The 56620-nt window shown below is 64.6% G+C and carries 51 protein-coding genes and 1 pseudogene (1 of these 52 cut by a window edge); 37 read left to right on the top strand and 15 right to left on the bottom strand.

What is annotated here, in order from left to right; genetic code table 11:
- Window positions 1-163, bottom strand: partial view of a rhodanese-related sulfurtransferase gene (locus K359_RS53550; protein WP_035977490.1) — the 5' end (the start) only. It extends 590 nt beyond the left edge of the window; only the first 163 of its 753 coding nucleotides appear in the window; its start codon is at window positions 161-163; its stop codon lies off the left edge, out of view.
- 172 nt (window positions 164-335) lie between these two features.
- Here K359_RS53550 and ggt point away from each other — a divergent pair, with 172 nt between their 5' ends.
- The 6 genes from ggt (at window position 336) to K359_RS0132260 (ending at window position 6235) form a co-directional block, all read left to right on the top strand.
- A complete protein-coding gene (gene ggt, locus K359_RS0132285) occupies window positions 336-1922 on the top strand; it encodes a gamma-glutamyltransferase (RefSeq protein WP_029083027.1) in 1587 nt (528 codons plus the stop codon).
- A 124-nt stretch (window positions 1923-2046) separates the two neighbouring features.
- Window positions 2047-3255, top strand: a complete 1209-nt coding sequence (locus K359_RS0132280; RefSeq protein WP_245284784.1) for an FAD-binding oxidoreductase — start codon at window positions 2047-2049, stop codon at window positions 3253-3255.
- Between the two features lie 63 nt (window positions 3256-3318).
- The gene (locus K359_RS53545) at window positions 3319-3777 is read left to right on the top strand and encodes an FKBP-type peptidyl-prolyl cis-trans isomerase (RefSeq protein ID WP_029083025.1); all 459 of its coding nucleotides are present in this window, start codon (window positions 3319-3321) and stop codon (window positions 3775-3777) included.
- 43 nt (window positions 3778-3820) lie between these two features.
- Window positions 3821-4810 carry a D-2-hydroxyacid dehydrogenase family protein gene (locus K359_RS0132270; RefSeq protein ID WP_029083024.1) on the top strand — a complete coding sequence of 330 codons (990 nt, stop codon included), beginning with the start codon at window positions 3821-3823 and terminating at the stop codon, window positions 4808-4810.
- A 114-nt stretch (window positions 4811-4924) separates the two neighbouring features.
- The gene (locus K359_RS0132265) at window positions 4925-5443 is read left to right on the top strand and encodes a cupin domain-containing protein (protein WP_029083023.1); all 519 of its coding nucleotides are present in this window, start codon (window positions 4925-4927) and stop codon (window positions 5441-5443) included.
- Between the two features lie 54 nt (window positions 5444-5497).
- Window positions 5498-6235, top strand: a complete 738-nt coding sequence (locus K359_RS0132260) for an enoyl-CoA hydratase/isomerase family protein (RefSeq protein WP_029083022.1) — start codon at window positions 5498-5500, stop codon at window positions 6233-6235.
- Between the two features lie 116 nt (window positions 6236-6351).
- Here K359_RS0132260 and K359_RS53540 read toward each other — a convergent pair whose 3' ends face one another.
- Window positions 6352-7530, bottom strand: coding sequence for an amidohydrolase family protein (locus K359_RS53540; RefSeq protein ID WP_245284783.1), 1179 nt, complete (start codon window positions 7528-7530; stop codon window positions 6352-6354).
- Window positions 7531-7544: 14 nt separating this feature from the next.
- A complete protein-coding gene (locus tag K359_RS64735) occupies window positions 7545-7868 on the bottom strand; it encodes a hypothetical protein (protein WP_245284782.1) in 324 nt (107 codons plus the stop codon).
- Between the two features lie 312 nt (window positions 7869-8180).
- Here K359_RS64735 and K359_RS0132250 point away from each other — a divergent pair, with 312 nt between their 5' ends.
- The 3 genes from K359_RS0132250 to K359_RS0132240 all read left to right on the top strand — a co-directional run bounded on the left by K359_RS0132250 (window position 8181) and on the right by K359_RS0132240 (window position 10250).
- Window positions 8181-9197: an alpha/beta hydrolase gene (locus tag K359_RS0132250; protein WP_029083021.1), complete on the top strand. Its 1017-nt coding sequence runs from the start codon at window positions 8181-8183 to the stop codon at window positions 9195-9197.
- Between the two features lie 103 nt (window positions 9198-9300).
- On the top strand, window positions 9301-9738 hold the full coding sequence (locus tag K359_RS0132245; protein WP_029083020.1) for a VOC family protein: 438 nt from the start codon (window positions 9301-9303) through the stop codon (window positions 9736-9738).
- Window positions 9739-9761: 23 nt separating this feature from the next.
- Window positions 9762-10250, top strand: coding sequence for a VOC family protein (locus tag K359_RS0132240; RefSeq protein WP_029083019.1), 489 nt, complete (start codon window positions 9762-9764; stop codon window positions 10248-10250).
- Window positions 10251-10497: 247 nt separating this feature from the next.
- Here K359_RS0132240 and K359_RS0132235 read toward each other — a convergent pair whose 3' ends face one another.
- Window positions 10498-11676, bottom strand: coding sequence for a hypothetical protein (locus tag K359_RS0132235; protein WP_371261208.1), 1179 nt, complete (start codon window positions 11674-11676; stop codon window positions 10498-10500).
- A 14-nt stretch (window positions 11677-11690) separates the two neighbouring features.
- A complete protein-coding gene (locus K359_RS0132230) occupies window positions 11691-12401 on the bottom strand; it encodes a FecR domain-containing protein (RefSeq protein ID WP_029083017.1) in 711 nt (236 codons plus the stop codon).
- A gap of 224 nt (window positions 12402-12625) precedes the next feature.
- Here K359_RS0132230 and K359_RS0132225 point away from each other — a divergent pair, with 224 nt between their 5' ends.
- Window positions 12626-13930 carry a phospholipid carrier-dependent glycosyltransferase gene (locus K359_RS0132225; protein ID WP_029083016.1) on the top strand — a complete coding sequence of 435 codons (1305 nt, stop codon included), beginning with the start codon at window positions 12626-12628 and terminating at the stop codon, window positions 13928-13930.
- A 162-nt stretch (window positions 13931-14092) separates the two neighbouring features.
- Here K359_RS0132225 and K359_RS0132220 read toward each other — a convergent pair whose 3' ends face one another.
- On the bottom strand, window positions 14093-14725 hold the full coding sequence (locus K359_RS0132220; protein WP_029083015.1) for an OmpA family protein: 633 nt from the start codon (window positions 14723-14725) through the stop codon (window positions 14093-14095).
- A 159-nt stretch (window positions 14726-14884) separates the two neighbouring features.
- Here K359_RS0132220 and K359_RS0132215 point away from each other — a divergent pair, with 159 nt between their 5' ends.
- From K359_RS0132215 to K359_RS0132110, 22 genes and pseudogenes are all read left to right on the top strand, one after another.
- A complete protein-coding gene (locus tag K359_RS0132215; RefSeq protein WP_029083014.1) occupies window positions 14885-15127 on the top strand; it encodes a hypothetical protein in 243 nt (80 codons plus the stop codon).
- 104 nt (window positions 15128-15231) lie between these two features.
- Window positions 15232-16395: a winged helix-turn-helix domain-containing protein gene (locus tag K359_RS0132210; protein WP_029083013.1), complete on the top strand. Its 1164-nt coding sequence runs from the start codon at window positions 15232-15234 to the stop codon at window positions 16393-16395.
- 257 nt (window positions 16396-16652) lie between these two features.
- The gene (locus K359_RS0132205; RefSeq protein ID WP_029083012.1) at window positions 16653-17978 is read left to right on the top strand and encodes an MFS transporter; all 1326 of its coding nucleotides are present in this window, start codon (window positions 16653-16655) and stop codon (window positions 17976-17978) included.
- 381 nt (window positions 17979-18359) lie between these two features.
- Window positions 18360-19466 (top strand): efflux RND transporter periplasmic adaptor subunit, encoded by a 1107-nt coding sequence (locus K359_RS0132200; protein WP_029083011.1) that lies wholly within the window; start codon window positions 18360-18362, stop codon window positions 19464-19466.
- Window positions 19467-19523: 57 nt separating this feature from the next.
- Complete coding sequence (locus K359_RS0132195) at window positions 19524-22661, top strand: efflux RND transporter permease subunit (protein WP_029083010.1); 3138 nt, start codon at window positions 19524-19526, stop codon at window positions 22659-22661.
- A 21-nt stretch (window positions 22662-22682) separates the two neighbouring features.
- On the top strand, window positions 22683-23291 hold the full coding sequence (locus K359_RS0132190) for a TetR/AcrR family transcriptional regulator (RefSeq protein ID WP_029083009.1): 609 nt from the start codon (window positions 22683-22685) through the stop codon (window positions 23289-23291).
- Window positions 23292-23424: 133 nt separating this feature from the next.
- Window positions 23425-24048 carry a flavin reductase family protein gene (locus K359_RS0132185; RefSeq protein WP_029083008.1) on the top strand — a complete coding sequence of 208 codons (624 nt, stop codon included), beginning with the start codon at window positions 23425-23427 and terminating at the stop codon, window positions 24046-24048.
- A gap of 323 nt (window positions 24049-24371) precedes the next feature.
- Window positions 24372-25595, top strand: a pseudogene (locus tag K359_RS53535) (SMP-30/gluconolactonase/LRE family protein).
- A gap of 276 nt (window positions 25596-25871) precedes the next feature.
- Complete coding sequence (locus tag K359_RS0132175; RefSeq protein ID WP_029083007.1) at window positions 25872-28139, top strand: acyl-CoA dehydrogenase; 2268 nt, start codon at window positions 25872-25874, stop codon at window positions 28137-28139.
- Entirely contained in the window at window positions 28139-29422 is a 1284-nt protein-coding gene (locus tag K359_RS0132170; protein ID WP_029083006.1) for an acetyl-CoA C-acetyltransferase, read from the top strand. Before K359_RS0132175 ends, K359_RS0132170 begins: the two co-directional genes overlap by 1 nt.
- Before the next feature lie 2 nt (window positions 29423-29424).
- A complete protein-coding gene (locus K359_RS0132165; protein ID WP_029083005.1) occupies window positions 29425-31521 on the top strand; it encodes a 3-hydroxyacyl-CoA dehydrogenase NAD-binding domain-containing protein in 2097 nt (698 codons plus the stop codon).
- Window positions 31518-31964, top strand: coding sequence for an acyl-CoA thioesterase (locus K359_RS0132160; RefSeq protein ID WP_371261207.1), 447 nt, complete (start codon window positions 31518-31520; stop codon window positions 31962-31964). Before K359_RS0132165 ends, K359_RS0132160 begins: the two co-directional genes overlap by 4 nt.
- Before the next feature lie 165 nt (window positions 31965-32129).
- The gene (locus K359_RS0132155; RefSeq protein ID WP_029083003.1) at window positions 32130-32324 is read left to right on the top strand and encodes a hypothetical protein; all 195 of its coding nucleotides are present in this window, start codon (window positions 32130-32132) and stop codon (window positions 32322-32324) included.
- A gap of 76 nt (window positions 32325-32400) precedes the next feature.
- On the top strand, window positions 32401-33075 hold the full coding sequence (locus K359_RS0132150; protein WP_029083002.1) for an HAD family phosphatase: 675 nt from the start codon (window positions 32401-32403) through the stop codon (window positions 33073-33075).
- Window positions 33076-33248: 173 nt separating this feature from the next.
- Window positions 33249-34076, top strand: a complete 828-nt coding sequence (locus K359_RS0132145) for a DeoR/GlpR family DNA-binding transcription regulator (RefSeq protein WP_029083001.1) — start codon at window positions 33249-33251, stop codon at window positions 34074-34076.
- Window positions 34077-34402: 326 nt separating this feature from the next.
- On the top strand, window positions 34403-35947 hold the full coding sequence (glpD, locus tag K359_RS0132140) for a glycerol-3-phosphate dehydrogenase (protein ID WP_029083000.1): 1545 nt from the start codon (window positions 34403-34405) through the stop codon (window positions 35945-35947).
- Window positions 35944-37083, top strand: coding sequence for an ABC transporter ATP-binding protein (locus K359_RS0132135; protein WP_029082999.1), 1140 nt, complete (start codon window positions 35944-35946; stop codon window positions 37081-37083). The genes glpD and K359_RS0132135 overlap by 4 nt, the downstream gene beginning before the upstream one ends.
- 12 nt (window positions 37084-37095) lie before the next feature.
- Window positions 37096-38181: an ABC transporter ATP-binding protein gene (locus K359_RS0132130; protein WP_029082998.1), complete on the top strand. Its 1086-nt coding sequence runs from the start codon at window positions 37096-37098 to the stop codon at window positions 38179-38181.
- Window positions 38181-39083, top strand: a complete 903-nt coding sequence (locus tag K359_RS0132125) for a carbohydrate ABC transporter permease (RefSeq protein ID WP_029082997.1) — start codon at window positions 38181-38183, stop codon at window positions 39081-39083. The genes K359_RS0132130 and K359_RS0132125 overlap by 1 nt, the downstream gene beginning before the upstream one ends.
- Complete coding sequence (locus K359_RS0132120) at window positions 39083-39889, top strand: carbohydrate ABC transporter permease (RefSeq protein WP_029082996.1); 807 nt, start codon at window positions 39083-39085, stop codon at window positions 39887-39889. The genes K359_RS0132125 and K359_RS0132120 overlap by 1 nt, the downstream gene beginning before the upstream one ends.
- Before the next feature lie 190 nt (window positions 39890-40079).
- Window positions 40080-40406 (top strand): DUF2160 domain-containing protein, encoded by a 327-nt coding sequence (locus K359_RS0132115; protein WP_029082995.1) that lies wholly within the window; start codon window positions 40080-40082, stop codon window positions 40404-40406.
- 116 nt (window positions 40407-40522) lie between these two features.
- Complete coding sequence (locus K359_RS0132110; protein ID WP_029082994.1) at window positions 40523-42265, top strand: ABC transporter substrate-binding protein; 1743 nt, start codon at window positions 40523-40525, stop codon at window positions 42263-42265.
- A gap of 194 nt (window positions 42266-42459) precedes the next feature.
- Here the strand turns inward: K359_RS0132110 and K359_RS0132105 are convergent, their stop codons facing one another.
- The 5 genes from K359_RS0132105 to K359_RS0132090 form a co-directional block, all read right to left on the bottom strand.
- Window positions 42460-43563, bottom strand: coding sequence for an alkene reductase (locus K359_RS0132105; protein WP_029082993.1), 1104 nt, complete (start codon window positions 43561-43563; stop codon window positions 42460-42462).
- Window positions 43564-43648: 85 nt separating this feature from the next.
- Window positions 43649-44212, bottom strand: a complete 564-nt coding sequence (locus tag K359_RS53530) for an SDR family NAD(P)-dependent oxidoreductase (RefSeq protein ID WP_198031210.1) — start codon at window positions 44210-44212, stop codon at window positions 43649-43651.
- 40 nt (window positions 44213-44252) lie between these two features.
- Window positions 44253-44510 (bottom strand): hypothetical protein, encoded by a 258-nt coding sequence (locus tag K359_RS63510; RefSeq protein WP_198031209.1) that lies wholly within the window; start codon window positions 44508-44510, stop codon window positions 44253-44255.
- Window positions 44511-44731: 221 nt separating this feature from the next.
- Entirely contained in the window at window positions 44732-45235 is a 504-nt protein-coding gene (locus tag K359_RS0132095) for a DUF1993 family protein (RefSeq protein ID WP_029082992.1), read from the bottom strand.
- A gap of 268 nt (window positions 45236-45503) precedes the next feature.
- Window positions 45504-46847, bottom strand: a complete 1344-nt coding sequence (locus K359_RS0132090; RefSeq protein WP_245284781.1) for a lytic murein transglycosylase — start codon at window positions 46845-46847, stop codon at window positions 45504-45506.
- 180 nt (window positions 46848-47027) lie between these two features.
- Between K359_RS0132090 and K359_RS53525 the strand changes: the two genes are divergently transcribed.
- Both K359_RS53525 and htpX read left to right on the top strand, forming a co-directional pair.
- On the top strand, window positions 47028-48683 hold the full coding sequence (locus K359_RS53525; protein WP_051346525.1) for an ATP-binding protein: 1656 nt from the start codon (window positions 47028-47030) through the stop codon (window positions 48681-48683).
- Between the two features lie 267 nt (window positions 48684-48950).
- The gene (gene htpX / locus K359_RS0132080; RefSeq protein ID WP_029082990.1) at window positions 48951-49883 is read left to right on the top strand and encodes a zinc metalloprotease HtpX; all 933 of its coding nucleotides are present in this window, start codon (window positions 48951-48953) and stop codon (window positions 49881-49883) included.
- A 73-nt stretch (window positions 49884-49956) separates the two neighbouring features.
- Here the strand turns inward: htpX and K359_RS0132075 are convergent, their stop codons facing one another.
- Window positions 49957-51633: a carbamoyltransferase C-terminal domain-containing protein gene (locus K359_RS0132075; RefSeq protein WP_029082989.1), complete on the bottom strand. Its 1677-nt coding sequence runs from the start codon at window positions 51631-51633 to the stop codon at window positions 49957-49959.
- 221 nt (window positions 51634-51854) lie between these two features.
- Window positions 51855-52805 carry an aldo/keto reductase gene (locus tag K359_RS0132070; protein ID WP_029082988.1) on the bottom strand — a complete coding sequence of 317 codons (951 nt, stop codon included), beginning with the start codon at window positions 52803-52805 and terminating at the stop codon, window positions 51855-51857.
- 280 nt (window positions 52806-53085) lie between these two features.
- Here K359_RS0132070 and K359_RS0132065 point away from each other — a divergent pair, with 280 nt between their 5' ends.
- Window positions 53086-53529, top strand: coding sequence for a GYD domain-containing protein (locus K359_RS0132065; protein ID WP_245284780.1), 444 nt, complete (start codon window positions 53086-53088; stop codon window positions 53527-53529).
- 256 nt (window positions 53530-53785) lie between these two features.
- Here K359_RS0132065 and K359_RS0132060 read toward each other — a convergent pair whose 3' ends face one another.
- The gene (locus K359_RS0132060) at window positions 53786-54199 is read right to left on the bottom strand and encodes a nuclear transport factor 2 family protein (RefSeq protein ID WP_084518564.1); all 414 of its coding nucleotides are present in this window, start codon (window positions 54197-54199) and stop codon (window positions 53786-53788) included.
- A gap of 121 nt (window positions 54200-54320) precedes the next feature.
- Window positions 54321-54533 (bottom strand): hypothetical protein, encoded by a 213-nt coding sequence (locus K359_RS0132055; protein ID WP_029082985.1) that lies wholly within the window; start codon window positions 54531-54533, stop codon window positions 54321-54323.
- Between the two features lie 145 nt (window positions 54534-54678).
- Between K359_RS0132055 and K359_RS0132050 the strand changes: the two genes are divergently transcribed.
- Both K359_RS0132050 and K359_RS0132045 read left to right on the top strand, forming a co-directional pair.
- Window positions 54679-55254: a hypothetical protein gene (locus K359_RS0132050; RefSeq protein ID WP_029082984.1), complete on the top strand. Its 576-nt coding sequence runs from the start codon at window positions 54679-54681 to the stop codon at window positions 55252-55254.
- A gap of 51 nt (window positions 55255-55305) precedes the next feature.
- Window positions 55306-56058 (top strand): hypothetical protein, encoded by a 753-nt coding sequence (locus K359_RS0132045; protein WP_029082983.1) that lies wholly within the window; start codon window positions 55306-55308, stop codon window positions 56056-56058.
- The last annotated feature ends 562 nt before the right edge of the window (window positions 56059-56620 follow it).

Genomic DNA, 56620 nt, shown 5'->3' with positions numbered 1-56620 from the left:
TGCCGTCGCCGGTGCCGGCAATGGTGCCGTTGATGCCCTCATGGGCGAGCAGCACGCTGCCCTTGAGGTCGAGCCCCGCGCAGAGCGCGCGCAGCGGCTCGCGCAGTGCGCGGAAATCGGGCAGCGCGGCGAACTGGTAGAAGGCGGCGACCTTGAACGGCATGGCCGGGGTTTATCAGGCCGGCCAGGTCCGCGAAACCCCGCAAAGCCATGCGTTATCGGGATAATTCCTCTGGCATGCCAGGCATTGCCCTGCCGGGGATGAATGTGCCATGTACTTGGCATCCATCCGCCGCAGCAGCATCAGAACATCACGATCAAGCGAGCTCTCCGCCATGAGGAATTTCCATTTCGCCGGCCGTTCCACGGTCCACGCCCAGAACGCGATGGTCGCGACCTCGCATCCGGAGGCGGCGCTCGTGGCGATCGAGGTGATGCGCGAGGGCGGTACGGCTGCCGATGCGGCGGTCGCGGCCTGCGCGCTGCTCGGCGTCATCGAGCCGCAATCGACCGGCATCGGCGGCGACTGCTTTGCGCTGATCCAGCCGAAGGGCGAGGGCAAGATCACCGCCTATAATGGCAGCGGCCGGGCGCCGATGGCGGCCACCGCCGACTGGTACCTCGAACGCAACATCCATTCGGTGCCGCTGACCTCGGCGCATGCCGTCAGCATTCCCGGCGCAATCGACGCCTGGGACGTTATCCTCAGGGATCACGGCAAGTTCGGCTTCGACCGGCTGCTGCAGCCGGCGATCAAGGCCGCCGAAGAGGGCTACGTGGTCGCGCCGCGCATCGCCTTCGACTGGAAGAACGGTTTTGAGAAGCTGAAGAACGGCACCAATACCGAGCGCTATCTGCTGCCGCATGGCAAGCCTGCGGTCGCCGGCGACGTGATCCGGCAGCCCGAGCTCGGCAAGACGCTGCGCGCGATCGCGCAAAAGGGCCGCGACGCCTTCTATAGCGGCGAGATCGCCGCCGACATGGTCGACACGCTGCGCGGCATCGGCGGCCTGCATACGCTGGAGGACTTTGCCGCGCATTCGACCGAGGCGACCTCGCCGATCGGCACGATGTACAAGGGCCACGACGTCTGGCAGTGCCCGCCGAACGGACCGGGTATCACCATGCTGGTCATGCTCAACATCCTGTCGCGCTTCGACCTGACCAGGTTCAAGCCGCTCAGCATCGAGCGCTTCCATCTCGAGGCCGAGGCGGCGCGCATCGCCTACATGATGCGCGAGCAGTATATCGGCGATCCCAAGCACGCGCATGTCGACGTCGCCGGCATCCTCTCCAGGGAGTTCGCCGACGAGCACATCAGGAACATCCGGATGGATGGCTTGCTCGATCTGCCCAACGTTGCGCCACCGATGAATCCGTCGACCGTCTACATCACGGTGGTCGACAAGGACCGCAACGTCTGCTCGTTCATCAACTCGATCGCGCATTCGTTCGGCTCGGCGATCGTCTCCAACAAGACCGGCGTGCTGCTGCAGAACCGCGCCGGCGGCTTCCGCATCCAGCCCGGCCATCCGAATTGCATCGCGCCGGGCAAGCGTCCGCTACACACCATCATCCCGGCGCTGGCCACCAAGAACGGCCGTGCCGTGATGCCGTTCGGCGTGATGGGCGGCCAGTACCAGCCGGTCGGCCAGACCCATGTGCTGACCAACATGCTCGACTATGGCTGTGACGTGCAGGAGGCGATCGACATGCCGCGCGGCCTGCATTACGAGGGCGTCTACCAGCTCGAGGATAGCGTGCCGGCGGAGATCGTCGAAGGCCTGAAGAAGATCGGCCACAAGACCACCAGCGTGGTTGCGCCGCTCGGCGGTGGCCAGGGGATATGGATCGATTGGGACAAGGGCACGCTGACCGGCGGCTCCGATCCGCGCAAGGACGGCTGCGCGCTCGGCTACTGATTGTCGCGGCCGGCGAGGCCGGACCGGCGGAACAAGGTGTTGTCGCGGGGGTTGGTGCTGAAAGCCCTTCCCCGCGAGGCCCGTCATCCGTTCCCTCGATTCAGATGATACTGACCAGGCCGATTTGCGCGGCGGCATCTCGCCGTGGTTTGTTGCAGCAACGCCACCGCCGCGTCCCGCGCTATCGGAAAATCTCGCCTGCGATGCGCTTATCGTCGGCGCCGGCATCACCGGCTCGCTGGTCGCCGAGCGCCTGACCCGTCAAGGGCTCGACGTCGTCATTGTCGACCGTGAGCACCCCGGCCGCGGCAGCACTGCGGCAAGCACCTCGATGCTGTTGTGGGAGATCGACCGTCCGCTTGTCGAGCTGACGGCGCTGTACGGCTTCGAGCGGGCCGCGCGTGCCTATCGGGCAAGTCTCGATGCCGTGACCGGCTTGATCTCGCTGGTTCGTGACAACAAGCTGCCGGGAGAGATCAGAAAGAAGCGCTCGCTCTATCTGGCGGCCGGCAGCTCTGTAGCCGAATTGCTCGATGAGCATCGGCTCCGCCGCCGCGCCGGCCTGCCCGGCGACTTCCTCGATCATGGACAACTGCTCGAGACCTACGGAATGGCGCGCGCCGGCGCGATCGTCTCGCCTGGCGCGGCGGATGCCGATCCGCTCCAGCTGGCCCGCGGTCTGCTCCACCTCGCGGTCACGCGCGGTGCGCGGCAGTTCGATGCGGAGGCCGTGGTATTCGATCCGGCAGGTGCCGCAGTCACGGTGGGATTCGAGGATGGCCACGAAATTGCCGCGAAGGCCGTCGTGCTGGCGACCGGCTACGTGATGCCGGATATCGTCCGGTCGAACGTCCAGGCCGTGTCCTCGAGCTGGGCGATTGCAACGACGCCGCAGCCGCAGAACATCTGGAAGGATGGCGCGCTGATCTGGGAGAACGCCAGGGATTACCTCTACGCACGCACGACGCCGGCGGGGCGCATCATCATCGGTGGCGAGGACAGTGAGGACATCATCGCGCCCGATGCGCGCGACCGCCTGATCCCGGAGAAGTCGCGGCGGCTCGCGCAACGTCTCGCCGCGCTCTGGCCGTTCGCGGCAACGGAGATCGAATACCGCTGGGCCGGAACGTTCGACACCACCTGCGACGGCCTGCCGCTGATCGGTCCGGTGCCCGGCGCGAAGGGCGTCTATGCCGCGTATGGCTATGGCGGCAACGGCATTACCTTCAGTTATCTGGCTGCGCAATTGATCGGCGATCTCGTCGCGGGCGGCACCTCGCCATTGCTTGACGATTTCGCGCTGGACCGCGATGGCGGCATAGCCGGTCACTGAAAAATGGCTAGGGAATTGCCCTGCGCTGGGCTAGAGACGGCCGTTCTTCACGAGAGGTGCAAGATGCGATCTTCCCGACGCACGATCATCAAGACTGCGTTCGCCGGACTTGCGGCGGCAGTCTCCACGTCCTTTGTCAGCGGGACGGCAACGGCCCAAACCGCAGGAAAGCCCATGACCACAGCCTCAGGCCTCCAGATCATCGACAGCAAGGTCGGCACCGGCGCCTCGCCGAAGCCCGGCCAGACCTGCGTCATGCACTACACCGGCTGGCTCTACGAGAACGGCCAGAAGGGCAAGAAATTCGACTCCTCGGTCGACCGCAACGAGCCGTTCGAGTTTCCGATCGGCCAGGGCCATGTGATCAAGGGCTGGGACGAGGGCGTCGCCACCATGAAGGTCGGCGGCAAGCGCACGCTGATCATCCCGCCTGATCTCGGCTATGGCGCGCGCGGCGCCGGCGGCGTGATCCCGCCGAATGCGACGCTGATGTTCGACGTCGAGCTGCTTGGCGTGAAATAATCGGGCGTGACGTAACCAGCCCACAACAAGAGAGGGCGCAGCGATGAAGATTTCGATCCTCGACGATTATTTCGACACGCTGCGCACCCTCGATTGCTTCCGCAAGCTCGACGGCTACGACGTCACGATCTGGAACGATCACGTCCAGGACGTCGAGGCGCTCGCCGAACGGCTGCGCGACACCGACGTGCTGGTGCTGATCCGCGAACGCACCCAGATCCGCACGCCGCTGCTCGAACGTCTGCCGAAGCTGAAGCTGATCAGCCAGCGCAGCGTCTATCCGCATATCGATATCGACACCTGCACGCGGCTCGGCATCATCGTGTCGTCGGGCCAGCATGCCGACACGCCGTCCTACGCCACCGCCGAGTTCACCTGGGCCCTGATCCTCGCCGCGATGCGTGCGATCCCGCAACAGATGGCGGCGCTGAAGGCCGGCAAATGGCAGATCGGCGTCGGCCATACGCTGCGCGGCAAGACGCTCGGCATCTACGGCTACGGCCGCATCGGCGCCGTGGTCGCGGGCTACGGCAGGGCATTCGGCATGAACGTGCTGATCTGGGCGCGCGAGCCGGCGATGGCCAAGGCGCGCGCCGACGGTTACGAGACCGCAGCCTGCAAGGCGGATTTCTTTGCCCGCTGCGACGTGCTGTCGCTGCATATGCGGCTGGTCGACGCGACGCGCGGCATCGTCAAGGCGGAAGACCTCGCGCGGATGAAAGAGACCGCGCTGATCGTCAACACCAGCCGCGCGCCGCTGATCGAGCCCGGCGCGCTGGTCGATGCGCTGCGCGCAGGCCGGCCCGGCATGGCCGCGATCGATGTCTACGAAAAGGAGCCGCTGCGCGACACCGCCGACCCGCTGCTCAACATGGACAACGTGGTGTGCACGCCGCATCTCGGCTACGTCTCGCGCGACGAGTACGAGATCCAGTTCACCGACATCTTCGATCAGATATTGGCCTACGCCGCCGGTACGCCGACCGACGTTGTCAATCCGGACGTGCTGGCACATCCGCGCTCGCGCGGCTGAAGCTTCGCAAGGACAACGCGCGGCCGCGCCGGAACGTTTCGATTTTCCGCTCGCCTGCGCTCGCGCTTTTCGGTAGCGTTCCCTGCACGAACTTGACCAACGAAAGCAAGAACGATGAGCGGTTCCCACGATCACACCCATTCCCACGATGATCACCATCACGACGACGAGCGCTGGAAGCACGACGGCGTCCGCGTCATTCCCGGCAATCAGCTCGATCCGAATGTGCCGTCGACCGCCGGCATGGACCGCAAGGCCGCGATCAATTTCGCACGCGTCGGCGCCCAGAAACTGTGGGCAGGCACCGTCAGCATCAAGCCGGACGCCAAGACCGGCGCGCATCATCACGGCCATCTCGAAAGCATTATCTATGTCGTGAAGGGCAAGGCGCGGATGCGCTGGGGCGAGAAGCTGCAGTTCACCGCCGAAGCCGGTCCCGGCGATTTCATCTTCGTGCCGCCCTATGTGCCGCATCAGGAGATCAACGCCAGCCGCGACGAGGTGCTGGAATGCGTGCTGGTGCGCTCCGACGGCGAGGCGGTCGCGATCAATCTCGACATCGAACCGATCGAGAAGCCGGAGACCGTGCTGTGGGTCGACCCGGTGCACCGGCATCCCGACGAGAAGAAATAACGTCGCGGCGCGTCCGCGACGCAAGACAATAACAACAAGAGCAGGGAGGCCAGCATGACGCTCGTTCGCTACGAGAGCGCGGATCACGTCGCGACCATCACGATGGCGCGCAGCGAGAAGCACAACGCGCTCAACGACGCGTTGTGTACGGAGTTGCGCGATGCCTGGCTGCGCTTTCGGGACAGCGGCGATCGCGTCGCGGTGCTGGCTTCGTCCGAGGAGAAGTATTTCTCCGTCGGCGCCGATGTCGGTGATCTCCCCGCCAACATGTGGCACGCCGTGCCTGGCCTTGGTGTCGAACTCGACAAGCCCGTGATCGCGGCGACGTCGGGCTGGGTCGTTGGTGGCGCCTTCGTACTGGTCCAGATGGCTGACCTGTGCGTGGCGTCGGAGACGACACGATTCATCTATCCCGAGGGAAAGATCGGTACCACCGCGGGCGGCGTGTCATCGGTGATGGCACGGATGCCGCACAAGATTGCGATGGAATTTCTGCTGGTCGGCGAGGAAATGTCGGCGGAGCGCGCCTTCCAGATCGGCTTCGTCAACAAGGTCGCGCCGAAAGGGCAGCACGTCGTGACGGCGCAGGAGATGGCTGCAAAAATTGCCGGCAACGCACCGCTGGTGGTCCGCGCGCTGAAGAAGCTGGCGCGCGAGGCCATGCCGAAAGGACCTCTCGAAACCGTTGCCGACGCGCGGCGGCTGCTCGATGAAGTCAGAGACAGCGAAGATCTCAAGGAAGGCGTCAAGGCCTTCGCAGAGAAACGGAAGCCGCGGTTTACGGGGAAGTGACGCAGTCATTCCGGGGCGACGCGGAAGCGTCGAACTCGGAATCTCGGGCCACAATATCGAGATTCCGAGATTCCGGGTTCTCGCTTTGCGAGCCCCGGAATGACGAGGGGTGAGGCTTACGCAAATACCCGGTGATCGATCGCCCCGTTCGGCACCACATAGCCGTAGCGCCTATTCGACGGCTCTGGGCCTGCCTTCTCATACTGCGCCTTCATCATCGCGAAGCGATCGCCTTTCAGCTCCAGCATCGCGCGCTTCGGCTGGATGTTGTAGAGCCGCGCATTGTTGTCGCCGAAGATCGCCGTCTTGACCGGTCCGTCGGCGGGGCCGAGCGGCGCGTAGCCGAACTTCTTCTGCATCACCTCGGGGATTTCCAGCCGCCGCAGGCCCTCGATCTGCCATTGCGGCGCGCCGGTCCACAGCGCGTCGGTGCCCCAGCAGATATGGTCGACGCCGAGCCCCTTGATCAGGGTGCCCATCAGCGCGGCGCAGACATTGGGTTCGGCGACCAGCGTGGTGGCGAACAATTGCCCGACATCGCCATAGACATTGCTGACGCCATACTGCGCCGGGATGTCGGCGAGATCGCTGGTCCAGGCGATCCGGCCAGTGCGCTCGAACTCGGCGAGCGCGACCCTCGGATCGCCGCCGACATGGCGATAGGCCGAGTGATAGATCACGAAGTTGAGCTGCGGCCAGTCCTTGGCGGCCTGGCCGACATCGGCGACGTCGGCAAAGCCGCGCAGGTTCGGATATTGCTTCTCGATCCCGGGCGGGAACAGGCCCTTGTGGACGCAGACATTCTTGATGCCCGCCTTCACCATCTTCTCATAGCCCTTGTAGGCGACCTTCTCGTCGTCCAGCCGCCAGGGATAGCGGCTGATCTCCTTGTGGGTGTTGTCGCCGATCGTGTAGCCCTTGCAGGATTCCGGCTTCAGCGCCAATGCGGCATCGAGCTTGTCGAGCCAGCCGGGCTGTCCGGGCGTGAAGATGGCGTGGCAGAACACCCGGCGCGAGCCGGCCTCGTCGTTGATCTTCTTGCGCGCGTCGGCCATCTGCTCGTTGGTCAGGAACCAGTCCTGCTCGATATCCGACGGCGCCGAGGAGATCAGCGAGATCTTGGTGTCGGAATCGAGAAACATCTCCTTCTTGTAGTTGTTGAACTTGAGATCCTCGATGGTCTGCTCGTGATCGCTGAGCTGCTTGTTCCAGCCGGCCTTGCCGACCGCCTTGCGCATTTCCACGAAGCCCATGATGCGGGTGTCGTCGCGCAGGAAATGCGTATGCATGTCCATGATGAACTGGTCCTTCAGGGCGTTGGCGCGCTCCTGCGCGTCGCGGCCTCCGCCGGCGTCACGTCGAACAGCTCCCCGTAGACCTGGTTCATCGCGACAAAGGAAGCGGCCATGCCGGCCGCGGTCTGGAAGAATCTCCGGCGGTCGAGGCCCTGCTTGCCGCCGAGATCGTCGGCCATCGCGAGCAGCCGCGCCTCGACCTCACGTTGCCGTTCGTTCTGCGGGTCGGGATAGAACTCGTCGCTGGAGACGATCTGGGTCGGGATCGGCGTTGGGTACTGGCACAGTTCGGAGGGCATCAAGGCGGCAAGTTCTTCGTCGGTCAGATTGCTGCTCATTCTTCGCTCCCGCTTCTCGCCGGATATTTCCGGTCGGACCGCGGCGGAGACTAGGACCAAGTCCGCACCTCGTCCGCGCCGATTGCCGGAAACAGCGTTCACAAAATCGTGCATCGCATTTGCCGTCATTGCGAGGAGCGTACGCGACGAAGCAATCCATACTCCCGCAGCAAGCGGCGCTATGAATTGCTTCCGCCTTCGCCAAGGCTTCGGCGGACACGTCGCTTGCGCTCGCAATGAAGGTTGTGGATGCTAGCATCGTGCAACCCAGGGGCCGAACGAAGCCCCGTCGTTCAGAATGGGAGGCGAACCATGACGAATTCCGACCATTCGCGGCGCAGCGTCATCAAGGGCATCGGCGTTGCAACGGCAGCCGGTGTGCTCGGCGAAGCGCCGGCGCGGGCCGCAACCGCCGTTCCTGCCGAAGGTGAAATCTGGAGCAGCGAATACTGGGCGAAGAAGGGCGACATTCCGCTCTGGATGTTCCGCAAGCGGATCGGGGCGCCGAAGCAAGGCGAACCGCCGCGGCCCGTGGTGTTCTTCGTCCACGGCTCGTCGGTGACTTCTAGGGTGTTCGACCTCACGGTGCGGGGCAAAGGCGAGTATTCGCTGCTCAATGTCTTTGCGCGCTACGGCTTCGATTGCTGGACCATGGACCACGAGAATTACGGAAAGTCGGGCCGCACCTCGGGCAATGCGGATATCGCAAGCGGCGTCGAGGATCTGAAAGCCGCGGTCGAGGTGATCGCCCGCGAGACCGGCGAGAGGCGATATCACTTCGTCGGCGAATCCTCCGGCGCGCTGCGGGCCGGCGCCTTCGCGATGTCCGCGCCCGAGCGCATCGATCGGCTGGTGTTCGCCGCCTTCACCTACAAGGGCGAGGGCTCACCGACGCTGGCAAAGCGCGCCGAGCAGCTTGCCTATTACCGCAGCCACAACATGCGCAAGCGCGACCGCGACATGATCCGCTCGATCGCGACCCGCGACCGGCCCGGCACATCGGACCCCGCGGTGATGGAGGTGCTGGCCGATGTCGAGATGCAGTTCGGTGACCAGATTCCGACCGGCACCTATCTCGACATGACCGCCAATCTGCCGGTGGTGCATCCGGAGAAGGTGCTGGCGCCGGTGCTGCTGGTCCGCGGCGAATATGACGGGATCGCAGCGGTGCCCGACCTCGAGGAGTTCTTCAACAGGCTGCCGAACGGCGACCGGCAGTTCATCATCCTGCCCGGCACGGCACATTCGGTGGCGCTGGCCGCCAATCGCGAGCTGTTCTGGCATGTGACGCGGGCGTTTCTGACGATGCCGACGCCGATCGTGACCTGAGGCACCCTGCGGCAGGACGCCGCAACAAAAATCTGCGGGGCGATGTCGGGAGCCGGCCATACGGTTCGTCCTCGAGGCACAACCCCGAGAAAAGGAGCCGTTCATGGCCAAGCCGACAATGATCTTCGTCAACCTGCCGGTCAGCAACCTCGCCCGCGCGACCGCCTTCTACGAGGCGATCGGCGCGACGAAAAATCCGCAATTCTCGGACGAGACCGCCTCCGGCATGGTGATCTCCGACACCATCCACGTCATGTTGCTGACCCACGACAAGTTCCGGCAGTTCACCCCGAAGACAATCGCCGATGCCCGGACCACGAGCGAGGTGCTGATCTGCCTGTCCGCCGATAGCCGCGACGCAGTCGACGGCTATGTCACCAGGGCGAAGGGCGCGGGCGGTACTGCCGATCCGTCGCCGCAGCAGGATTACGGCTTCATGTATGGCCGCAGCTTCGAGGATCCCGATGGTCACATCTGGGAAGTGATGTGGATGGACGTCGAGGCCGCGATGAAGGCGCAGTCCGCCGCGGCCACCGCCTGAGCGCGCCGACAAGGAGCTCATCGATGTCAAAAGTGTCCCCCTGCCTGTGGTTCGACGGTGAGGCCGAGGAAGCCGCGAGCTTCTACGTCTCGCTGCTGCCGGATTCCCGCATCGACAAGATCCAGAACAACATCATCGACGGTCCGGCCGGAAAGGCCGGCACCGTGCTGGTGGTCGAGTTCACCCTGGCCGGTCAGCGCTTCATGGCGCTGAACGGCGGGATGCGGATGGAATATACTCACGCGATCTCGTTCTCGATCGACTGTGTCGATCAGGCCGAGGTCGATCGGCTCTGGGCCGCGTTGCTCGCTGGTGGCGGCAAGGAGGACCAGTGCGGCTGGCTGCGCGACCGCTTTGGCGTGTCCTGGCAGATCGTGCCGCGCCAGCTTCACGATTATATCGGTGGCGCCGATGCGGCCGCCGCTGCGCGCGCGATGCAGGCGATGCTCGGCATGATCAAGCTCGATGTCGAAGGCCTGCGCCGGGCCTATGAAGGCAAGGCGGCGGCGTGAGGTAGATGCCTCCACTGTCATCGCCCGGCTCGTCCGGGCGATCCAGTATTCCAGAGACCTCTGTGCTTGGCCGATGGGTCGCGGCGTATTGGATGCCCCGCATGAAGCGGGGCATGACAGGTGCCTAGAGCTTCGGTTCTGATTGAATCAGAACCGAAGCTCTCGCTTCTTGTCTTGACGCGTTTTCTTCATGCGAACCGGTGTCCACCCCGCATCAAGTGCGGGGCAGGCTTCGCTCGAAAACGCTCTAGTAATTGATCCGCAGCCCCACGCCGCCGTGAACCGTGTTGCCGACCGGCTGCGGCCCGGCGGTGCCGTTGACGAACAGGTCGGCGATCCAGCCCTTGGTGATGCGGAAGCCGACGCGGCCGCCATATTCGAACCAGCCCTGGTTGCCCATCGTCGGCACGATGGTGCCGTCGCCGGTGACGGTCGCGACGATGCCCGAATGCGTGGCGAAGGATTGCACCCAGCCGCCATTGATGTTGGTTTCGATGTTCGATCCGAACAGATGCGTCCACTGGCCGCCGATCTTGACCAGGCTGGTGCGATCGGTGCCGTCGGCGATCGTCGCATCGAACGGATTGAAGGCGACAGCGGGATCGCTGTAGCCCTTGACCCGCTGCCACAGCTGCCAGACCTCGACCGAAGCCGCGAGCTCATCACGCGCTGACAGCCGGTTGATCCAGCCTGCGCGGCCGTAGACGCCGTAATTCTCGCTCGAGGTCTGGCTGGTGATGGACACCGGACCGAGGCTCGTCGCGTAGTTGCGGGTGTAGCGCACCTTCTCGGACGGCGAGAGGATGGTGCCGACGTCGAAGAACGGCCGCGACGAACCCCAGTCGACGAAGTCGTAGCGCAACGCGAAGGCCCCGATCGGCGCGCTGGTGACGTTGTAGCCGCCCTCGCCATATTGCGTGTAGGCGATGCCGGCGAGCAGCGACAGGTTCGGCGTGATGGTCTTGCGGCCGTGGATGCCCGCCGAGAACGAGCCGGCCGAGCCGAAGGCGCTGATGCAGTCATTGCAATTGACCTGCTCGTTGACGCCGAGCAGCACCGTGCCGAGCACGCGGTTGGTGATCATCTGGTTGAAGCGCTGGTCGGCGAGGCCGTTGATCGAACCGCCGCTCGACGGCGCGCCGGTGATCGGCGTCGGGGTTGGTGTCGGCGTGGGCGTCGGCGTTGGGGATGGCGTCGGCGTTGGGGTAGGAGTTGGAGTGGGCGTAGGCGACGGCGTCGGCGTTGGTGTCGGAGTAGGCGTCGGTGTGGGGGTCGAATTGCAGTTCGGCGACGCCGCCAGCGTGCTTTCGGGAATTGAAGTACAGTTCGGCGTTGGAGTCTGCGCCTGGGCCGGCGCAGCCAGCGCCTGCAGCATTGCAAGCGACAGCGCCGTCGTCAGAGCGACCGACAGAACCAACTGATGCATGCGCCGCATCATGCTCAGCGTCCGCACAGCATGCCGGTGGGGTCGTCGTCGACCGGCGGCGTCACCGGCGTCGCATCGGCGAACTGGGTGACGGTGCAGAGCCCGGCCGCCTGGCTGCAGGTCGCGGCAAAGGTCCAGGGCGGATTGTTGGTCTTCTGGATCGTGGTGTGGCCGCCGCTCGAAGTGATGATCGCGGTGTCACCCGGCTGGGTCAGATCGATGCACTGCCGGTTCGACGTGCACACCGTCGATGCGCCCTCCTGCAACACCACCGTGGTCTTGCCGCGTTGTGACAGGATATCGAGCACGGTGCCACGAACGCCGATGGTCGCAAGCGGCGTCGTGATCCTGTAGGCGGCCTTGTCGGAGCGGCCGGTGACGAAGCGGAACGCGCCCGACGTCAGGCGGATCGCGACATCGCGATAGTGATGCTCGTCGTCGAACACGGTGCGGTCGAGCTTGAGCGAGGCATTCGGGCCGAGCGAGAGGTTGGTGCTGTCAGCCATCACCAGCCGCGCGGCGCTTTCGAGACCGGTGCGCACCGTCTCATCGCGCAGCAGTGCGTCGCCGACATTGATCGGCGTGGTCGCGGCCGCAACGCGAAGGACCTCGTTCTTCACCATGGCAGCTTCGCCGACGCGCGTCTGCGCGCGAGCGGGATGCGCCGTCAGTGCGGCGACAAGACCGAGCGCAAGAATGGAGAGAAAGCTGTGAGGCAAATTCATTGCAATACCGATCGACCAACCCTGTCATCGTATCGGATCGCCCCTGCAGCTGATATTGTATAATTGTCACAAGCTCTGCTGAGTTGAAGCGGTGCTGATGAATTCGAGGACGTTCAAGGAGCGGGTATGAGAGTGAGTTCTGATCACATTCGTCACATACGTCACACGCACCGGCGTAGCTCACACTTCGCTCACACTCGTTCCCCTCGCACCGTGCTCACGTTTTGAACATCGCATCCGAATCTCCTTCCGTTTTTGGGCGGCCCGCCGCGCGCACGGCGATTGTTGCGGCCATCATCTTCATCGTCGCCCATGTCGTGCTGCTGCTCGGGATCACGGCGCCGGACAAGCTCTATTTCGATGAGGTGCATTACGTGCCGGCGGCGCGGCAGATGCTGCTGCAGGTGGTCGAGGGCCCGATCCTCAACCCGATGCATCCGCCGCTTGCCAAGGAGATCATCGCCCTCTCGATCAAGGCGTTCGGCGACGTGCCGCTCGGATGGCGCTATCCCGCGGCGCTGTTCGGCGCGCTGGCGCTGGTCGCCGTTTATCTCGGCGGGCTCGCGCTGTTCGCGTCGCAGGAGCGTGCCATCGCGGCGGTGCTGCTCGCCTTCTTCAACCAGATGCTGTTCGTGCAGTCGCGGATCGCGATGCTGGATATTTTCGCGCTCGCTTTCTGTCTGTTCGCGATCGCGGCTTTCATCCACGGCTTCAGGCAGCAGCGGCCGCAACTCGCCTTCGCGCTGGCGGGGTTAGCAGCGGGGCTTGCATGTGCCTGCAAATGGAGCGGGCTGTTCGTGCTCGCGACCTGCATCGCGATCGTAGCTGCGATCCGCCTGATGCAGGGCTGGCGCACGCGCTTTGCCGACGCCGATGCGGAAGATTGGTACCGGCCCGATTTGTGGCCGGATTTCCGTCTCCCTCACTTCATCGTCTGTTTCGTGCTGATTCCGTTGATCGTCTATCTCGCGACCTTCGTGCCGCTCTACGGCCTCTCGTTCTCCGGCATCATCGAGGCGCAGCGCCGCATCTTTGCCGACAACACCACGACGGCGATTGCAGGCCACACCTATATGAGCTCGTGGCCGTCCTGGCCGTTCCTGGTGCGTCCGGTCTGGTATCTGTTCGAGAAGGTCGGCGACGACGCCTTCGCGGCGATCGTGTTCCTCGGCAACCCGCTGGTGCTGTGGCCGGCCTTGATCGCGCTGATCGTGGCGCTGCGCGACTGGATCGTCAGGCGCCGCCGCGATGCGTTTCTGGTGCTTGCGTTCTACCTCGGCCCGTATCTCGCCTGGGCGCTGCTGCCGCGCACGCTCGGCTTCATCTATTACTATCTGCCGGCGGCGTGTACCGCGAGCTTCGTGCTGGTCTACGCATTGACGCGCAAGGGGGCGCCGCGCTGGCTGTTATGGGCCTTCGTGGCGGCCGGATGCGCCGGCTTCATCGCGATGCTGCCGGTCACGGTCGCCGCGATCGGGACGTCGATCGCGACCTTCAACCGGCTGATGCTGTTCCAGAGCTGGATCTGAAACGCTCGGGGATAAAATGATCCGCCTGCCGGGTGCGGCAGGCGGATCCATAGCGTTTTCGAGCGAAGTGGACGCCGGTTCGCGTGAAGAAAACGCGTCCAGATAAAGAGGTAGAGCTTCGGTTCTGATTCAATCAGAACCGAAGCTCGAGGCTGCGGGAGGTTATTTCGACGCGGTCTTGGTATCCATATTGACGACCTGCACGCGGCGATTGGTCGGGTCCATCGGCGCGTTCGGATCCTTCGGTCGGGTCTTGCCGTAGCCGACGGTCACGAGGTCTGAGCCGTTGAGGCCGTAACGCTCGACCAGATACTTCTTGATGGTGTCGGCGCGGCGCTCCGACAGGTCCTGGTTATAGGCTTCGCCGCCGATCGCGTCGGTGTGGCCGGCGACGACGAAGGTCGAGCCCTTCATGCTGGCATCCGACAGCGCCTTGCCGAGCTCCTGCACCGCTTGGGTCGAGCCCTTGGCAATCTCCGCCGAGTTGTAGTCGAAGTGAATTTCCAGATCGATCTTCGGCTTGGTGGCGGCGATGTCGGCGATTTCCTGGCGTTCGCCGAGTGACAGCGAGCGGGTCTGCCGGTTGCGAACGGTGTTGAGGAAGCTCGCCTCCTTGGCCGAAGCGGCCGGGTCGACCTGCGTATCGGCCGAGAGGCCACGGGTGGCCGACTTCGGCTTCAGCGCATTGAGGATCTGGGCGGCCGGAACGGTGTCGCTGCCGGCCAGTGCCACGCCCGCCGTCATCGACAGCGCAGCGCCGATTGCCAAAAAAGACAAGGAAAGAGAGCGGGTCATGGGTTTCGTCCTTAAATACGCGGCCAGCCAATTTCGGCTTGCTGTCGTTTTGATGCCGAGAACCTAGGACCGGTTCAAAACCCGGTATGTGACATAGGTCACAGTTGGATGTGCAGAACCTGGCGTGTGCCAGGCAGGGCAGCGGAGAGGGTGAGCACCATGACCCACGTCAATCGCGTCCTCCGCTCGATCAATGACGAGGATGCCGCGCGCTGCGTCGATATCTTCCTTCGCCCGGAAGGGACCATCGGCTTCGAGGAATACCGGCGGGACGTCGAAGACAGCCGCGGCTGGTTTCCGGTTGGCGGTCATTCGTCCCGGGTCTTCCATGAGGAGAGCGTCGCACTCGAGGCAGCGCTGCGGGACGTTCCCTGGTTGCGGCGGGTCGTCGGATCGGCGTAGCCGGTCCTGTTCGCTCGCACGCCGGTGCGTGCATGATTGTGCGCGGCTGATTTCCGCCGTCCGGCCCTCCACAGCGGCGCGAATCTCACTACATTGCTGGCGCAATGCCCCGCGCCGCAGAACCCCTTTCGCTGAACAATGCCGCCGCCCGCCATATCTGGCTGCGCGCGCAGCGGCTCGATACGCAGGCGCCGTTCGGGCAGGGCGCCTCAGCCGTGGCGGCCGCCGTCGACCATCTCGGCTATGTGCAGATCGACACCATCAACGTGATCGAGCGCTGCCATCACCACATCCTGTTCACCCGGATTCCGGACTACCGCCGCGCCGACCTCAAGCAGGCGCAGAGCACCGACAAGAGCGTGTTCGAATACTGGACGCACGCGCTGTCCTACATTCCGTCCAAGGACATCGGCATCTTCCTGCCGGCGATGAAGGCGCACAAGCGCGAGGGCCATAAATGGTTCGCGTCGGTAACGGCGGCCGATACGCGCAAGGTGCTGCGGCTGTTGCGTGCCGGTCCGCTGACGATCCGCGACATCGAGGACGACGTGCTCACCGAGAAGGAGCATCTCTGGCAGAGCCGGAAGCCATCCAAGTGCGCGCTGCAGCTCGCCTTCTATGGCGGCGTGGTCACAATCAGCGAGCGCGCCGGCATGCTGAAGACCTATGAGCTGATGAGCAGGCACTTCGGCTGGGACAAGCCGCCGAAGCCCGCACCGGCGTCGGCCATAACAGCCTATCTGCTTGACCGCGCGCTGCGCTCGCAGGGCATCGTCAGCCTGGATTCGATCTGCCATCTCGACGCGCCGAGCAAGAAGGCGGTGCGTAGCCTGATCGAGGCGAGGGTGCGCCGCAAGGAATTGGTCCGGATCGCGCTCGACGGCGCCGGCAAGCACGAACATTGGGCGCGCCCCGAGGTGCTGGAGCAGACCGGCGAGGGGGATCCCGCCCTGGTCCACATCCTCTCGCCGTTCGATCCGCTGATCATCCAGCGCAAGCGCACCGAGCTGTTCTTCGGCTATGGCCACCGCTTCGAGGCCTATGTGCCGAAGCAGAAGCGCCTGTTCGGCTATTTCGCGCTGCCCGTACTGGTCGGCGACGACATCGTCGCCGCCCTCGACCTCAAGACCGACCGCCAGAACAAGAAACTCCTGATGCAGAAATGGAGCTGGGTCGGCAACGGCAAGAAACAGGCGTCGCGCAAGGAGCTGAAGCGCCGCATCGAGGAGGAGCTAGACCGCTTCGAGCGATTTCAGCTGGCGGAGTGAGAGCGTTCCTCTTCGATCGTCATTGCGAGGAGCGAAGCGACGAAGCAATCCACCTCCCCATTTGCGTCGCTATGGATTGCTTCGCGGAGCCTGTCATCGGGCGCGCGTTCGCGCGACCCGTTGGCTCGCAATGACGGCGATAGCCGGTGGGGGCGTGCATGGGCTCCCGTTCAGCCTGTGTGCTATGAGTTTTTGCCATTGCTCAATGCGGAGCGAGCCAATAATCCTCGGGGCAAGCAACACCCTGGGGGAAACTGATGAGCCAGACCGCAACCATTGCGCCAAGCACCGGCGCCCGCAGCGAGATCGAGACGTCGACGATCCGCGCGATTTCCTGGCGGCTGATCCCGTTCCTGATCCTGGCCTACTTCTTCTCCTATCTCGACCGCGTCAATCTCGGCTTCGCCGCGCTCACCATGAACGCGGAGCTGAAATTCTCGCCGGTGGTGTTCTCGTTCGGGGCGGGCATCTTCTTCATCGGCTATTTCATCTTCGAGGTGCCGAGCAACCTCGCGCTGGAGCGGTTCGGTGCCAGCAAGTGGATCGCCCGCATCATGGTGAGCTGGGGCATCCTTTCGGCCCTGATGGCGGCGGTCTATGACGAGCACAGCTTCTACGCGCTGCGCTTCTTCCTCGGCGTTGCCGAGGCCGGTTTCTTCCCCGGCATCATCCTCTATCTCACCTACTGGTATCCGGCCGAATATCGCGCCCGCTTCCTCGCCGCCTTCGCGCTCGCCGTTCCGATCTCCACCGTGATCGGCGCGCCGATCTCCGGCCTGCTGCTCGGGCTGGACGGCGTCATGGGTATGCAGGGCTGGCAGTGGCTGTTCATCATCGAGGGCGTCCCCTCGATGCTGCTCGGCATCGTCACCTGGTTCTATCTCACCGACCGGCCGGAGAAGGCCGATTGGCTCTCGGCCGAACAGAAGGCCTGGCTGAAGGCGAAGCTGGATGCCGAGGTCGCGGCCAAGCAGGCGGCGAAGCATTTCAGGCTCGGCGAGGCGCTGTCGTCGCCGAAGGTGCTGGCGCTCAGCGCGATCTATTTCGGCTTCGTCGCCGCGCTCTACGGCATGCAGTTCTGGCTGCCGCAGATCGTCAAGGCGTTCGGTCTCACCAACGCGCAGACCGGCTTCGTCACCGCGATTCCCTATGCATTCGGCGCCGCCGCGATGATCTTCTGGGCGCGCCGTTCGGATGCGACGCGCGAGCGTGTGTTCCATGTCGGGGCGCCGCTGTTGCTGACGGCGCTGGCGCTCGGCGTCTCCAGCTACATCACCGATCCGACCATGACCATGGTGGTGCTGACCGTCGCCGCGATCGGCGTGTTCTGCACCTTCGCGGTGTTCTGGACGCTGCCGACCGCCTGGCTCTCCGGCACCGCCGCCGCCGGCGCGATCGCGCTGATCAACTCGATCGGCAACCTCGCCGGTTTCGGCGGGCCCTATCTGATCGGCTGGGTCAAGGAGGCCACCGGAAGCACGTCGACCGGCCTGCTGGTGTTGTCGCAGTTGCCACTCGCGGCGGGCCTCTTGGTTTTCCTCGGCAGCCACGAAACCAAGACCGAATTCGCCGACGCGAAGTAGCGATGACGCCAGCGTAGCCGAGCCTTCGCCGCAAACATAGCTGTCATCGCCCGGCTTGACCGGGCGATCCAGTACGGCCGCGGCCTCTCGTTTCAATTACGACTGTCTCTGGAATACTGGGATCGCCCGCTTTCGCGGGCGATGACAGTTTTTTGGGCGCAGCGATCGCCGTAGCCCGGATGGAGCGAAGCGCAATCCGGGGACCCACTCTCCATGGGCGAGGTCCCGGATTTCGCTGCGCTTCATCCGGGCTACGCATTTTCCGAGCTCCACGCTCCAGTGGCGTGTTACCTCACGAATTGGTTATCACTGACGAATATTGACATTCATCAGTGATAAATCGATACTCTTCATCAGTCGTCAGCCGGATGGAGATTCCCGATGTTCGCCCGTTCCATTTTCTCGAGCTATTACAGGCTCTTGACGGGAGCCGCGTTGGCTTTTGCGGTGTTCGCGCTGGCCGGCTGCAATGAAAAGGCGGCCGAAAAGGCAGATCCGGGACGCCCCGTTCTGGTGGCGACCGTCCATTACGAAGCCGAAACCCCTGAGCGCAGTTTTGTCGGCACGGTGAAGCCCCGTATCGAGGCCGATATGGGCTTTCGGGTTGCCGGCAAGGTGGCCAAGCGGCTGGTCGAGGTCGGACAGACAGTCGACGTCGATCAGCCCTTGGCCACCCTCGATGAGATCGACCTGAAGCTGCAGGCCGAGCAGGCCGAGGCCGAGTTCCGCGCCGCCACCGGCGTGCTGGCGCAGGCCGCGGCCGCCGAGCAGCGCGCCAAGGATCTGAAGGCCAAGGGCTGGACCACCGATGCGCAGCTCGATTCCGCCAAGGCCGCCGGCGACGAGGCGCGCGCGCGGCTGAACCGCGCCGAGCGTTCGGTCGAGCTGACCAAAAACTCCCTCTCTTATGCAACGCTGGTGGCCGACACCCGAGGTGTCGTCACAGCTACCATGATCGAGCCCGGCCAGGTGGTTGCCGCGGGCCAGGCCTCGATCCGTGTCGCCCGACTTGGCGAGAAGGAAGCTGTCGTCGCGATCCCAGAGACGCTTCTTGCTCGTGCCAGGTCGGGCGTTGCCACGGTGACGCTGTGGTCGGATGCGAAGAAGACCTATGCCGCAAAACTGCGCGAGGTCGCGCCGCAGGCCGATCCCGCCACCCGCACCTACCTCGCAAAGTTCTCGCTGCCGGACGCCGACGAGGCCGTCTCGCTCGGCATGACCGCAACCCTGACCCTGGCCGACAAGGCGAGCGAACGCGTGGCGAAATTGCCGTTGTCGGCGCTGTACAGCCAGGGCGGCGATCCCTCGCTCTACATCGTCGACGACAAGGGCGAGGTCGCGCTGAAGCCGGTCAAGGTGAAGGCCTATGAGAGCAACAACGTCGTCATCTCTGATGGCGTCGACGAGGGCGCCAAGGTCGTCGCGCTCGGTGTGCAGAAGCTCGATCCGACCCAGAAGGTGCGGGTCGTGTCGTCGCTTTCGTTCTAACCCTCGCAATATCAGCGCAAACGGTTCTGGGACTTGGTCTAGAACTTGGAGAGTTCGATGAAGCGCTTCAACCTTTCGGCCTGGGCGGTCAGCCATCCGACGCTGGTCCTGTTCCTGATGCTCGTGCTCGGCGTCGCCGGCTTCTTCTCCTACGAGAAGCTCGGCCGCGCCGAGGACCCGTTCTTCACCGTCAAGGTGGTGAACGTCTCGGTGATGTGGCCGGGCGCGACCTCGCAGGAAATGCAGATGCAGGTCGCCGATCCGATCGAGAAGAAGCTGCAGGAGCTGCCGTTCTTCGAGAAGGTGCAGACCTATTCCAAGCCGGGCTTCACGGCGATGCAGGTCACCTTCCGCGACTCGACCCCGCCGAAGGACGTGCCCTATCTGTTCTATCTCCTGCGCAAGAAGCTGGTCGACGTGCAGGGCCAGCTGCCGTCGGGCATCCTCGGCCCCGTGGTCAACGACGAATTCTCCGACGTCGATTCGATCCTCTACATGATGACCGGCGACGGCGCCGACTACGCGCAGCTCAAGAAGGTCGCCGAAGGCTTCCGCCAGCGCTTGCTGAAGGTGCCCGGCGTGACCAAGGTCGACCTCTACGGCACCCAGGACGAGCGCATCTATGTCGAGTTCTCGCATGCCAAGCTTGCGACGCTCGGCATCACGCCGCAGGCGCTGTTCGACTCGCTCGCCAAGCAGAACAACGTGACGCCTGCCGGCACCGTCGAGACCTCGTCGCAGCGCGTGCCGCTGCGCGTCACCGGTGCGCTTGACGGCGTCAAGGCGGTGGCCGAGACGCCGGTCGAGAGCAACGGCCGCGTGTTCCGGCTCGGCGATATCGCGACCGTCAGCCACGGCTATGTCGATCCGCCGAGCTTCACGGTGCGTCAGGAAGGCAAGCCCGCGCTCGGCATCGGCGTGGTCACCGCCAAGGGCGCCAACATCCTCGAGCTCGGCAAGGAGGTCGAAAAGGCCACCGCCGACTTCATGAAGGCGGTGCCGCAGGGCGTCGAGGTCGAGCAGATCGCCGACCAGCCCAAGGTGGTCGAGCACGCCGTCGGCGAGTTCGTGCACTCCTTCGTCGAGGCGCTCGCCATCGTGCTGTTCGTCTCGTTCGTCGCGCTCGGCTGGCGCACCGGCATCGTGGTGGCGCTGTCGGTGCCGCTGGTGCTCGGCATCGTCTTCATCGTGATGAATGCGATGTCGCTCGATTTGCACCGCATCACGCTCGGCGCGCTGATCATCGCGCTCGGCCTGCTGGTCGACGACGCCATCATCGCGGTCGAGATGATGGTGGTGAAAATGGAGCAGGGCTGGGACCGCTACAAGGCCGCATCCTTTGCCTGGGAATCTACCGCGTTTCCGATGCTCACGGGGACGCTGGTCACAGCCGCTGGCTTCCTCCCCATCGGCTTTGCCAATTCGGCGGTCGGCGAATATGCCGGCGGCATCTTCTGGATCGTGGCGATCGCGCTGGTCGCTTCCTGGTTCGTCGCGGTGATCTTCACGCCCTATATCGGCGTCAAGCTGCTGCCCAACATCAAGGTGCACCAGAACCACGATCCGCACGCGATCTACGAGACGCGGATGTATCGCGGCCTGCGCAGCGTGGTGCAGTGGTGCGTCGATCACCGCGTCAAGGTGGTGGTCGCGACCGTCGGCGTCTTCGTCGCCTCGATCGTTGCGTTCGGCCACGTCCAGCAGCAGTTCTTCCCGCTGTCGGAGCGGCCCGAGTTGTTCCTGCAGCTCCGCCTGCCCGAAGGCACGGCCTTCGGCACCACCGAGAAGGCGGTCAAGAAGGCCGAGGGCCTGCTGAAGGACGACAAGGACATCGAGACCTACACCGCCTATGTCGGCCAGGGCTCGCCGCGCTTCTGGCTCGGCCTCAACCCGCAGCTGCCGAACGAGGCGTTTGCCGAGATCGTGATCCTCGCCAAGAACGTCGATGCGCGCGAGCGCGTCAAGGCTAAGCTCGAGCAGGCCGCCGCCGACGGCGCGCTGAACGAGGCGCGGGTCCGGGTCGACCGCTTCAATTTCGGTCCGCCGGTCGGCTTCCCGGTCCAGTTCCGTGTGATCGGGCCCGACGCCAACAAGGTGCGCGACATCGCCTACCAGGTGCGCGACGTCATGCGCCAGAATCCCAACGTCAAGGACGTCCAGCTCGACTGGAACGAGCAGTCGCCCTACCTGAAGCTCGCCGTCGACCAGGATCGGGCGCGTGCGCTCGGCCTGACCCCGCAGGAGGTTTCGCAAGCGCTGGCGATGCTGATCTCGGGCGCGCCGGTCACCACGATCCGCGACGGCATCGAGAAGGTTGGCGTGGTCGCCCGCGCGGTGCCTTCGGAGCGGCTCGATCTCGGCCGGGTCGGCGATCTCACCATCACGTCACGCAATGGCGTGGCCGTGCCCCTCCAGCAGATTGCGAAGATCGAATATGCGCATGAGGAGCCGATCCTCTGGCGGCGCAACCGCGACATGGCGATCACCGTGCGCTCCGACGTCGTCGACGGAGTGCAGGCGCCCGACGTCACCAACCAGATCTCGCCGAAGCTGAAGGACATCCAGGCCCATCTCGAGCCTGCCTACCGGATCGAGCCCGGCGGCGCGTTCGAGGAATCGGCCAAAGGCAATGCGTCGATCTTCATCCTCTTCCCCGTGATGGTGATGGTGATGCTGACGCTCCTGATGATCCAGCTACAGAGCTTCTCGCGCCTGTTCCTGGTGTTCCTGACCGCGCCGCTCGGCATCGTCGGCGCCTCGCTCGGGTTGAACGTCGCCAACCAGCCGTTCGGCTTCGTGGCGCTGCTCGGCCTGATCGCGCTTGCCGGCATGATCATGCGCAACGCGGTGATCCTGGTCGATCAGATCGAGAGCGACGTGGCTTCCGGCCTGACCCGGCGCGAGGCGATCGTCGAGGCCACCGTCCGGCGTGCCCGGCCGGTGGTGCTGACCGCGCTCGCCGCGATCCTCGCCATGATCCCGCTGTCGCGTTCGGCGTTCTGGGGCCCGATGGCGATCACCATCATGGGCGGTTTGTTTGTTGCGACTTTCCTGACCTTGCTGTATCTGCCGGGCCTTTACGCCCTCTGGTTCCGCAAGACCCTCGAGGAGAGCGGCCCTGAGCAAACCGATACTGCGCCGCAGCATGCAGGAAAGGGACAACTCGCATTTCCGCTTGCTGAGGCTGCCGAATAACTGAAGATTGAGCAGGCCAACATGACGCTGATCCAGGAACATAGCGAAACCGACACCCGCGAACGGATTCTCGTGGTGGCGGAGCGTTTGTTCCGGCAGATCGGCTACCAGAAGACCACGGTGGCCGACATCGCCAAAGAGCTGCGGATGAGCCCCGCCAACGTGTATCGCTTCTTCGATTCGAAGAAGTCGATCCACGAAGGCGTGGCGCGCGGCCTGATGGGCGAGGTCGAGATCGAGGCGCAGCGCATCGCGCGCTCGGAAGGGCCGGCCGCGCCGCGCTTGCGCCAGATGATGACGACCATCAATCGCATGAACACCGAGCGCTATGTCGGTGATTCCAAGCTGCACGAGATGGTCGAGGTCGCGATGCAGGAGGACTGGGACGTCTGTGTCGCCCATATGGAGTGTATCGCCGCTATTATCGGCGAGGTGATCGCGCAAGGAGCCGCGTCGGGTGAGTTCGAGGCCCCGGACCTGCTACTCGCCTCGCTCTGCGCCTGCACCGCGATGATGCGCTTCTTCCACCCGCAGATGATCGCCCAATGTGCGACCAAGCCGGGCCCGACCATCGACCAGATGATCGATTTCGTGATCGCCGGCCTGTCGCCGCGCACCCGCGCCAATTGAGCGCCAGCACTGACGTTTTCGTCAGTTGACTCGCCAGTCATTCCGGGGCGATGCGTTAGCATCGAACCCGGAATCTCGAGATTCCGGGTCTGGTCCTTCGGACCATCCCGGAATGACAAGAGAGAGATTCAGCGTGACCGCAAAAGACCTGCATTTCTACGAGCCGAAGAATGGCCACGGCCTGAAGCACGACCCGTTCAACGCCATCGTGGCGCCGCGGCCGATCGGCTGGATCTCCTCGCGTGACAAGGGCGGCAACGTCAATCTCGCGCCCTACAGCTTCTTCAACGCCTTCTGCTACGTGCCGCCGATCATCGGCTTCTCCTCCACCAACTGGAAGGACAGCGTCGCCAACATCCAGGACACCGGCGAGTTCGTTTGGAATCTGGCGACGATGGATCTGGCCAAGCACATGAACGCGACGGCGGCCCATGTCGCGCGCGATGTCGACGAGTTCAAGCTCGCAGGCCTCACGCCGGTCGCCGGCAAGCTCGTCAACGTGCCGCGCGTCGCCGAAAGCCCGGTGTCGTTCGAATGCAAGGTCAGCCAGATCGTCCAGCTCCGGGGCGCCGACGGCAAGAAGGCCGAGGCGTGGCTGACGCTCGGCGAGGTCGTCGCCGTCCACATCGACAAGGCCTTCATCAAGGACGGCGTCTACCAGACCGGATTGGCCCACCCAATCGTCCGCGCCGGCCGCCGCGGCGACTATTTCGAGATCAAGCCGGAAAACATGTTCGAGATGATCCGGCCGGATTAGTTCTTCTCCCTCGCCCCGCTCTTGCGGGGAGAGGGCAGGGGTGAGGGGCTATCTCCACGAGTTGTGATGGTCGTTAGACCTGCACCCCCTCACCCGAAATTCAAGCTGCGCTTGAATTCCGACCTCTCACCGCAAGCGGGGCGAGGTAAGGGACGCCGCTCTATGGTGCATTCGCACGCTCCGCGACGACGGCCCGGACCACAACAATGTGAAATTTCAGCGTGCAGTGATGAAAAACCGTCACTCGCAACCTCCAAGCGAGCAGTCTAACCTCCCGCGCGCCAGGCCGGATCAACGGCCGGCCAACAGAGTGGGAGGATGTGATGACACATCAAGAACGGCGCGATCCGAACGTGTCACGTCGAACGCTTGTCCAGGGATTGGCGGTTGGGGCGGCCGCCGTCGCAACCGGCGTCAGTAGTGCGCTGGCCCAGAACGCCCCCGCGCCGGTCGGGCCGCCGACCACGATCACAACCCCGCCGCGCGACTTCAGTCCGCGCGGTGCGCCGACCACCTATTTCTGGGACCCCGACATCATCGCGGTCGATCCGTCGTTCAACGATCTCGCCCAGCCCAACACCTCGATCAAGCGGCTTCATACCGGTCTGTTGTGGGCTGAAGGCCCGGCCTGGAGCGCGCAGGGCCGCTATCTCTTGTGGAGCGACATCCCCAACAACCGGCAGATGCGCTGGTCGGAAGACGACGGCCATGTCAGCGTCTTCCGCACGCCGTCGAACTACTCGAACGGCAATTCGTTCGACTTCCAGGGCCGCCAGCTGTCCTGCGAACATCTCACCCGCCGCGTGACGCGTTACGAGAACGACGGCACCGCGACCGTGCTTGCGGATTCCTATCAAGGCAAGCGGCTGAACTCGCCGAACGACGTCGTCGCGCATCCCGACGGCAGCTACTGGTTCACCGATCCGCCCTATGGCGGCCAGCTCTATGAGGGCGAACCCGACGCTGCCGGCGGACCGGGCAATCCGGCCGGCAAGCTCAATCCCCGGATCGGCCAGCCGGCGGGCTTCGTGCCGGCCAAGCGCGAGCTGCCAACCAATTGCTATCGCATCGATCCCTCCGGGCGTATCGATCTCGTGGTCAGCGAGGACCAGGTGCCGGATCCGAACGGCCTCTGCTTCTCTCCCGATTAAAAGAAGCTCTATGTGGTCTCGACCGGCAAGGGGCCGGGCGACACCGGCGCCGGCGGCAACGGTGACGTCTTCGTGTTCGATGTCGGCGCCGACAACAAGCTCGCCAACGGCAAGCGGTTCAGCGATTTCACGATCGACGGCGTGAAGTGCGGACCGGACGGCATCCGCTGCGACGTCAACGGCAATGTCTGGTGCTCGAGCAATGCCGGCCGCGCCGTCGGTTACAGCGGCGTGACGGTGTGGTCGCCGGAAGGCAAGCTGCTGGGCCGCATCCGGCTGCCCGAGGTCTGCGGCAACATCACCTTCGGCGGCCCCAAGCGCAATCGCCTGTTCATGGCCGCAAGCCAGTCGCTCTACGCGGTCTATACCGCGACCCAGGGCGCCGGGCCGGCGTGATCTTCGGTCTAATGGCGCCGGCGTGACCCGCCGGCGCCATGCCCGGCTACCTGATTGTCGTACCTCAGCTTTCGGAACTGAACGCGTGGCGTGCCGTTAACAAAACGGCGCCCTGCCGCGTCAATTTCGCTTTATCTGCAAGGCGAAGTGTTCACCCGTGACCGGCACTTTCGGATAACATGGAGCATGATCCGAAAACGTGGAGACCGGTTTTTCGAGAAGATCATGCTCCCAACATAAATCCTATCCGCGCCGCCGATCCATGAGGGCCCCACCATGAGCTTCCGCCGCGATTACATCACCAAGCCGATCTTCTCCTGGGCGCGCGGCGTGCTGCCGACGATGTCGGACACCGAGCGCGAGGCGCTGGAAGCCGGCGACGTCTGGTGGGACGCCGATCTCTTCACCGGCAATCCCGACTGGTCGAAATTGCTGGCGATCGCGCCGGCCAAATTGACCGACGAGGAGCACGCCTTCCTGCACGGTCCGGTCGACGAGCTCTGCAACATGCTCGACGAGTGGAAGATCAACTGGGAATGGCGCGACCTGCCGCCCGAGGTCTGGGCCTTCATCAAGGCCAAGAAATTCTTCGGCATGATCATTCCGAAGGAATTCGGCGGGCTCGGCTTCTCGCCCTATGCGCATTCCGAAGTGGTGCGAAAGATTTCGTCGCGCTCGCTGACCGCGGCCGTCACCGTGATGGTGCCGAACTCGCTCGGGCCGGGCGAACTCCTGATGCGCTTCGGCACCAGGGAGCAGCAGGACAGATGGCTGCCGCGCCTGGCCGCCGGCCAGGACATTCCGTGCTTCGGCCTGACCAGTCCCGAGGCCGGCTCGGACGCCGCCTCGATGATCGACACCGGCATCATCTGCAAGGGCAATTTCGAAGGCCGCGAGGTGCTTGGCCTCAAGCTGAACTGGCACAAGCGCTACATTACGCTCGGCCCGGTCTCAACGCTGCTCGGCCTCGCCTTCAAGGCCTATGATCCCGATCACCTGGTCGGCAGCGAGGAAGAGCTCGGCATCACCGTGGCGTTGATCCCGACCCATCTGCCTGGAGTCTCGATCGGCCAGCGCCATCTGCCGGCAATGCAGGTGTTCCAGAACGGCCCGAACTGGGGCCGCGATGTCTTCATCCCGCTCGACTACATCATCGGCGGCCAAGAGCGGCTCGGCCAGGGCTGGAAGATGCTGATGACGGCGCTCGCCGCCGGCCGCGGCATCTCGCTGCCGTCGCTGTCGGCCGCAGGTGCGGCTTATGCCGCGCGCACCACCGGCGCCTATGCCCGCATCCGCGAGCAGTTCGGCATCTCGATCTCGAAATTCGAGGGCATCGAGGAGCCGCTGGCACGCATTGCCGGCACGGCTTATCTGCTCGACGCCGCGCGGCGGCTGACCTGCGCCGCGCTGAACGAGGGGCATCATCCCGCCGTCATCTCCGGCATCATGAAGCTGCACGCCACCGAGCGGATGCGGATCGCGATCGACGACGCCATGGACATCCATGGCGGCAAGGCCGTGATCGACGGGCCGCAAAACTATCTCGGCGGGCTCTACCGATCGGTGCCGGTCGGCATCACGGTGGAGGGCGCCAATATCCTGACCCGCAATCTGATCGTGTTCGGGCAGGGCGCGATCCGCGCGCATCCCTATCTGTTGCAGGAGATGAATGCGCTCGGCGAGGCCGATCGCGACAAGGGCCTCACTGCGTTCGACACGGCGTTCTGGAAGCATGTCGGCCACAGCTTTGCGACCATGTTCCGCGCCTGGGGTCGCAGCTGGAGCTTTGGTCTGTTCGCACCGGCGCCTGACGCCGGTGAGGCCACCGAATTCTATCGCCAGCTGTCGCGCTATTCGTCGGCGTTCGCGCTCTGCGCCGACATGGCGCTGCTGACGCTCGGCGGCGCGCTGAAGCGCAAGGAGATGCTCTCTGCCCGCTTCGGCGATATCCTCTCCGAGCTCTATTTGCTGTCGGCCGCGCTGAAGCGGTGGCAGGACGAGGGCCGGCAGAAGGAGGATCTTCCCGCGCTGCAATGGTGCATGGCGTCGGGCTTCAAGACCATCGAGAACCGCTTTGCGGAAATCCTCGCCAATCTGCCCAACCGCTTTGTCGGCTGGATGCTGAAATTCCTGATCCAGCCGTTCGGCGCCCGCGTCACCGGTCCGTCTGATCGTGTCGTGCATCTCTGCGCGCAACTCGTGCTGTCGCCGTCGGCGGCGCGCGACCGCCTGACGCCGGACCTCGCCTTTGTCGAGGATGACGGCGGCATCGCGCGGCTGGAGAAGGCCTTCCGCCTCGTCACCGAGGCCGACGATGCCGCCAAGCAGCTGCGCGCGGCGCGGCTGCATGACTGGAAGGAGGGCGTCAAGAAGGGCGTCATCACCGAGGCCGATGGGGAGAAGCTCGCGGCTGCCCATGACGCGGTGGCAAAGGTCATCGAGGTCGATGATTTTGCGCCGGAGGCGCTGTCCCCGATTTACAAGAAAACCGCCGACGTGCATCAGTTCTTCCAGGAGCTGGGTGAGCAGAGGGCGGCGAGCTGATGGCGCGACAAGTCTTTATCGTCGACGGCAGCCGGACGCCGTTCCTGAAGGCGCGCTCCGGTCCCGGCCCGTTCACCCCTGTCGATCTCGCCGTGCAATGTGGCCGGCCGCTGCTGGCGCGGCAGCCCTTCGCGCCCACTGCCTTTGATCAGGTCATCCTCGGCTGCGTCAACGTGATCGCCGACGAGATGAACCCGGCGCGGGTCGCAGCACTCCGGCTCGGCATGGGCGAGAAGATGGTCGCCTTCACGGTGCAGATCAATTGCGGCTCCGGCATGCAGTCGATCGACACCGGCTACCGCTACATCCGCGAGGGCATCTCCGACCTGATCCTGGCTGGCGGTGCCGAGGCATTGAGCCACGCGCCGCTGGTCTGGCCCAATTCAGGCGTGCGCTGGTTTGCCGGCCTTGCCGGCGCCAAGGGTCTAGGCGCCAAGATCGCGGCCGCGCTCAAGGTCAAGCCGAGCTACTTCAAGCCGATCATCGGCCTCGAGCGCGGGCTGACCGACCCGATCACCGAGCTCAACATGGGCCAGACCGCCGAGAAGGTCGGGCACCTCTTCGGCATCACCCGCGCCCAGTCCGACGCCTACGCCGCCGAGAGCCACCAGCGGCTGGCCAACGCGCAAAAGGAAGGCTTCCTCAAGGGCGAGGTCGAGACCGCATTCGCCCGCGACGGCAAGTTCTACGACCATGACGACGGCGTCCGCCCGGACTCGACAGCGGAGACGCTGGCGAAGCTGAAGCCGGTGTTCGAGCGTCCGTGGGGCCAGGTCACCGCCGGCAATTCCTCGCAGATCACCGACGGCGCCTCCTGGGTGATCCTGGCGTCCGAGGCAGCGGTGGCGAAGTATGGGCTGACGCCAAAGGCCGTCATCCTCGACAGCCAGTGGTCGGCGCTCGATCCCTCGATCATGGGGCTCAGCCCGGTGCTGTCGGCAAGCGCGCTGCTCAAGCGCAACGAGCTGACGTTGCAGGACGTCGAGACCTGGGAGTTGAACGAGGCGTTTGCGACGCAGGTGCTGGGTTGCCTCGCCGCCTGGAATGACGACAAATTCTGCCGCGAGATTCTGGGACTTGACGGCGCGGCCGGCGAGATCGATCGCGCCAAGCTGAACGTCGATGGCGGCGCGATCAGCCTCGGCCATCCCGTAGGCTGCAGCGGCAACCGCATCGTGCTGCATCTGGTCAATGCGATGAAGCGGCTCGGCACCAGGCGCGGCGTCGCCACCGAATGCATCGGTGGCGGGCAGGGCGGCGCGATGTTGATAGAGACGGTGTGATCATGGATTCACGGATCATGGACGTTCTCGCCGACCGCGTGCTCGAACTCGGGCCGGCGCCGGCTGCCGACAGCCCGTACAGGAACTTCAAGCTGACGCGCGACGAGGACGGCATCGCCTGGCTGCTGTTCGATCGCGCCGGCGCCAGCGCCAACACGCTATCAGCCGATCTGCTCGAAGAGCTCGACGCCATCGTCACGGCGCTGGAGAACGAGCGGCCGGCCGGCCTCGTGGTCCGCTCCGCGAAAAAGAGCGGCTTCATTGCCGGCGCGGACGTCAACGAGTTTCGCGGCGCCAGCGACCCGCGTGCGGTCGAGACCGAGATTGGGCGTGCGCATGCCGTGATCGACCGGCTGGAGGCGCTGCGCGTGCCGTCGGTCGCCGTCATCCACGGCTTCTGCCTCGGCGGCGGGCTCGAGGTCGCGCTGGCCTGCCAGATGCGGATCGCGATCGACAATGCGCGGTTCGGTTTCCCCGAGGTGATGCTCGGGCTGCATCCCGGCCTCGGCGGCACGGTGCGCTTCACCGAGCTCGTCAACCCGATGCAGGCGATGACCTTGATGTTGACCGGCAAGACGATCGACGCGCGCCACGCCAAGTCGCTCGGTCTGGTCGATGCCGTCACCCAGGAGCGCCATGTCCGCAACGCGGTGAAGGACGCGGTGTTCGGCCGGCTGAAGCGTGCCAAGCCGGGCGCGCTCAATACCATCCTCAATTTCGGTCCGGTCAGGGGCTTCCTGGCCTCGCGGATGCGCAGCGAGGCCGAGAAGGCCGCGCCGCGCAAGCACTATCCGGCGCCCTCAGCGCTGGTCGATCTCTGGGAGAAGCACGCCGGCGACCGCGCGGCGATGCTGAATGCGGAGAAGACCTCGTTCGCCAATCTGATGGTGACGCCGACCGCGCAGAATTTGATCCGCGTCTTCTTCCTGCGCGAGCAGATGAAGAAGGTCGCCGGCGGCGGCAACAAGGTTGCGCACGTCCATGTCATCGGCGTCGGCGCGATGGGCGGTGACATCGCGGCCTGGTGCGCCAACCAGGATATGCGCGTCACGCTCGCCGACATGAAGGCCGAACCGATCGCGGGCGCGATGAAGCGGGCGTCGGAGCTGTTCGGCAAGATCATGCGCAGGAAGATCGACCAGCGCGACGCGCTCGACCGGCTGATCCCCGACATGGACGGCGAAGGCGTCCGCAATGCCGATGTGATCATCGAGGCGGTGCCGGAAAAGCTCGAGTTGAAGCAGAAGGTCTACGCCTCGCTCGAACCGAAGATGAAGCTTGGCGCGATCCTCGCCACCAACACGTCGAGCATCCCGCTGCAGGATCTGCGCACCACCCTGGCGCGGCCGGAGCGGCTGCTCGGCCTGCACTTCTTCAATCCGGTGTCGCGGCTGCAACTCGTCGAGGTCGTCAGCCATGACGGCACCGATGCCGCCATGCTCAAGGAGGCGCTGGCCTTCGTCGGCGCCATCGACCGCCTGCCGCTGCCGGTGAAGAGTTCGCCGGGCTTCCTCGTCAATCGCGCGCTAACGCCCTACATGCTGGAAGCGATGATGATGCTGGACGAGAAGACCGACCAGCGCCTGATCGATGCGGCGGCCGTCGAGTTCGGCATGCCGATGGGCCCGATCGAGCTCGCCGATCAGGTCGGCCTCGATATCTGCCTCGATGTCGGCGACATGCTGCGCTCGAAGTTCGGCGATACCCTGCCGCCGACGCCGGCGTGGCTGCGCGAGAAGGTGGCCAAGGGCGAGCTCGGCCGCAAGACCGGCAAGGGTTTTTACACCTGGAAGGACGGCAAGGCCGAGAAGGCGCCGCTGCCGGAGACCGGTCCGAAGGTGACGGACGAGATGATCGATCGCCTGGTGCTGCCGATCTCGAACGTCTGCGTCGCCGCCTTGCGCGAGGGCATTGTCGACAATGCCGACATGGTCGACGGCGCGATGATCTTCGGCACCGGCTATGCGCCGTTCCGCGGCGGCCCGCTCAATTACGCGCGCAGTCGCGGCGTCGACAATGTGGTGTCGACGATGCAGGCGCTGATGCGCAAGTTTGGCGGACGATTTGCACCGGATACCGGCTGGGAGGCCTTCAAGTGACCGAGACCCAAGCGCCCGAAACTCACGTCCACGCGCCGCCGATCAACGGCAACGAGCCGCAGGGCGATCTCTGCATCCGCACGCTGGCGATGCCGGCCGACACCAATGCGAATGGCGATATCTTCGGCGGCTGGCTGCTCAGCCAGATGGACGTCGGCGGCGGCGTGTTCGCCTCCAAGCTGGCGAAGTCGCGCACCGTGACGGTTGCGATCGAGGCGATGAATTTCCGCAAAGCGGTCTATGTCGGCGATCTCGTCTCGGTGCACGCCAACCTCGTGCGCGTCGGCCGCACCTCGATCACGGTGCATCTCGAAGCCTGGGTGCTGCGCCGCCGCGAGCAGCAGTCGATCCTCGTGACCGACGGCAATTTCACCTACGTCTCGATCGACGAGCAGGGCCATCCGCAACCGATCCAGCGCGACGGCGCGACGATCGAGACCTGAACTTCTCGCGCGCCTGCGTCGCTGATTCGGCGCAAGAGCAAACGCGACGAAACTGAGTCCCGCGCGTGGTTTGATTGCAAAAGCAGCGCTTCGGCTCGAAAAAATAACGTAGGAACAAACAGGCGGCGATCCCGTTGTCGGGCCGGAGTCAAACCGAGGCCGACAATGTCCGACAGTTACGTGATCGAAGTGAGTTCTCAGACAGCGGGTATCGTGGTGCGCGATACGCGTGGTTATCAGTTCTTTGCTGCGTCGCACCTTTTCCAGCGCCTAGAAGGCCAGATCTTCCGCAACGCCCGCGAGGCCGAGCGCGCGGCGCGCCGGCTCCTCACCGGCGGCGTCATGAAGATGGCGTCGTAACTGACCTTGGTGCGTGGTTTGCGCGTGCCGCAATTGCCTGTATTGATGCATCCGGGCGCACGGAAACATCTCCCGGATGTCGCAGACACAAGACAAGGCGCTGCTGTTCGATATCGACGGCACGCTCGCCGATACCGATCCGCTCCATCTGGCGGCGTTCAACCGCGTGCTCGGCCCTCACGGGCATGTGTTCGATCACGCGCGCTTCGGCAAAGAGCTGCAGGGCTTCTCCAACGCCTCGATCGGCGATCGCGTCCTCGCACATGAGCCGCCGGATCGCCGCGCAATCATCCTCCGCGAGAAGGAGCGGACATTTCGTGAATTGGTCAGCGGCCAGATCGTGCCGGTGCCGGGATTGATGGCGCTGCTCGACCGGGCTGATCACGCCGGCGTGCCCATGGTGGCGGTGACCAATGCGCCGCGCCCAAATGCCGAGCTGCTGCTCTCCGGGCTGGGCATCGCGCATCGCTTCAAGGCTGTCGTGATCGGTGACGAATTGGCACACGGCAAGCCGCATCCATTGCCCTATCTGGAGGGACTGCGCCTCGCAGGCGCGTCGGCATCGGCATCGCTGGCGTTCGAGGATTCGCGGTCCGGCGTGCAGTCGGCGACGGCCGCAGGCATCGCGACGATCGGGATGCGGACCGGGCTCAGTCATGCCGATCTGCTCGCGGCCGGCGCGGTGGCGAGCGCGGCGGCGTTCGACGATCCCGAATTGATCCGCCGGGTTGCATCGGCCATGTCTTGGTAGAAAGCGGCTTGGCAGGAAGCAGCTTGGTAGCAAGCAGCCTGGTGAGGAATCGCGCCGGCACTCACTGCCTCGAGATTGCTGCAACGCAGTTCTTAACCCCACTGATGCTTGCTCGTTGACCTCGGTGCCGAACGGTCGCAACATGGGAGACTCGCCGTTTCAAGGGGGCCGCCGTGGCCGGACTCTCCCATCGCCAGACTGAAATCCTCAACATCGCGCGCGCATTCGGCCGGGTCATGGTCGAGGATCTTGCCAGGCGATTCGAGGTGTCGGCGCAGACCATCCGCAAGGATCTCAACGACCTCTGCGACCAGCGCTCGCTGACCCGCATCCATGGCGGTGCGATCATTGCCTCCGGCGTCGAGAACCTTGCCTATGAGGCGCGCCGCTTCGTCGCCGCCGAGGAGAAGAAGGCGATCGGCGCCGCCGCGGCCGCGCGGATTCCGAACGGCTGCTCGCTGTTCATCAATATCGGCACCACGACGGAGGAGGTCGCGAGCGCGCTGACCTCGCATGAGGACCTCCTGGTCATCACCAACAACCTCAACGTCGCGATGCTGCTGTATCGCCATCCGCGCATCGAGGTGGTGGTCGCCGGCGGCACGGTGCGCCGCGCCGATGGCGCGGTGGTCGGCTCGACTGCCACGCAATTGATCGGCCAGTTCAAGGTCGACTACGCCATCATCGGCGCGTCCGCGATCGACGAGGAGGGCGCGCTGCTCGACTTCGATTATCGCGAGGTGCAGGTCGCGCAGGCGATCATCGCCAATGCGCGCAACGTCATGCTGGTCTCGGATTCGACCAAGCTTCGCCGCAGTGCGCCGGTGCGCATCGCGCATATGAGCCAGATCCAGACCTTCGTGACCGACTCGCCGCTCCCCGCGGGCCTTGCCAACATCTGCCACAGCCGCGGCATCGAAGTCGTCGTCGCGATGGACAAGCCGCAGAGCGATCTCGACGACAACGCCGAGCCCGCACCGGCGACGCTGCGCACTGCCTGATTCCGTATTCTCTCGCTGTCATCACCCGGCTCGACCGAGCGATCCAGTATTCCAGAGACATTCGCGCTTGAGCCGCGACGCCGCGGCGTACTGGATGCCCCGCTTGAAGCGGGGCATGACAGCGGAATGCGACGAAGCCGCTGCACAGGAGTGACGGGTCGGGAATAGGTTTCGCCAGGCACATCTGCCCCAGCCGCGATCACCTCGCCCAAAAAATCCACAGCCAAGGTTCCCTGTTTTCACTTTGCTTTCGTTTTTGGTTGTGATCTACTTCAATCCGAAAGTAAAACCGTCGAAGCGAAAACGGTTGCCGGGGGAAGCGTTCTTTGGACCAGATTTACGACCTCGCCATCATTGGAGGCGGCGTTAATGGCTGCGGCATCGCGCGCGATGCGGCGGGCCGGGGTAATTCTGTTTTCCTCTGTGAAATGAATGACTTGGCCAGCGGGACGTCGTCCTGGTCGACCAAGCTCGTGCATGGCGGTCTGCGCTATCTCGAATATTACGAGTTTCGTTTGGTGCGCGAGGCGCTGATCGAGCGCGAGATCCTCTGGCAGATTGCGCCCCATATCATTCGCCCGCTGCGTTTCGTTTTGCCGCACCACGCCGGCCTGCGCCCGGCCTGGCTGCTGCGGCTCGGCCTGTTCCTCTACGACCACATCGGCGGCCGGCACCTGCTGCCGGCGACGCGCTCGGTTGATCTGACGCGCGACGTGGTCGGCAAGCCGCTGATCCCGGGTCGCTACACCAAGGGCTTTGAATATTCCGACTGCTTCGTCGACGACGCGCGGCTGGTTGCGCTGACCGCACGCGATGCCGCCGATCGCGGTGCCGAGATCCGCACCCGCACCCGCGCGGTCGAGATCAGGCAGGTCGACGGCGTCTGGCATCTCACGGTCGAGGACGGCGTCGACGGTGCGCGCAACACCATCAAGGCGCGCGTGCTGGTCAATGCCGGCGGTCCCTGGGTCGAGCAGGTGCTGGCCTCGGGCGCCGGCGTCAACGCGCGGGCCAAGGTGCGGCTGGTGCAGGGTTCGCACATCGTGGTGCCAAAACTCTACGACCACGACCGCGCCTATATCTTCCAGAACGCCGACGGCCGCATCATCTTCGTCATTCCCTATCAGGACGATTTCTCGCTGATCGGCACCACCGATCGCGACTATGACGGCGATCCGGCCAAGGTGAAGGCGTCGCAGGAGGAGATCGAATATCTCTGCGCCTCCGCCAGCGCCTATCTCGCCAAGCCGGTGAAGCCCGAGGACGTGGTCTGGAATTACTCCGGCGTGCGTCCGCTGTATGACGACGGCGCCAGCGAAGCCAAGGCGGCGACCCGCGATTACGTGTTCGAGCTCGATACGCCCGGCGGTGCGCCGCTACTGTCGATCTATGGCGGCAAGATCACGACTTACCGCCGTCTCTCCGAGGAGGCGCTGGAGCGGCTGTCGCCTTACCTCCGCGGCACAAAGGCGCAGGAGGGCTGGACCGGCAAGGCGCCGCTACCCGGCGGCGACATGGATGTCTCCGCGGTCGCGGCGTTATCAGCCGAATTGGTTCGCAACTACCCGTTCCTTGCGCAACAGCACGCCAATCGTCTCGCGCATGCCTACGGCACGCGTGCCAGCAAAGTCTTGGGCAATGCAGCATCGGCCGAAGATCTCGGCCGCTCGTTCGGCGCCACCTTGACGGAGAGCGAAGTCAGGTACCTGATGGCAAACGAATGGGCTCGGACTGCGGACGATGTCGTCTGGCGACGATCCAAGCTGGGCTTGCGGATGACGGCGGGTGAAATCGCCGCGCTCGACGAGTGGATGCTCGCCAACCGCGTGTCCGGTGAACGTCCCCTCCGCGAAGCGGGAGGACGGGCATGAGCGTCACACTGCAGAATGTCACGCGGACCGTGGATGGCATCGCGACCATCCGCGACGTGTCGCTGACGCTGGAGCGTGGCACGCTCAGCGTGCTGCTCGGGCCGACGTTGTCGGGCAAGACCTCGATCATGCGGCTGCTCGCCGGCCTCGACAAGCCGACCACCGGCCGCGTGCTGGTCGACGGCAAGGACGTCACAGGCGCCGACGTGCGCCAGCGTTCGGTCGCGATGGTCTATCAGCAGTTCATCAATTATCCCTCGCTCACGGTCTACGAGAACATCGCCTCGCCGCTGCGGGTGCAGGGCAAGCCGCGCGCCGAGATCGAGAAGCGGGTGGCGGAAGCCGCCGGCCTGCTGCGGCTCGAGCCGTTTCTGAAGCGCACGCCGCTGCAGCTCTCCGGCGGCCAGCAGCAGCGCACCGCGATTGCCCGCGCGCTGGTCAAGGGCGCCGACCTCGTGCTGCTCGACGAGCCCTTGGCCAATCTCGACTACAAGCTGCGCGAGGAGCTACGCGCCGAGCTGCCGCGCATCTTCGAAGCCTCCGGCGCGATCTTCGTCTATGCCACGACCGAACCGTCGGAAGCGCTGCTGCTCGGCGGCGACACCGTGTGCATGTGGGAAGGAGAGGTGTTGCAAATCGGCGCGACGCCGAAGGTCTACCGCCATCCCGACACGCTGCGCGTCGCCCAGGTATTCTCCGATCCGCCGCTCAACATCATCGGCATCGAGAAGAAGGGCGCCCAGGTGATCTATGCCGGCGGCGAGCAGGCGCCCGCGGCCGGCCTCTACGCCACGCTGCCTGACGGCGTCTACAAGATCGGCTTCCGCGCGCACCAGCTCGAGGTCGGCAGCTCCGCAGCCGGCCGCCACAAATTCTCCGCCACCGTGACGGTGACCGAGATCACCGGCTCGGAGAGTTTTGTGCACGTCCATGTCCACGATTCGAACTGGGTCGCGGTGCTGCACGGCGTCCATGAATATGAACCCGGGCAAGTGCTTGAAGCCGCGCTCGATCCCGAAAACATCTTTGTGTTCGACGCCGCTGACCGCCTGGTCGCGTCGCCCGCGACCGCGTTTGCAAGCGAATTGTATGGCGATTCGCTCGCGGCACGCGCGTCGGCCAGCAAGAGCAATTGAGGGAGATGCCCGATGGCCCGCATTGACCTCGTCGATCTCGCACAGTCCTACAGCGGCAATGACGCGCCGCCGGAATCCTTTGCGCTGAAGCCGGTGACCATGACCTGGCGGCAGGGTGGCGCATATGCGCTGCTCGGGCCGTCCGGCTGCGGCAAGACCACGCTGCTCAACCTGATCTCCGGCATCGTGACCCCGTCGCGCGGCAAGATCCTGTTCGACGGTCAGGACATCACGCCGCTGTCGACGCAGAAGCGCAACATCGCGCAGGTGTTCCAGTTCCCGGTGATCTACGACACCATGACGGTCGGCGAGAACCTGGCCTTCCCGCTGAAGAACCGCGGCGTCGCCAAGGCCGAGGTCGATGCGCGGGTCCGGCAGATCGCCGACCTGCTCGACCTCACGCCGTATCTGAACCGCAAGGCGACCCGGCTCACCGCCGACGCCAAGCAGAAGATCTCGCTCGGCCGCGGGCTGGTGCGCTCCGACGTCGCCGCGGTGCTGTTCGACGAGCCGCTGACGGTGATCGATCCCGAGCTGAAGTGGCAGCTGCGCTCGAAGCTGAAGGCGCTGCATCGCGAGCTCGACCTCACGATGATTTACGTCACCCACGACCAGACCGAGGCGCTGACCTTCGCCGACACCGTCGTCGTGATGCATGACGGCCGCGTGGTGCAGAGCGGCACGCCGGCCGAACTGTTCGACAAGCCGGCGCATACCTTCGTCGGCTATTTCATCGGCTCGCCCGGCATGAACATCGTGCCCGCCGAAGTCAGTGGTCACGAGGCGCGGGTCGACGGCCATGTCATCGGCCTGAATCGAAACTATGGTGTGCTGCCGGCGGGCAGGAAAATCGAGATCGGCGTGCGGCCCGAATTCGTCGACGTCGCGGCGCCGGCACCCGGCCTGCTGTCGGCCACGATCGAGCGGATCGACGATCTCGGCCGCATCCAGTTTGCCCGCGTTCGCGTCGGCAACACCAAATTCGCCGCGCGCGTGCCGCCGGGCTTCTCGGTCTCCGGCGATACCGCCGGGCTGATCTTCAATCCCGCGCATGTCCACGTCTATGCCGACAGCCATTTGGTGGAAGGGGTCGCCTGATGGACAAGACGATCAACCAAAAAGCCTGGTTCCTGGTGCTGCCGGTGTTCCTGGTGGTGGCGTTCTCGGCGGTGCTGCCGCTGATGACCGTCGTGAACTATTCGATGCAGGACACCTTCGGCAACAACCAGTTCTTCTGGAACGGCGTCGGCTGGTTCAAGGAGCTGCTCGATCCCTCGACCGATCTCGGCGGCCGCTTCCTGGCCTCGCTCGGTCGCAATTTGTTGTTCTCGGCGATCATCCTCGCGATCGAGGTGCCGCTCGGCATCATCGTCGCGCTGTCGATGCCGCGCGAGGGCTGGAGCGTCGCGGCCTGTCTCGTCATCCTCGCGCTGCCGCTGCTGATTCCGTGGAACGTGGTCGGCACCATCTGGCAGATCTTCGGCCGGCCCGACATCGGCCTACTGGGCTATACGCTGAACCATCTCGGTATCAACTACAATTACGTCTCCAATGACCTCGACGCCTGGGTCACGGTGATCGTGATGGACGTCTGGCACTGGACCAGCCTCGTCGCGCTGCTGTGCTACGCCGGCCTGAAGTCGATCCCCGACGCCTATTACCAGGCGGCGCAGATCGACGGCGCCTCGCGCTGGGCGGTGTTCAAGGCGATCCAGCTGCCGAAGATGAACCGCGTGCTGCTGATCGCGGTGCTGCTGCGCTTCATGGATAGTTTCATGATCTACACCGAGCCGTTCGTGGTCACCGGCGGCGGCCCGGGCAACTCCACCACCTTCGTCTCGATCGAGCTCGTCAAGATCGCGCTCGGCCAGTTCGACCTCGGCAAGGCCGCGGCGCTGTCGCTGGCCTACAATCTCATCATCCTGATCGTGTGCTGGGTGTTCTACACCGTGATGACCAATGCCGGCGCCGAGCGTCCGGTCAAGGGAGGAGCGGCATGATGCATTCGATCCCCGGCCGCCGCCTCATCATGGCGCTGTTCCTGATCTTCCTGCTGTTGCCGATCTACTGGCTCGTCAACATGAGCTTCAAGACCAACGCCGAGATCGTCTCGACGATGACGCTGTGGCCGCATACGCCGACGCTGCAGCACTACAAGCGCATCTTCACCGACGAGAGCTGGTATTCGGGCTATATCAATTCGCTCGAATATGTCGTGCTGAACACCATCATCTCGATCGCGGTGGCATTGCCGGCGGCCTATGCGTTCTCGCGCTACCGCTTCCTCGGCGACAAGCATCTGTTCTTCTGGCTGCTGTCGAACCGCATGGCGCCGGCGGCGGTCTACGCGCTGCCGTTCTTCAACCTGTATTCGGCGATAGGCCTGTTCGATACGCCGTGGGCGGTTGCGCTCGCGCACTGCATCTTCAACGTGCCGCTGGCGGTGTGGATCCTCGAAGGCTTCGTCTCCGGCGTGCCGCGCGAGATCGACGAGACCGCCTTCCTCGACGGCTATTCGTTCCCGCGCTTCTTCATCAAGATCCTGGTGCCGCTGATCGCGAGCGGCATCGGCGTCGCCGCCTTCTTCTGCTTCATGTTCTCCTGGGTCGAGCTCCTGCTGGCGCGCACGCTGACCTCGGTGCAGACCAAGCCGATCGCGGCAATCATGACGCGCACGGTCTCCGCCGCCGGCATGGACTGGGGGCTGCTTGCTGCCGCCGGCGTGCTCACCATCATTCCGGGCGCGCTGGTGATCTGGTTCGTCCGCAACTACATCGCGCGCGGCTTCGCGCTCGGCCGGGTCTAGGATGATGATGAAGCAATCAGGCAGCATCTCAACGCCGGACTTCACCTCTCCCATGGGGAGAGGTCGGATTTGGCGCGGAGCGGCAAATCCGGGTGAGGGGTTTCGCTCGATCGATAGACCGTACCCCCTCACCCCAACCCTCTCCCCATGGGAGAGGGGGCGCAGCGCATCGTGTGGAGGGATTTGAGTCATGGAATCCATCGCATGGATGGCCTGGACGCTGCCGACCGCGATCTTCTTCGCGCTGTTGGCCTCGACACTCGGCGCCATGACCTGGCTCGCGGCGGTCTATCCCGAGGCCGAGCGGGTCGGCGTGCTGCGCATCCCGACCACGCGCGGCGATCGTTTGTTCATTTCGCTGGTGCTGGCGGCGGTGATCCACCTTTTGTGGATCGGCCTCGTCGGCACCGATACGATCTTCACGCTGCCGATCGGGGAGGGCGTGGAGATTTCGAGCCTGTGGCTCGCAACGCTGATTTCGCTTCTTTCAGCCGTCGCGATTTTTCGCACCGTCTGACGAAAGCGAAGAAGAGCAGATCCGGGGTCTACCCGGGCCTGAGGTTTTGGTTTGTCGCTGCAACCGGAGGAAACTATATGCCACATTTGAGAACGACAAAGGATAGTCTTTTGACTATGACCAGCGCCGCCGCGCTGATCGCAGCTTCGCTCACGGTCGCTGCGCCGGCGCGTGCGGCCGATGAAGCCGTGATCCAGAAGTGGATCGCGGAATTCCAGCCCTCGACGCTGTCGAAGGCAGACCAGAAGAAGGAGCTCGAGTGGTTCGCCAAGGCCGCCGAACCCTTCAAGGGCATGGAGATCAACGTCGTCTCGGAAACGATTACGACGCACGAATATGAATCGCAGACGCTGGCCAAGGCGTTCTCCGAGCTCACCGGCATCAAGCTCAAGCACGACATCATCCAGGAAGGTGACGTGGTCGAGAAGCTGCAGACCCAGATGCAGTCCGGCAAGAATGTCTATGACGGCTGGATCAACGACTCCGACCTGATCGGCACGCACTTCCGCTACGGCCAGACCATCGTGCTCTCGGACTACATGAAGGGTGAGGGCAAGGACGTCACCGACCCGATGCTCGACGTCGACGACTTCATCGGCAAGTCGTTCACGACCTCGCCGGACGGCAAGCTGTATCAGCTTCCCGACCAGCAGTTCGCGAACCTCTATTGGTTCCGCTACGACTGGTTCACCAACCCCGACTACAAGGCCAAGTTCAAGGCCAAGTATGGCTACGAGCTCGGCGTGCCGGTGAACTGGTCGGCCTATGAAGACATCGCTGAGTTCTTCACCAACGACATCAAGGAGGTCAACGGCGTCAAGGTCTATGGCCACATGGACTATGGCAAGAAGGATCCCTCGCTCGGCTGGCGGTTCACCGACGCCTGGCTGTCGATGGCCGGCAACGGCGACAAGGGTATCCCGAACGGCCTGCCGGTCGACGAGTGGGGCATCCGGATGGAAGGCTGCCGTCCGGTCGGCTCCTCGGTCGATCGTGGTGGCGACACCAACGGTCCGGCCGCGGTCTACTCGATCACCAAGTATCTCGACTGGCTGAAGAAGTATGCCCCGCCCCAAGCCCAGGGCATGACGTTCTCGGAAGCCGGCCCGGTGCCTGCGCAGGGCAACATCGCCCAGCAGATCTTCTGGTACACCGCCTTCACCGCCGACATGGTGAAGCCGGGCATCGCCGTGATGAACGCGGACGGTACGCCGAAGTGGCGTATGGCTCCGTCGCCGCACGGCTCGTACTGGAAGGAAGGCATGAAGCTCGGCTATCAGGACGCCGGCTCCGCCACGCTCTTGAAGTCGACCCCGCCGGATCGCCGCAAGGCAGCCTGGCTCTATCTCCAGTTCATCGTCTCCAAGTCGGTGTCGCTGAAGAAGAGCCATGTCGGTCTCACCTTCATCCGTGAATCCGACATCTGGGACAAGTCGTTCACCGAGCGTGCGCCGAAGCTCGGCGGCCTGATCGAGTTCTACCGCTCGCCCGCGCGCGTGCAGTGGACCCCGACCGGCAACAACGTGCCCGACTATCCGAAGCTCGCGCAGCTGTGGTGGCAGAACATCGGCGATGCGTCGTCCGGTACCAAGACGCCGCAGCAGGCGATGGACGCGCTCGCCGCGGCCCAGGATTCGGTGATGGAACGTCTTGAGAAGTCCGGTGTGCAGGGTGCCTGCGGACCGAAGCTGAACAAGAAGGAATCCGCCGAGTTCTGGTTCAAGAAGGCCGAGAAGGACGGCACCATCGCTCCGCAGCGCAAGCTCGCGAACGAGAAGCCGAAGGGCGAAACCGTCGACTACGACGCGCTGATCAAGTCGTGGCCGGCCACCCCGCCCAAGCGCGCCGAAGCGAAGTAAGGAAGGCGTACCAGCCCACGCCATCCGAAGACGACGAAAGGCCGGGAGCGATCCCGGCCTTTTTTTTTTTTCTCCGCTGTCATCGCCCGGCTTGACCGGGCGATCCAGTACGCCGCGGCGTTTCGATCAATCGCTGGCGTCTCTGGAATACTGGATGCCCCGCCTTCGCTGGGCATGACAGTTTTTGGTCCACTCTACTCCGCCGCCTCGGTCGCCTTCAGCGTCGGATAGTCCGTGTAGCCCTTGGCGCCGCCGCCGTAGAAGGTCGCCTTGTCCCACTCGTTGAGCGGGGCGCCGGCCTTGAGCCGCTCGACCAGATCGGGGTTGGAGATGAACGGCTTGCCGAACGCGATGAGGTCGGCGTCGCCGGCTTCCAGCACCTTCTCGGCCAGCGGGAAGTCGTAGCCGTTGTTGGCGACATAGGCCTGCTTGAAGCGCTTGCGCAGCGAAGCGTAGTCGAACGGCGCGATGTCCCGCGGGCCGCCGGTCGCGCCTTCGATGACGTGAATATAGGTCAGCTTCAGCGCGTTGAGCTGATCGACAATGTAGTCGAACAGCAGCTGCGGATTGGAGTCGGAGACGTCATTGGCCGGCGTCACCGGCGAGATGCGGATGCCGGTGCGATCGGCGCCGGCCTCGGCGGCGACCACCTTGGAAACCTCAAGCATCAGCTTTGCGCGGTTCTCGATAGAGCCGCCGTAAGCGTCGGTGCGCTTGTTGGTGCTGTCCCTCGCGAACTGGTCGAGCAGATAACCATTGGCGCCGTGGATCTCGACGCCGTCGAAGCCGGCAGCCAGCGCATTCGCGGTGCCGCGCTTGAAGTCCTCGATGATCCCGGGGATTTCCGACAGCTCGAGCGCGCGCGGCTCGGAGACGTCGGCAAAGGTGCCATTGACGAAGGTCTTGGTCTTGGCCTTGAGCGCGCTCGGCGCCACCGGCGCACCGCCGTTCGGCTGCAACGCGACATGCGAGATGCGGCCGACATGCCAGATCTGGATGAAGATGCGGCCGCCGCGCTCATGCACGCGGTCGGTGACCTTGCGCCAGGCCGCGACCTGCTCCTTCGAATAGATGCCGGGCGTGTCCTGATAGCCCTGGCCCTGCTGCGAGACCTGGCTCGCCTCGGATATCAGCAGGCCGGCGGAGGCGCGCTGGCCGTAATAGTCCACCGCGAGCGGGCTCGGCACCATGCCAGGCGGCACCGCGCGGTTGCGCGTCAGCGGCGCCATCACCAGGCGGTTCGGCAGCGTCAGCGCGCCGAGCTTGAAGGGTTCAAGGAGTTTGGTCGGTTGGCTCATGGATATGTCCCAGGGAGTGACGAATACAGAAGACTTGTGCATTGCGGCGACAAGCGCAATGGCCGAGGCATTCGCGCACCGCAGGTTAGCTGCGCACAATCCCGCCCATGTGGCCGGCATCGAGGAACAGGGTGTGCGCGTTCACATAGGAGGATTCATTCGAAATCAGGAACAGCGCAGTATAGGCGACCTCCCAGCCGGTGCCCTGGCGGCCGAAAGGCACTGTCACGGCGCGGTCCGATCGCCTGCGGCTGGCGTCGCGGCCCATCGGCGTATCCATGAAGCCGGGCGCGATCACATTGCAGCGAATGCCCTTGTCCTCGCCGGCTCGCGCGATCGCCCGTCCCAGCGCGATCTGCGCCGCCTTGGAGGATTCATAGGCCGGGTTGCGGCCACCGGCGCGCTGGCTTGCCATCGAGGAGATCAGGATGATCGCGCCACCGGGCGCCATCACCTCGAGCGCCTTCTGCGCGAACAGCATGTGGCTGCGCACATTGACGGCGTAGTCGCGGTCCCAGGCTTCTGCCGTCATTTTGGGCAGCGACAAGCCGGAGGAAATGCCGACATTCAGCGCCAGCCCGTCGAGCCCGCCGAGTTTTTGCGCGCAGCGCTCCACCGCAGGCGCAATCTGCGCAAACGTCGGAGACATCGACCACATCGGTGAAGGCCTTGCCGCCTTCCTTGCTGATCTACGCGACAGTGTCGTCGGCGGCTTCCTTGTTGACGTCGAGGCAGGCGACCGAGGCGCCCTCGCGCGCGAACAGCACGCTCATCGCGCGGCCGTTGCCGATCAGCGGCTCAGCGTCGACGGTGGCGCGCTGTCCCGCGCCGACCACGATGATGCGCCGGCCGTTGAGGCGGCCGTGGTTCTTTGCCAGTTCCAGCGCTTCCGCATGCAGCGAGGCGGATGGATCGATGGCTTTCGGTGCGTGGGTTGTGGTCGCCATGGCGTGCTCCCTGACGTCTTGTTGTTGTCAGGGAGCAGTAGCACGGCCGTGCGTGCGAGGCTAAAATCCCGCGGCGGGGAATATGTTTGTGCCACGTCATTCCGGGGCGATGCGAAGCATCGAACCCGGAATCCAGAAGTTGTATGGCTCGAGATTCCCCGGTGCGCAATTGCGCACCTGAGGTTCTCGCTCGCGAGCCCCGGAATGACGCGCGAAGCGCGTCAGCTCACGCCGAGGAAATCGCGCTTGCCGATCTCGACGCCGTTGTGACGCAGGATGCCGTGCGCGGTGACGGCGTGGAAATAGAAGTTCGGGAACGAAAATGCGTTGAGGAATTGCTGGCCCTTCAGGGTCATGGTGCGGCCGGGGCCGACCGGGAAGGTGACATCCTTGGCATCGCCGCCGTCGAACTGCTCGGGCTTGAACGACTTCACATAGTCGATCGTGTTGGTGAGCCGCTGCTTCAATTCGGCGAAGCTGGTCTCGGTGTCGGGTGTCGACGGCACATCGCTATGCGTCAGCCGCGCGCAGCCTCTTGCGGCGTGATCGCAGACCAGCTGTACCTGCTTGGTCAGCGGCAGCATGTCCGGATAGAGCCGCGATCCGAGCAGCACCTCGGGCGCGATCTTCTTCGCATCGCAATGCGCCTCGGCCTTGCTGAGCAGGCCGCTAAGGCTGTTGAGGATCTGCAGATAGGCGGGGACGACGGCGTCATAAAAGGACATGTGTTGCTCTTCTTGGTTCTGATGAAATCCAAATCTGCCGAACGGCGATGCTGCAAATGGTGCCGCGAAGGGAAGAATACAACCGCGGAAGGCTGTAACACTTGGTCAAATATTTCCTGCGCCTTCTCTATCCCGTCATCCTGAGGAGCCGCGAAGCGGCGTCTCGAAGGATGCACGGCCCGGCCGGTGGCCGTCGACCCTTCGAGACGCGCTCCGCGCTCCTCAGGGTGACGGGATTACCAATGCGCGCGCGGCTGAATGGTGTGTCCTACCGCGTCCCCGGCATCGCGGCGTCCGCGGCCGGCTGGGTGCGGCCACCGCGCATCCGGGCCAACAGCTCCGCGGTCGGCCAGGAATCCGCCGGCAGGCCGTACTTCACCTGCATCGCCTTGACCGCGCTGCGGCTCGCCTGTCCGAGCACGCCGTCGATCTTGCCGACGTCGTAGCCGGCGCGCGCCAAGAGCGACTGCAGCTCCTTGATCTCGTTGAACGGCAGCTGCGCGACCGGCGCGTGCGGGCGCTGCATCGGCGGCGCGCCCGCGATGCGGCCGGCGAGATAGCCGGCGGTGGTCGAATAGATCAGCGAGTTGTTCCACTCGGTGTAGGCGGCGAAATTCGCGTAGGCGAGGAATGCCGGGCCCATCCGGCCCATCGGCAGCAACAGCGAGGCCGGCATCTCGTCGTTGGCGAGCGGCTTGCCGTCTGTCGTAGTGACGCCGAGCGTAGCCCATTTCGAGCGCGGCAGCTTGATGGTGAGGTCGGCCTGGTCCCACGGGAAATTCGCGGCCTGCGGCACGCGCACCTCCTGCAGCCACGGCTCGCCGCGCCGCCACTTCAATCCGTTGGCGATGTAGTTCGCGGTCGAGCCGATCACGTCGGGGCCGCTGGCGAGCAGATTGCGATGGCCGTCGCCGTCATAGTCGACGGCGTAGTTGAAATAGTGTGTCGGCAAGAATTGCGTCTGGCCGAGCTCGCCGGCCCACGAGCCGATCATCTCGTCGGGCGTCAGGTCGCCGCGCTCGATGATCTTCAGCGCCGCGATGGTCTCGCCCTGGAACATCTCCGAACGGCGGCAATCATAGGCCAGCGACACCAGCGATTTCAGTGTCGGCAGATTGCCCATCTGGACGCCGAAGTCGCTCTCCAGTCCCCAGAACGCGGCGATCACCGCCGGCGGCACGCCGTACTCCTTCTCGGCGCGCGCGAACGCGGCCGCATATGTCTTGATGTATTGCTGACCCTGCTGCATCCGATAGTTCGCGGCCATGCGGCCGGCGAACTGGGTGAATATCTGCCCGAACACGCGCTGGCCGCGGTCGCGGTTGACGATGCCCTGGTCATAGATCAGGTACGGCGCGGTCTCCGCGATCGTGCGTTGCGAGACGCCGGCGGCCACCGCCTTCTGCTTCAGCTCAGTGAGGAAGCGATCAAAGCTCTGCCCGGCATGGCAGGACGCAGCCCGCGGCGAGGCGGCGACCGCCGGGCGCGGCCTGACGGGCGCGGGACCCGCAGGGTTGGGCAGTGGCTGCTGCGCCGAGGCGGCCGTCGAGAGCGCCAGCGCCACCGCTGCTACAGCGATCATGATCGGGGCGCGGAGGGGAGATGCTGGCATCGATGTCACCGGCTGGATCGGGGATAGGGCCCGCCCTGCATACACCAGGGCGACACCGGGCAACAACGGGGGGCCGCCGTTAGACCAATTGGCCTTCGGCAGTGTGAATAGCCGCCGCTATGATCGGCCGGTGATTCGCGGGCAGGGGTGTCGGCGGATCGATCACGCGCGGAGGGAGCCATGTGGAGTTTTCTCGAGCGTATTTTGGATTCGTCGACCTTTTCACCGCACGGCATCTGCCTGCTGTGGGAGCCGGAGCTGATCTGGCTCCACGTGATTTCCGACGCACTGATTGCCGCTTCGTATTTCTCGATCCCGTTTGCGCTGGCGATCCTCGTCTCCAAGCGGCGCGATTTTCAGTTCGGCTGGATGGCCTGGCCGTTCGCCGCCTTCATCCTCGCCTGCGGGCTGACGCATGTATTCTCGATCTACACGCTGTGGGTGCCGATCTATGGTCTCGAAGGCCTGCTCAAGGCGCTGACCGCAATTGCCTCGATCTTCACCGCGGTCCTGCTCTGGCCGCTGATCCCGAAAATCCTGGCGATCCCGACCGAGGCGCAGCTGCGCGAGGCGCATGTCGCGCTCGCCGAGGAGGGGCGGCAACGCCAGCGCTCGGAAGTCCTGCTCGAGCGCTTCCGCGAGGCCGAAGCCAATGAGAGCAAGATCCGCCAGGCGCAGAAGATGGAGGCGGTCGGCCAGCTCACCGGCGGCATCGCGCACGACTTCAACAACATCCTCACCGTGATCACCGGCACCATCGACATTCTGTCGGAGGCGGTCACCCATAACCGCCAGCTGGTCGAGATCACCTCGCTGATCCGCGACGCCGCCGACCGCGGTGCGTCGCTGACGCGGCATCTGCTCGCGTTTGCGCGCAAGCAGCCGCTGCAGCCGAGCGACGTCGACGTCAATGCGCTGATGGTCGACACCATCGAGCTGCTGCAGCCGACCATCGGCGACCATGTCGACATCGATTTTCGCCCCGCACCCGATCTGCCGCGCGCGCTGGTCGATTCCAACCAGCTCGTCACCGCGATCATCAATCTTGCGCTGAACGCGCGCGACGCGATGCCGAAGGGCGGCCGGCTCATGATTGAGACCCGCACCGCCGAGCTGAAGCCATCAGACGTGCATGGCCATGACGGGCTCGCCGCCGGCGACTATGTCGCGATCGCGCTGACCGACAACGGCCAGGGCATCGCGGAAGCCGATCTGGCAAAGGTGTTCGAGCCGTTCTTCACCACCAAGGACGTCGGCAAGGGCACCGGCCTCGGGCTTTCCATGGTCTATGGCTTCGTCAAGCAATCCAACGGCCACATCGTGCTCGACAGCGAGGTCGGCCGCGGCACCCGCGTCATGCTCTATCTGCCCCGTGCGGCGGTGGTCTCGCCGGCCGCGGCGCCCGAGCGGCGGCAGCCGGATGTTCCCGGCGCGCAGGAAATCGTGCTCGTCGTCGAGGACGACAGACTGGTGCGCTCCTACGTGCTGACCCAGATCGAGAGCCTCGGCTACACCACGCTGTCGGCCAACAATGGCGCTGAAGCGCTCGCCGTGCTCGACAGCGGCGCGCCGGTCGATTTGCTGTTCACCGACGTCATCATGCCGGGCGCGATGAACGGGCGCGAGCTCGCCACCGAGGCGCAGAAGCGGCGGCCCGGCCTGCGCGTGCTGTTAACGTCGGGCTACACCGAGAATGCCATCGATCAGGACGGCAAGCTCGAGCAGGGCATCCTGTTCCTCGGAAAGCCCTACAGCCGGGCCCAGCTCGCCCGCATGCTGCAGGTGGCGCTGCGCGAGGGTGAGCGGCAGCTCGCTCGGCAGGAGCCGGCGGAGTAGGCGCGATCCGGTAGCCGTAGTTCCGTAGCCCGGATGAGCCAACGGGTCGCGCGAACGCGCGCCCGATGACAGGCTCCGCGATATCCGGGGGCAGTGTTCCCGCATGTCGCTGGCGCTCATGCGGGCTACAATCTGCCGCAGATGACCGATCGTTAATCCCCGCCGCGTCGCTGCGACGCACTGGTTCCCCTTGCGGCGCGCGCAGCAAAATCCCTACCTCAGCGGCGTCAGTTGTGGCAGCATTCCGCTGGCCGTGAGGGAACAACGATGAACTATTTCCGCACCGCGCTCCTGCTTGCCGGCCTCACCGCCCTGTTCATGGGCGTCGGCTATCTGATCGGCGGCGGCACCGGCGCCGTGATCGCGCTGATCGTCGCGGCTGCGACAAACCTGTTCACCTACTGGAATTCCGATCGCATGGTGCTGTCGATGTACGGCGCCCATCAGGTCGATGCGCGTTCGGCGCCCGAACTCTATGACCTCGTCGCCGAGCTCGCGCAGCGCGCCGCTCTGCCGATGCCGCGCGTGTTCCTGATGGACGAAGCGCAGCCCAACGCCTTCGCGACCGGCCGCAATCCGGAGAACGCCGCCGTCGCCGTCACCACGGGTCTGATGCAGCAGCTCAGCCGCGAGGAGCTCGCCGGCGTGATCGCGCACGAGCTTGCGCATATCAAGCATCACGACACGCTGACCATGACGATCACGGCGACGATCGCCGGTGCGATCTCGATGCTGGCGCAGTTCGGTATGTTCTTCGGCGGCAACCGCAACAACAACGGCCCCGGCATCATCGGCTCGATCGCGATGATGATCCTGGCGCCGCTCGGCGCTGCGCTGGTGCAGATGGCGATCAGCCGCACCCGCGAATATGCCGCCGACAATTATGGCGCGCGCATCGTCGGGCAGCCGATGTGGCTGGCGTCCGCGCTCGCCAAGATCGAGAATTCAGCGCATCAGGTGCCGAATATGGAGGCCGAGCGCAATCCGGCCACCGCGCATATGTTCATCATCAATCCGCTGTCGGGCCACGGCGTCGACAATCTGTTCGCCACCCACCCCTCGACCGCGAACCGCATCGCGGCGCTGCAACAACTCGCCGCCGAGCTCGGCACCCAGACCGCGCCGCTTTCCACCGGCGCCAGCTATCCGCCGCGCAGCCCGTGGGGCGGATCACAGGGCCAGCGCGGCCCGTGGGGCTGAAGATCGTGGGGCTGAAAATCCTGGGGTTGAAGATTCGGGGTTTAAGATTCTGGGCTGACGATGGCAGGCGAGGTCACGCCTTTGCCGTCAGCACCACATCGTCCATGAACAGCGCATCGATACCGGACTTGCGGAACGTGACGATCGCGTCGGTGGGGGCGCAGACGATCGGCTCGCTGTCATTGAACGACGTGTTGACGACAAGGGGCACACCGGTCTTGGCAAAGAAGCAGGAGATCAGCTCGTGAAAGCGCGGATTTGATCTGCGGCTGACGATCTGGACCCGGGCGCTGCCGTCGCGGTGCAAAACCGCCGGAATGAGATCGCGCCGGTCGGGCTTGACGGGACATGCAAACAGCATGAACGCGTGACTGGCCGTCGGCGCGCCGACCTCGAACCATTCCTCGGCGTGCTCGGCCAGCACGCTCGGCGCAAAAGGGCGGAAATCTTCCCGGTGCTTGACCTTCTGATTGAGGATATCGCGCATGTCCGGCCGCCGCGGATCGGCGAGCAGGGAACGGTTGCCCAGCGCGCGCGGCCCGAACTCCATGCGGCCCTGGAACCAGGCGACGATCTTGCCGCTGGCGATCATGTCGGCGGCATCGCGCGCCGGCGATGTGCTGCGCCGTGCCTTGAGCCCGGCTGACTTGACCGCCGCCACAATCTCGCGCCGCTTGAATCCGGGCCCGAGATACGGCGTGTCGTTGCCGCGCTCGGGGGAATGCTTGTGTTTTGCGCAATGCACGGCGAGGGCGGCGCCGATCGCCGTGCCCGCATCGTGCGGCGCGGAGGGGATGAACACGTTGGTGAATTCGCCGGATCGCCTGACCAGTTCATTGGTCACGCAATTGAGCGCGACGCCTCCGGCAAGACACAGATTGTCCGACGGCACCCTGCGCTTGAGGCGGCGGACCGCCGCGACGACAGCGGCATCCGTCGCCGCCTGCAACGCGGCCGCCATGTCGGCATGCCGCGGCAGGATTTCGCCGTCCTCGTAGCGCCCCGGGCCGAACACGGCTTCCATTCTGGCGTGACGCTCCGGGCTGGTGCCGAGATACTCCGGCGACACCCCGTAGTTCACCTCATCGGCACGCATGATCGACTGGAACTGCTGACGGAAAACCTCCGGATCGCCGTAGGCCGCGAGGCCCATGACTTTCGAGGCGTCGTAATGCGAGAAGCCGAGATAACCGCTGAACACCTCCCACAGGAAACCGATCGAATGCGGATATTCGAATGTCTCGACGGTCTGGATGCGGGTGCCGGCTGCCTTCGCCAGCGCGGTGCACGCGGTCTCGCCGATTCCATCGATGGTGAGGATGGCCGCGTGATCGAAGCCGGACGGGAAGTAGGCGGATGCGGCGTGCGCCAGATGGTGAGGCACGAAATGCAGTCGCTGCCGCAGTGAACGTCCGAGCAGGTCGTCGATGGCGCCGGGCACCTGACCAAGCCGGAGCCGAAAGGTCTCCTCCAGCCGCGGATCCCACCACTCGGCGCGATATCGCTTGCGGCGCTGCCTCGGATCGAACGAGTATGCGACGTGATCGATATCGCGCGCTGTCAGCCCGGCATGGTTCAGGCAAAAGCGGATCGCGCGTTCGGGGAGCTGATGCGGGTTGTCGAACTCGGCCGGCTTGCCGTGCTTGATGCGGTTGAACCGCTCCTCCTCGGCGGCCACCACGAGCCTGCCGTCAACCAGCAGCGCGGCGGCGGACTCGTGATACACCGAATTGATCCCAAGGATGTTCACCTGCGTCCCCCCATACGCCTGACCGTCACGGCAGACTAGAGCGTTTTCGAGCGAAGTGGATACCGGTTCGCGTGAAGAAAACGCGTCAAACAAAAATCTAGAGCCCCGTTCCGATTTTATCGGAACGGAAATGGCTCTAGCCAAGCTGTCCGGAACAGTAAGGCAGTATCGAGGCTGCGCACTGAAGACCAAAAGCCGCAGTTCGCGCCGCTCGAAACGCGCTATGCGCTCGCGGCGTCCAGCCGTCCGACCTGGTCCTTGGTCAGTTCGAGTTTCGTGGCCGCGACAAGCGTTGCGACCTGCTCGGGCCTGGTGGCACTGGCAATCGGCGCGGTGACCGAGGGCTTCGCCATCAGCCAGGCGAGCGCGACCGCGGCCGGCTCGGCGCGCGTTTCCGCGGCGACCTCATCGAGGCCGGCCACGATGCGCATGCCGCGCGGGTTCATGTATTTGGGAATGCTGCGCGAGCCGCGCGGGCTCTTGGCGAAGTCGCTCTCCGAGCGGTACTTGCCGGTCAAAAATCCCGCGGCGAGCGAGAAGAACGTGATCACGCCGACGTCGTTCGCCTCGCAGACCTGTTGCAGCGCGCCTTCGTAGCTCGACCGCTCCATCAGGCTGTATTCGGGCTGCATGCTCTCGTAGCGCGGCAGCCCGTTCGCCTTGGAGATATCGAGGGCGCTGTTGAGCCGCTCCGCCGAGAAATTCGAGGCGCCGATCGCCCGGACCTTGCCTGCCTTGATCAACTTGTCGTAGGCCGCCAGTGTCTCTTCCTGCGGGGTCGTCTCATCGTCCTTGTGGGACTGGTAGAGGTCGATGAAGTCGGTCTGCAGCCGCCGCAGCGAATCCTCGACGGCGCGCGCGATATAGTCCGGCTTCAGCCCGACATTGTCGTTGCCCATGTCCATTCCGACCTTGGTGGCGAGGATGACGCGGTTGCGGTTGCCGCGCGCCTTCATCCATTTGCCGATGATCGTCTCGGATTCGCCGCCGCTATGGCCCGGCGCCCAGCGCGAATAGACGTCCGCCGTATCGAGGAACGTCAGCCCGTGCTCCAGCACGGTGTCGAGCAGGCGAAACGACGACGTCTCGTCGACCGTCCAGCCGAACACATTGCAGCCAAAGCACAGGGAGGGAACGGTGAGGCCGGAGCGGCCGAGCGCGCGATGCTTCATGAGTTTTCTTTCGCTTGTTCTTGAGGGCAGGCGCCGGACACTGAGGCAGATCGCCTTTGTTTGCAAGGCGCTGAGCGGCATCCGCTCCGCTCTGCTGCATCACAAACGCCATGCTCGCTCGTGCGTCAGGTCAGGCAGGCTGCCCCTCGGCGCCGCATCGATCACGGCGCGATTTTCGCAACGCGCAGGAACGCGATTTCATTTGTCGGGCGCTTGATGTAGATTGCCCGGCGAGCTGCCACCGGTCGCGCCGAATTCCGGAGAATGAGCGGCAGCGCACATGGCCATCGGCAGGCCACCTCTTCTCATTTCAGTACGAAATCTGCTGCTGCCCGGGTCACGCCCGGGTGAAACGCTTTTCTCATTTCAGCCAAATGGAGCGATTGCCATGCATTTCTGCTTCTCAGGTGAATACACCCCGCGTGCTCTCAACAACATCATGGAGAACCCGGCGACCAATCGCTATGAGGCCGCCAGGAAGTTGATCGAAGCGGCCGGCGGCAAACTGATTTCGATGTACAGCACGTCGGTCGATGGTCCCGGCGTGATGGTGATCTTCGACGTGCCGGATCCGACCGTCGCACCGGCCATCAGCGGCGTGGTCGTGGCAGCCGGCACCATGCAGAATGTGAAGCTGGTCCGGCTGTTTACCCAGGACGAGATCAAGGTGGTGCGTCAGCACGCGAGCAAGTTGAAGGCTGCCTACACCCCGCCTGGTGGCTAGCAGGCTGGAGGATCAAGCACCGCTGATCGTCTGACGTCCGGTGTCCTCTCGCGCGGCGGCGCTACCCGGCGCTCCGCGCGAAGGCGAGGGCCGTTGCGCGCGCCGCTGATCCGGGGCGCGTCAGCGGACGGGCAACACGCTCAGGCGGATGTCGTGGGCACGTGCATGCCGGTTCGCAAGCCCCGGCCGGTTGTGCCGTCGCCTGACGTCCGCCGCCTCGTGTTTCAGCATTCGGCATCAGCGTCGCAGCCGCCCCTCAAGCAGGCGGCGTGTCCAGGTAGACGTAAAGCGCCGCGATCTTGCCGTCGCGCGCGATGATGAAATCCACGCCGGTGTAGACAGGCTTCTCGCCTTGCGGCCCGGAGCCCCATGCCAGGCGTCCCGAATTGTGCAGGACCTGCGGCGCGCCATGAGGCGTGTAAGCGAAGTGCGGATGCGTCGCCCGGAGATCGCCGGCAAACTTGTCGAGCGCATCGTGGCCTACCAGAATGCCTGATGGCGCGTAGAGCACGCAATCCTCGGTGTAGAGTTGTTGAATTGCGGCCCTTCGGCGCACCGGATCGCCTTCGCCGAAAACCTCCGGAAGGTTGCGCATAAGCAGCGTTTCGATGCCGCTCACATCTGCGCCCGCCGAGGGCGGGGCGCTGCTCTTGCTGGTATGCTCGTTCATCGGAGACCTCCATGCGTGACTCCAACATCATGTGGCCGCAGGCACCGTTGCGGAACGACAATGATGGAAAGTCATCGTTTCCCATTTTGATGCATCGGCGTGACCGCCGTGGGTGCTCTAGCTAGTGTGCCTCGTCCTCGCTCGAGTCCTCCTGCTCCGCCTTTGGCGGCCAGGCGCCGCGCCGGACCAGCGCCTCGTGCAGCCGTTTTTCGATCTGGCCCTGGTGCGAGCAGAATTCCGCGGCGGCAAGGCGATCGAGGATCTCCAGCAGCGGCTGCCGCAGCAGGATCGGCTCCTTGCCCGGTCCCTTGGGCTCGCTAGCGTCTGGACACATGACGCAAGCTGCTTCAACCTTCTTGAGGCTTCAGGTCATCGGACGCAGGCTGCCGTTGGAGCTTGGGGGGGCGACGCGTTCTGGAAACATTCAGGTCGGATTTGAACGTCCGATCGAGCAGGTTCGTCTCACAAGGGAGATGGGTATGTTTGAAACTGAGCGATTCATCGCCGACTGCGAGGCGGCTTTCGCAGCGGACTCGAGCCACAGGGCAATTCGCGAGGTCGTTGCACGGGCAATGTCCGAGCCAGCAACAGTCCTCAAAAGCCTCGGCGAGCCGAAGCGCGCCGGGAGCCAGACGCTCTTCCACTCGGATTCGCTCACAATCCTCAACGTGATTTGGGCGCCGGGCATGATGGTGATGCCTCACAACCATCGCATGTGGGCCGTCATTGGCATCTACTCGGGCCGCGAGGACAACGTCTTCTGGCGACGCATCCCGGGCGAACCGAACAGGATAGAGGCCGCCGGAGCGAAAGCGCTGTGCGAGAAGGACACCGTGCCGCTCGGTTCGGACGTCATCCATTCAGTCATCAATCCGATTGATCGGCTGACCGGCGCGATCCACATCTATGGTGGCGGCGATTTCTTCGCCGCGGAGCGCAGCGAATGGGATTCGTTCACGCTGGATGAGCACCGCCACGACCGTGAGCGGACGCTCCGCATGTTCGAACAGGCGAATGCGCGTTACGAGGCAAGTCTCCGCACACTCGACGGCTGAACCGTGCGGCACCGGGAAAGTGGAAGTGTAATCCGTCTCCGGGAGGATGGCATGCACACGATGACAATTCCGCGTCGCTTTCGCGGGCCGCCGAATTCAGGCAACGGCGGCTATGTGTGTGGGGCGCTGGCGCGCCAAATAGCCGGTGCCGCGGAAGTCACGCTGCGCGCCCCGCCACCGCTGGAGACAGAGCTGGATTTAGTCGAGGTCGAGATGGGCGTATGGGAGATACGCCATGGCGCCGCGACAATAGCAATCGGCAGGGCCGTCATGCTTGACTTGAGCCGGCTCGAGAGGGCGACCTTCGACGAGGCGGTGGAAGCCGAGAAGCGCACGCCAATCAAGCCGCACGAACATCAGCTGCCGATGTGCTTTGTTTGCGGACCTGACCGGGCAGCGGGCGACGGGCTGCGGCTTTTCGCCGGGCCGCTCATTCGGCAACAGCCGAGCGGGGTCTTTGCCGTACCCTGGACGCCCGACGCCTCCCTCACCGCAGCTGATGGCCTGGTTGCTCCCGAGTTTGTATGGTCTGCGCTGGATTGTCCGACCGGCTACGTAGCCCAATACGACTCCGAAAGCAGAAGCTTCAACGCTTTGCCGATCCTGCTCGGGCGTCTGTCCGTACGTATCGATGGGCGGCCGCGGCCGGGCGAGCGATGCGTGGTGACGTCCTGGAAAACCGGCGGCGAGGGCCGGCGTCTCATCGCCGAGGCGGCGCTGTTTGGTGAAGAGGAGAACCTGCTTGCGATTGGTCGTGCCGTCTGGATTGTCGTCGATCGGCAGGTTCAGCTCGGAAGCAGATAATTGCACATCGGGAATGACGAGAGAGGCGCGACCTCCTGCCATTGAGTTGCCCGACGACGCAATCCCCTCATGCGAAAATATTTCGGTTTATCGGAATTGCAGCTCGGTGTATGGTCTGCCCGTCTCACCCGATCGAGGGGCGCTTCGCGATCGTCACGAACGCGGTGTGGGATGCGGCGGACGCCGAGTGTGTGACTGACGAGAGCACGCGAAGCGGACGGCGAAGTCGCGTGGTCCTGACGCCCTAGCGGCCGGTGTCCCCTTGTAAGACGCAATTGCGTCTTGCGAAGGCGGTGACAAACAAGCCCAGTCTCGCCGGGGAGAGCGCGAAGTAAGCCGTAACCCATCGCGCAGGGAAAGCCGGAGTTTCCGGTTACACCTGTGGTCCTACCCCCGAGCTTTCTACCTTTTGCTCGGGGCCCATGGGTGCGATCGGCACCCGGCTTTCCCTGCGCCCTCTGCGAGAGAGGGGGCGAAACGAAGAGCAAAGCTCGGACAATTCATGTCGCGAGAATGCGAAGCCGCGTCCCCACCACATCTGTCATCGCCCGGCTCGACCGGG

It is taken from the genome of Bradyrhizobium sp. th-b2, from assembly GCF_000426785.1.
Lineage (GTDB): Bacteria > Pseudomonadota > Alphaproteobacteria > Rhizobiales > Xanthobacteraceae > Bradyrhizobium > Bradyrhizobium septentrionale.
The sequence above is the reverse complement of the archived record's forward strand: the minus strand, read 5'-3'. Positions and strand labels throughout refer to the sequence as shown.

What these genes read in the sequence shown, in the direction of transcription:
- K359_RS0132235 (WP_371261208.1), bottom strand. Translation starts at nt 11,676, where the DNA reads ATGCATCAGTTGGTTCTGTCGGTCGCTCTGACGACGGCGCTGTCGCTT.
- K359_RS0132060 (WP_084518564.1), bottom strand. Translation starts at nt 54,199, where the DNA reads ATGAACGAGCATACCAGCAAGAGCAGCGCCCCGCCCTCGGCGGGCGCA.
- K359_RS0132055 (WP_029082985.1), bottom strand. Translation starts at nt 54,533, where the DNA reads ATGTGTCCAGACGCTAGCGAGCCCAAGGGACCGGGCAAGGAGCCGATC.
- K359_RS0132065 (WP_245284780.1), top strand. Translation starts at nt 53,086, where the DNA reads ATGGCCATCGGCAGGCCACCTCTTCTCATTTCAGTACGAAATCTGCTG.
- K359_RS0132165 (WP_029083005.1), top strand. Translation starts at nt 29,425, where the DNA reads ATGGATTCACGGATCATGGACGTTCTCGCCGACCGCGTGCTCGAACTC.
- ggt (WP_029083027.1), top strand. Translation starts at nt 336, where the DNA reads ATGAGGAATTTCCATTTCGCCGGCCGTTCCACGGTCCACGCCCAGAAC.
- K359_RS0132220 (WP_029083015.1), bottom strand. Translation starts at nt 14,725, where the DNA reads ATGACCCGCTCTCTTTCCTTGTCTTTTTTGGCAATCGGCGCTGCGCTG.
- K359_RS0132260 (WP_029083022.1), top strand. Translation starts at nt 5,498, where the DNA reads ATGACGCTCGTTCGCTACGAGAGCGCGGATCACGTCGCGACCATCACG.
- K359_RS0132195 (WP_029083010.1), top strand. Translation starts at nt 19,524, where the DNA reads ATGAAGCGCTTCAACCTTTCGGCCTGGGCGGTCAGCCATCCGACGCTG.
- K359_RS0132095 (WP_029082992.1), bottom strand. Translation starts at nt 45,235, where the DNA reads ATGTCCTTTTATGACGCCGTCGTCCCCGCCTATCTGCAGATCCTCAAC.
- K359_RS53525 (WP_051346525.1), top strand. Translation starts at nt 47,028, where the DNA reads ATGTGGAGTTTTCTCGAGCGTATTTTGGATTCGTCGACCTTTTCACCG.
- K359_RS0132130 (WP_029082998.1), top strand. Translation starts at nt 37,096, where the DNA reads ATGGCCCGCATTGACCTCGTCGATCTCGCACAGTCCTACAGCGGCAAT.
- K359_RS53530 (WP_198031210.1), bottom strand. Translation starts at nt 44,212, where the DNA reads ATGTCTCCGACGTTTGCGCAGATTGCGCCTGCGGTGGAGCGCTGCGCG.
- K359_RS0132230 (WP_029083017.1), bottom strand. Translation starts at nt 12,401, where the DNA reads ATGAATTTGCCTCACAGCTTTCTCTCCATTCTTGCGCTCGGTCTTGTC.
- K359_RS0132135 (WP_029082999.1), top strand. Translation starts at nt 35,944, where the DNA reads ATGAGCGTCACACTGCAGAATGTCACGCGGACCGTGGATGGCATCGCG.
- K359_RS0132155 (WP_029083003.1), top strand. Translation starts at nt 32,130, where the DNA reads ATGTCCGACAGTTACGTGATCGAAGTGAGTTCTCAGACAGCGGGTATC.
- K359_RS0132090 (WP_245284781.1), bottom strand. Translation starts at nt 46,847, where the DNA reads ATGCCAGCATCTCCCCTCCGCGCCCCGATCATGATCGCTGTAGCAGCG.
- K359_RS0132270 (WP_029083024.1), top strand. Translation starts at nt 3,821, where the DNA reads ATGAAGATTTCGATCCTCGACGATTATTTCGACACGCTGCGCACCCTC.
- K359_RS0132110 (WP_029082994.1), top strand. Translation starts at nt 40,523, where the DNA reads ATGACCAGCGCCGCCGCGCTGATCGCAGCTTCGCTCACGGTCGCTGCG.
- K359_RS63510 (WP_198031209.1), bottom strand. Translation starts at nt 44,510, where the DNA reads ATGGCGACCACAACCCACGCACCGAAAGCCATCGATCCATCCGCCTCG.
- K359_RS0132105 (WP_029082993.1), bottom strand. Translation starts at nt 43,563, where the DNA reads ATGAGCCAACCGACCAAACTCCTTGAACCCTTCAAGCTCGGCGCGCTG.
- htpX (WP_029082990.1), top strand. Translation starts at nt 48,951, where the DNA reads ATGAACTATTTCCGCACCGCGCTCCTGCTTGCCGGCCTCACCGCCCTG.
- K359_RS0132205 (WP_029083012.1), top strand. Translation starts at nt 16,653, where the DNA reads ATGAGCCAGACCGCAACCATTGCGCCAAGCACCGGCGCCCGCAGCGAG.
- K359_RS0132120 (WP_029082996.1), top strand. Translation starts at nt 39,083, where the DNA reads ATGCATTCGATCCCCGGCCGCCGCCTCATCATGGCGCTGTTCCTGATC.
- K359_RS0132070 (WP_029082988.1), bottom strand. Translation starts at nt 52,805, where the DNA reads ATGAAGCATCGCGCGCTCGGCCGCTCCGGCCTCACCGTTCCCTCCCTG.
- K359_RS0132050 (WP_029082984.1), top strand. Translation starts at nt 54,679, where the DNA reads ATGTTTGAAACTGAGCGATTCATCGCCGACTGCGAGGCGGCTTTCGCA.
- K359_RS0132210 (WP_029083013.1), top strand. Translation starts at nt 15,232, where the DNA reads ATGCCCCGCGCCGCAGAACCCCTTTCGCTGAACAATGCCGCCGCCCGC.
- K359_RS0132150 (WP_029083002.1), top strand. Translation starts at nt 32,401, where the DNA reads ATGTCGCAGACACAAGACAAGGCGCTGCTGTTCGATATCGACGGCACG.
- K359_RS0132200 (WP_029083011.1), top strand. Translation starts at nt 18,360, where the DNA reads ATGTTCGCCCGTTCCATTTTCTCGAGCTATTACAGGCTCTTGACGGGA.
- K359_RS0132125 (WP_029082997.1), top strand. Translation starts at nt 38,181, where the DNA reads ATGGACAAGACGATCAACCAAAAAGCCTGGTTCCTGGTGCTGCCGGTG.
- K359_RS0132115 (WP_029082995.1), top strand. Translation starts at nt 40,080, where the DNA reads ATGGAATCCATCGCATGGATGGCCTGGACGCTGCCGACCGCGATCTTC.
- K359_RS0132175 (WP_029083007.1), top strand. Translation starts at nt 25,872, where the DNA reads ATGAGCTTCCGCCGCGATTACATCACCAAGCCGATCTTCTCCTGGGCG.
- K359_RS64735 (WP_245284782.1), bottom strand. Translation starts at nt 7,868, where the DNA reads ATGAGCAGCAATCTGACCGACGAAGAACTTGCCGCCTTGATGCCCTCC.
- K359_RS0132190 (WP_029083009.1), top strand. Translation starts at nt 22,683, where the DNA reads ATGACGCTGATCCAGGAACATAGCGAAACCGACACCCGCGAACGGATT.
- K359_RS0132170 (WP_029083006.1), top strand. Translation starts at nt 28,139, where the DNA reads ATGGCGCGACAAGTCTTTATCGTCGACGGCAGCCGGACGCCGTTCCTG.
- K359_RS53540 (WP_245284783.1), bottom strand. Translation starts at nt 7,530, where the DNA reads ATGGACATGCATACGCATTTCCTGCGCGACGACACCCGCATCATGGGC.
- K359_RS0132045 (WP_029082983.1), top strand. Translation starts at nt 55,306, where the DNA reads ATGCACACGATGACAATTCCGCGTCGCTTTCGCGGGCCGCCGAATTCA.
- K359_RS0132265 (WP_029083023.1), top strand. Translation starts at nt 4,925, where the DNA reads ATGAGCGGTTCCCACGATCACACCCATTCCCACGATGATCACCATCAC.
- K359_RS0132240 (WP_029083019.1), top strand. Translation starts at nt 9,762, where the DNA reads ATGTCAAAAGTGTCCCCCTGCCTGTGGTTCGACGGTGAGGCCGAGGAA.
- K359_RS0132215 (WP_029083014.1), top strand. Translation starts at nt 14,885, where the DNA reads ATGACCCACGTCAATCGCGTCCTCCGCTCGATCAATGACGAGGATGCC.
- K359_RS0132250 (WP_029083021.1), top strand. Translation starts at nt 8,181, where the DNA reads ATGACGAATTCCGACCATTCGCGGCGCAGCGTCATCAAGGGCATCGGC.
- K359_RS0132245 (WP_029083020.1), top strand. Translation starts at nt 9,301, where the DNA reads ATGGCCAAGCCGACAATGATCTTCGTCAACCTGCCGGTCAGCAACCTC.
- K359_RS53545 (WP_029083025.1), top strand. Translation starts at nt 3,319, where the DNA reads ATGCGATCTTCCCGACGCACGATCATCAAGACTGCGTTCGCCGGACTT.